Origin of the sequence: Nodosilinea sp. FACHB-131, assembly GCF_014695395.1 — a bacterium.
In the GTDB taxonomy this organism is placed as follows: domain Bacteria; phylum Cyanobacteriota; class Cyanobacteriia; order Phormidesmidales; family Phormidesmidaceae; genus Nodosilinea.
On the sequence record NZ_JACJOF010000010.1, the window covers coordinates 114,132 to 170,733 of the forward strand.

Genomic DNA, 56,602 nt, shown 5'->3' on the forward strand with positions numbered 1-56,602 from the left:
AAACTTCCCCTGCTGCCGCAAGTTTGTTAGGCGGCCATATCAAACAGCAGCACCTCGGCCTCATCGGCAGCCCCAGTCAGAGTTAGGGTGTTGAGGTCACTGACGGCGGCCCCATCCCCAGCGGTGAGGTCATGGCCGTTGAGGTTGACTGCGCCACGGGCCACCTGCACCCAGGCCACTCGACTGGGGGCCAGGGTATGGTCTACGCGATCGCCCTCGGTCAGCGTAGTGGCGTATAAGCTCACATCTTGATGGATAGTGACGGAGCCATCGCGGCCGTCGCGGGAACCTACCAGGCGCAGCTGACCCTGCTTGGCGGCAGGTGCGATCGAGATCTGTTCGTAGCCAGGGTCAATGCCCTCAGTCTCAGGCAAAATCCAAATTTGCAGAAAATGCACTGGGTTAGTGTCTGAAGCGTTGAACTCGCTGTGGCGAATGCCCGTGCCCGCCGACATCCGCTGCACATCTCCAGGGCGAATGACGGAGCCGGTGCCGAGGCTGTCTTTGTGCTCCAGTGCGCCATCCAACACGTAGGTGATGATTTCCATGTCGCGGTGGCCGTGGGTGCCAAAACCTTGGCTCGGCGTCACCTTGTCTTCGTTGATCACCCGTAGGCTGGCAAAGCCCATGTGCTTAGGGTCGTAGTAGTTGCCGAAGGAGAAGGTGTGGTGAGAATCGAGCCAGCCAAAGTTGGCGGCACCGCGTTCATTAGCAGGACGAACCGTAATCATTAGAGACACCTCCTAATTAGCGTCAATGGATTGGAAACATCCGAATAAATTAAAGATAAACTGAATCCAATCAATAGACAATACGCAATTTTGTAAACGCATTGTCAACCAAAAAGAGACAAACATCTGTTGTGTTGTCCTAGAAGATCTCCCTACCCCACCTCCCTCATCACCCTCACCGTCCTTATCTCCCTCATTCCTCAAAATGGACAAACTCGAAAGCATGCGTGCCTTTACCCAAGTCGTCGAAGCAGGCGGTTTCGCTGCCGCTGCCCGCCAAATGAATCTCTCGCGATCGCAGGTCAACAAGCTGGTAATCAATCTAGAAGAGCACTTGCAAACCCAGCTCTTGCAGCGCACCACCCGCAAAGTCTCCCCTACCGACGCGGGTCGCGCCTACTACGATCGCTGCCTTGCTATCCTCACTGACCTTGAAGAAGCCGAGCTGGCCCTCACTCGCCTGCACCAGGAGCCGCGCGGCAGCCTGCGCATCAACGCGCCAATGACCTTTGGCACGCTGCACTTGGCCCCGCTGATAGTAGAGTTTATGGCTCAGTACCCCGACCTCTACGTAGAGCTGGTGCTCAACGATCGCCGCATCGACCCGATTGAAGAAGGCTTTGATATCACCATTCGCATTGCCGCCCAGCCGCCCGGCCCAGGGTTGATCGCGCACACCCTAGCTCCCTGCCCGCTGGTGGTGTGCGCCACTCCCGGCTATCTACAGCAGCGCGGCATCCCAGCTCACCCAGACGATCTCAAACAGCACGACTGTCTACACTACGGCCACCGTGCCCAAGACAACAGCTGGACTTTGGTGGGCGATGAACCCCACACGGTCACGATCAATGGGCCGCTGTGCTGCAACAACGGCGAGGTGCTGCGGGCCGCTGCCCTAGAGGGCTTAGGCATCGTAATGCTGCCTGACTTTATTGTAGAAAAGGATCTGAAGGCAGAACGCTTACGCCCTGTTCTCAATGATTATCCACCCCCGCCAATCAACATCTACGCGCTGTACCCAGTGAATCGCCACCTATCGGCGAAGGTAACTCGGCTGGTAGAGTTTTTAGCAGAGAAAATTTAGGGCTTCGTCAAGCTTGGCTGTTCAGGATATGGTGCAGCCTAAAGAATCATTACCATCTTTAGGATTTTAGCTGAAGGGGTTGAAGTAATGATCATTTGGACAGTTGAGGTGGAGTGATGTTAGCCTCTCAGCAGCATTGGCTCAAACGCTTCGGAGCAGGTGCTTTTTTGAGTTTAGTAGTTAGCGGTGCGGGTCTATTTTTGGCTCCAAACATAGAGCCTGTCATGGCCCTCACGAATGAAGAAATAGCCGCGCGGGTGGCAAGTTTTCGCCAGTCGAATGAACGCTGGTTCCAAATTGATCTGTCAAGCCAGCGGTTGACCGCTTGGGAGGGAGACACTCCGGTCTATGCGGTCATTGTCTCGACGGGGAAGCGCTCAACGCCAACGGTAACGGGGGTGTTTGAAGTTCAGTCGATGCATCGAACGACCAGAATGCGGGGCGCAGATTATGACGTGCCCGATGTACCGTGGACAATGTATTTTTACCGGGGCTACGCAATTCATGGAGCTTACTGGCACCACAATTTTGGTACGCCCGTGAGCCATGGCTGCGTGAACGTTGCGGTTGACCATGCCCAGTGGTTGTACAACTGGGCCGATCTGGGAACACCAGTGGTTGTGCAACATTGAACCGCTAATTCAGGGCTGATGCTGAACGAAGTTTTGTTTGCAAGAACATCACGCTCTTCTGCACTAAATTGGTGTTGAAAAGCTAGCGCGATCGCCGTAGGGATACTTCTTCCAAGACAGTAGCCGTTCCGTCTGAAATGGTTTCACCCTTGTGGGGTTTGTCACACAGGGCGATGACATAACCCTACTTCGCGCGGCTAAAGGCGATCGCCGCCGCAATGATTAAGCTGAGTAATGCCAGAGGCACCCAGAGGTCATTTGCCATCATCATGGGGCTACACCGTGTAGAGCGTGGGTGAACTGCCATGACTGTATCCGACCGGGTGATCTTTTTACAGGAGCGCACCCCCCTCAGCGTGCTGCCCGAGCCTACTCTAGAGCCCTTAGCTCAAGCCATTCAGACCATAACTGTGACCGCTGGGGAAACCGTTGTTGAAGCCGGCCAACCTCCCCAGGGTCTCTATATTCTCTGGGAAGGCAAGCTCGGCACCGAGGCCACCCTTGGCGGGGCCAGCTTCTTGCCCGGTGCGGTGTTGAACCTGGAGCCCCTGCTGCTCGACCAACCGGTTGAGCAAACCATTCAAACCCTCTGCGACAGCACCCTCTGGTTTATCGATCGCGACCCGTTCCAGGCGCTGGTGCAGCAGTACCCCGACATTTTGCAAACCTTTACCCGGCAGCTGGTCGACGTAGTTAAGCGTCTGTCATCTGAGGCTGAGCTAGAGCAAGAGCGCCAGGCTATTCTGCGCCCCTACCTGGTAGCCAAGGCCCGGCGGGGAGTAATTGGCCGCAGCCGCTATGCCAATCGGCTGCGGGTCCAGCTGCGGGAAGCAGCGGGCGATCGCAAATCAGTGCTCATCTTTGGCGAACCGGGCCTAGAGAAAGACAACCTGGCGGCGCTAATTCACTTTGGCTCTGAACAGCGGCGGCTACCCATTATCAAAGTCAACTGCGGCCAGCTCCAGGCCAGCGGGGCCGATCTGTTTGGCCGGGCGGGGGGTCGCATGGGGCTACTGGCGGCTTTGGGCGCGGGCACCCTGGTGCTCAACAACCCCCGAGAACTGGGGGCTGATCTGGCTGAGGCGATCGCCGAGCTGCTAGAGACCGGGCAATATCGCCCCGTCAGCCGCGATGGCGAAACCGCCTCGCCCGTCACTGCCGAGGCTCGGATTATCTTGCTGGCTGAGCAAGCCGTGCCAGTGCTGGACGATCGCGTGGGCGAGACCATCAAGGTGCCTCCCCTGCGAGTGCGCAAAGCCGACATCGAAGACTGGGTCAACTATTACCTCTCACTGATCAGCCGCCGGCGCAGCACTGGGCGGCTGACGCTGACCCCAGAGGCCGTCCGCCGCTTGCAGTCCTACGACTTTCCTGACAATCTGCGCGAGCTAGAGAATCTGGTCGAGCGGGCAGCGGCTCAGCTCTCCGGCGGCGGCCTGATCACCGAGGAGATCATCTGGCCCGCCCAGAGCAAAAAGAAACAGCTGCGGCTCAACCTGCTCAACCGCTACCCCAATCTGCGGCGGTTCTTGCGCAGCCCCTGGTGGCCCGATCGCATCAACTACGGCATTACCCTCACCTTGTTCGCCGTCGTCATCGCTGTGCTCTGGTTTGGCCCCCAGCAGCGCCATGAGAATGTGGCGCTAACCGTGTTTTGGGCCTGGTGGTGGCCCTTGGTGCTGCTGAGCTTTCCCTTTGTGGGGCGGCTGTGGTGCGCCGTCTGCCCCTTTATGATCTACGGCGAAGTCACCCAGTGGATCTCGCAAAAGCTGTTCCCCGGTAGGCTCAAACGCTGGCCCCGCGAGGCGGCCGAGCACTGGGGGGGCTGGTTTCTCTTTAGCCTGTTCACCCTGATTTTGGTGTGGGAAGAGGTGTGGCACCTGGAGGATGCCGCCTACCTCTCCGCTTGCCTGCTGCTGCTGATTACCGCCGGGGCGATGATCTTCTCGGCCCTGTTTGAGCGGCGGTTTTGGTGCCGCTACCTGTGCCCCATCGGCGGCATGAACGGCATGTTCGCCAAACTCTCGATGACCGAGCTGCGGGCGCAACAGGGCACCTGCTCGGCAGAGTGCACCACCTACCAGTGCTACAAGGGCGGCCCTCAAAAAGGGGAGGGCCAGGAAACCAACGGCTGCCCCCTGTATTCTCACCCGGCCCAGCTCGAAGACAACCGCGACTGCGTCCTCTGCATGACCTGCCTTAAGGCCTGCCCCCACCGCTCCGTCGAGCTAAACCTGCGGCCCCCCGGCATTGAGCTGTGGACGACGCACCGGCCTAGAGCGTCTGAGGTGGCGCTGATGTTTCTGCTGCTGGGGGCGGTGTACCTGCACCGCCTGCCCGAGCTGGAGACGCGCTTAGGCATTCAGCTGCCGATCGACACGGTAATCGGGCACAGCCTAGTGGCCTTTGGGGTGCTGGCGCTGCCCGCCCTGCTGCCGCTCACGGTCGAAGGCGTGCACTGGCTCTGGCGCAAAACCCAGGGGCTACCCCGACGGCCGGCGGTACGGCTGGCCTACGGCTACCTGCCCCTGGTGTGGGCTGCCAACCTGGCCCACTACCTGCGCCTGGGTCTAGGGGAGGGCGGCCGCATTTTGCCCGTGTCTTTGGCCACTTTTGGGGCCTCGGGAGTAAATCTGCCGGTCTGGGTTGCCCACCCCGCAGTGGTAGCCTTTCTCCAGGGGGTAACGCTGCTGTTGGGCATGGCGTTGTCGGTTTGGCTAACGGTCAAAATCTGTCGCCAGTCTGGCCCTCAGCGGTGGATTCAGCACACCTGCACCGGGCTGCTGGGGCTCAGCCTATGGTGGCTAATTCCAGGATTTTAAGTAGATTAAGTTAGGGCGGTAGCCCCTGTCGAGTTGGTCGCGTCCGCCATGTAAAGTTCAGTGTAGAATCCCTTCTAGGTAGTGCCACCCACAGTCACCCCCCGGCCAAGCCTGGTAGGGTACTGCTACCTCAAGCACACGCATCTAAACCCTAGTCCACCTGTCGGTCGTTCCCTCCAGGTCGTCACCTTGCCCCGAGTTCCTCTTCATCGGTTTCGCCATGTTCCAGGAAAGTTCGCTGGACTTCAAGCTGGTGCAGCGCGTCTGTTTGTTGCAGCAGGCCCTTGACCAAGCCAGAGAGTCTATAGAAGAGATGCAGGAGCAGGTGGTGAACCACCAGATGCTCCAGGCCCACCTTGCTCAGACCGAAGAATATTCAAACGTTCAGCAAAAGATCATTGTCAACCTCAAGCAGCAGCTGGATGCCAAAGATGAGTGGCAACATCAGGTGTTTGAACAGCTGTTGGTGGGAGTTAAGGAGCTGGTAGTGGACCAGCAGCTTGAGCTAGAGCGGCTGCGATCGCGCATTCACCAAGGCCAAGCCGAGGTGCAGGACTACCTAGTGCGGCTGAAGAACTACTACCAGAGTTTGGCCATGGGCCGCGCCCCCGGCCAAGACCTAGACTTAAATTCTGAGGTGATGATCGCGCGATCGCTCACCGTCAGCTTGAGCAGCCAGCTCCAGGCGGCCCAGCAGCACATTCAGCACCTCGACAACACCCTCACCCGCCATCAGGTAACCCTGGCCCGCATGCAGGCCTATGCCAAAGGCGGTAGTCAGAGCATGGGCGAGCCCATTGAGTCTTCCAGCGAGCCCCTCGCCCTGCCACCAGCCGCCGAGGCGCTAGATGACGACCCCATTGCCCTCAAAGCCATTGTTGAAGCCCAGCGGCAAAAAATTGCCGAGCTGAGCAGCCAGCTCGGCCAGCAGTTTCACCAGCAAACCAGCCTCAAGTACCGTTGCCAAGAGATCGCCGCCGAACGCGACGGCCTCAAGCAGCGAGCCGTCGCCCTCAAACTGGAGAACGAAGCGCTACAGGAGCAGCTCTGGCAGCAGAACCTGGATAGCGTAGGGTGAACAGGGTATAGGGTATACGGTGTGGGGTTTAAGGCAGTCCTTTAGACCCTTACACTTGAACCCTATACCCTAATCAAAGGCTATCCCTTAGACCTTGCACCTTGAACCCTATACCCGATCAATGCGCTTCCCCTAGGCGATCGGGCAGCACCCCTTCCAACAGCGGCGTCAGGGTGTCTTTGAGCTGTCCAGCGCGAATGAACTCAGCGTAGGTGTCCGACTCGATCGCTAGCAGTTCTTCCATCAGCTGCTCGGAGGCATAGTCGCGAATGCTGTCGTTTTGCTGCTCGAGGGTGGCCAGCTTTTCTTTGACTTCATTGAGCTGCCCTTGCACCAGGGCCATCTGGTAGCCGACGAATTCAGGGTCAAACTCTTCATTGACCTTCATCTCCTCTAGGCGCTGCATGACGCGGGTGAGGGCAACGCGGTGGGCAGACATTTGGCTATACTCTACCCGCATGGGCTGGTCGCCCAGCAGACCCAGATACTCCAGCAGGGGTTTGGTGGTCAGCCCCTGCACCAGCAGAGTAAAGAGCATGACGCCAAAGACGATGGAGATGATTTCTTGGCGATCGCCCAGCACGGCAGGCACGCTCAGGGCTAGGGCCACCGAGACCGATCCGCGCAGGCCGCCCCACCAGAGCACCGTCTGCCCCTTGAGCGGCAGATCCATTTCGGGGCCGGTGATGGCGTTGCTGACGAAGCCCAAACCGTAGACGCTGATGGCGCGGGCAATGATCATCAAGACGATGGCGATCGCAATTTTATCTAGCTCGTCAATCAGTTCGGCAAAGTTGGCCTGGTCGCCAATCAGCAAAAACACAATCGAGTTAATAAAGAACGACAAGAACTCCCAGAACTCAGACACCACCAGGCGGGTGCGGGGGTTCATGCCAATGCGCGAGCCAAAGTTGCCGAGAATCAGCCCCGTGGTTACTACCGCGATTACGCCGGAGCCACCGAGTTCTTCAGCGACCAGGTAGGTGCCGTAGGCCGAGACCAGCGTGAGGGATTGCTCCACCAGGGGAATGTCGAACCGCTGGGTGAGAAACGAGATGCCGAAGCCGATCAGCCCGCCGATGCTGATGCCGATTCCGGCGAATACCAAAAAGCGCGCTACCGTCACCGAGACGTCAAACTGCTCTAGCCCTAGGGCAATGCCCAGCAGCAGGTTAAAGGCCACCACCGCCACGCCGTCGTTAAACAGGCTTTCGCCCTCCATCACGGTGGTGAGTTTTTTATCGACCCCCAGCTCGCGGAATAGGGCCACTACCGATACCGGATCGGTGGCCGACAAACTTGCCCCCACCAGCAGTGCCGTCGCCAAGGATGCCCCAGCGAAGGTCTGCAAGCCCCACACTAGGCTAGCGACGCAGATCACCACGCCGACGATCGCATACAGCACCACAGGCACCGCGTACTGCTTCAGGCTTTTCCAGTTGAGGTTCCAGGCGGCCTCAAACAGCAGCGGCGGCAAAAAGATAAACAAAATTAGCTGGGGCGACAGGTTAATCAGCCGCACATCCAGCACCGCTAGGCCCAGACCCACCAGCAGCAGCAGCAGGGTGTAGGGAATGTTGCGCAGCACGCTAAACACCCGCGACAGCGTAGCCACACCCAGCGATACCGACAGCACCAGGCAAAACTGGCGCAGATGCTCCTCAATGGCAGGGTCTTCTATCAGTAGAGACGGATCCTCTAGAAGGGGTTCGACAGTAAGGAGAAAATCCATAACGACTAGCCCCAATCTTTAGAACGCGACGGCTTGAGGCTAAATTTTCGACTACGAAAGCAAAGTCTGACTCAGACCTAACAGTGATTTAAGACTATCCCTATTGAGAGACTTGAAACGTTTGGCCGTTCCACAGCAACGTCAATGATTACAGCTTTTCGCGAATGCTGTCGGCCTGGGACAACAGCGCCTCGGCAAAGGAGAGGGACTGCTGATGTGACTCGCCCCCGGCTAGCTGGGCCAGTTCTTCGCGGCGATCGCTCGGCGACAGCGGCAGCACCCGCACCACCGTGCGCTCGGCCTCCCCCGCTTTGGCTCCCTTGGCCAGAACGGCTTCAACTACCTGTTTGCCGACTCGAAAGTGGGCATCGGCCAGGGCCGCCACCATGGGCTGGTGGGTGACGCAGAGCACCTGGTGCTGGCGACCGAGCTGGTAGAGCTTTTCGGCGATCGCCTGGGCCACTCGCCCCGACACCCCCACATCGATCTCGTCAAACACCAGCGTTCCCACCGGGTCTACTTGCGAAAAACAGGCCTTCAGCGCCAGCAAAAATCGGCTCATCTCACCACCCGAGGCGGTCTCGGCCAGGGGTTGCAGCGGCTCGCCTGGGTTGGGGCTAAACAAAAACCGAATGCCGTCGGCTCCGGTAGCGGTGGGGGTAATGGGCTTGAGTTCGACCTCGAACTGCACTCGATCCATGGCCAGAGGTTTGAGTTCGCTGACTAGGCGCGTCTCTAGCTTCTGGGCCACGCCCTGACGCAGCTGGGTGAGTTTGGCGCAGGCCTCCGTCAAGGCGGTCTGGGTCTTCTCGACCTCGGCCTCTAGGGCTTCGATGGATTGGCCTTCGCCCGAGAGTTCGGCGAGGGCTTGGTTGACCTCGTCGCGGTAGGCCACCAGCTCGGGCAGGGTGCGGCTAAAGCGGCGGCACAGGGCCTTGAGCTGGCGCATGCGTTCTTCGACTTCTTCGAGCCGCTGGGGGTCGGCCTCGACGCTAGCCCCGTAGGCGTTGATGGCGCGCCCGGCTTCCTCGATTTGGGTGAGGGCTTCGCTGACCATGCCCAAAATCGAGGTGATGGCCGGGTCGTAGCGCTCCATGTCGATCAAAAGGGCTTCGGCTTTGCCCAGCAGGTCGGCGCAGGCGCTCTCCCCCGCATCGCTTTCGTAGAGAATTTGGTAGGCCGCGTAGCTGTTTTGTTGCAGGTCAACGCTGTGGTTGAGGCGATCGTGCTCCTGGGCAAGGGTTTCGAGTTCTTGGGGGTCGTCGAGCTGGGCCTGCTCTAGATCTTGGCGGTGCATGCGCAGCAGGTCGAGCTGGTCGCGGCGCTGCTGGTCGGCCTTGCGGCGGGTTTCTAACCGTTTTTTGGCCTGGGCGGCGGCCTCGTAGGCGGCGGCGACCCGCTGGCGCTGGGTGACGAGGGGGGCACCGCCAAAGCCATCGAGCCATTCGCGCTGGCGATCGGGGGAGCCGAGCTGCACGGTCTGCCCCTGGGCGGTAATTTCGACCAGCTTTTGCCGCAGCCCCTCTAGCTGGGGTCGGGTGGCGGGGCTGCCGTTGAGAAAGGATCGGCTGCGCAGGGTTTTACCCAGGGTCAGCTCTCGCCGCAGCACTAGGGCACCGTCAGCAGCGGGGAACTCCTGCTCGGCTAGCCAGGTGTGGATTTCTTTGGGTACGTCAAAGGAGGCTTCTACCAATGCTTTTTGGCTGCCCGATCGCACCAGTCGCTGGTTGGCTTTGCCCCCTAGTGCCGCGTCAATGGCGTCGAGAATGATTGATTTGCCCGCTCCGGTTTCGCCCGTGAGCACATTTAACCCGGCCTCTAGCCGCAGATCGAGATGATCGATCAGGGCAAAGTTCTCGATGTGCAGGGCATTTAGCATAGGGGCAATGGTCTAGTACCTACGTATTTTAATGGGAAGCCCTACGGATACGCTGCTGAAAATGCGTAAGCCTTTAAAAGGCTCGCCGTTTTGCAGGTAGAGAATCAGGTAATGCCAAAAGCATCGCGATGCTTTTGATGGGCTGGTGACCGCCAGGGGCGAGCATGCCTGTTGCCGCCTGCTACGACATTATTGGCCAGCACTGGCTTTGGCTAGAGCCTGCGATCTGATTTTTGTAGGTAGCGCAGCATAACCCAACGCGGCTGATTTGTGTCTAGAGCAGTAGTTCCACTTATTCACCCGCTGTAACTTTGAAGAGCATGTCTGCCTTACCAGCAGCGATCGCCGTAGGGTGCATTCGCGCAGCAATGCACCACTCCCCAGGCAACACCGAGCACCATTTCTATTCCCGCAAATATCGATGCACACTCGAATACGCCCAATCCCTCGGATTCTTCACCAACCCATGCTTCACAGGGTTGGAATGAATGTACTCACAATGGTGCACAAAATCTCGCTCATCCCGAATAGCATGCTCCCAATAGCGCCGCTGCCATAAATTCCCCTCCCCCCGCCGTTCTCCCGATGCGCTTTTCTCCAACGGCAACGCCAGATCCTTGGCGCAGGCTTTTGTCACCATGAGCTTGATCAATCACCAACGTTTGGCATAGTCAGCATCAATTTCTGGCAGCGTTAAAATGCAGTGAAAATGATCAGGCAACAGCACAAAGGCGTCGATCGCGAAGGGATATTTTCGGCGCACGGCAATGATGGCTTCTCGTAATGCTTGTCGGCCAAGCTCAGTGCAAAGCCAGGGGTGGCGCTTATAAGTAACGTGAGTAAAAAAATAGCTACCGCCAGATCGGTATAGGCGTTGGTAATTGGGCATTAACGTGGGGCAAAGAATTTCGCTTAGGGTGCCCGTGTTGTAGTCTTGGGGCGGGGGTGGGTTGTGTATTACTGGGAGTTGGAGTCGTACCTCAGCGCAATGGGCATTATCGGAGGCGATCGCACCAAATTTGGGTGATTTTGTCTGCGGGGGAGATTGGTAGGTGGCGGGAGTGGTGGTGCATTGCTGCGCGAATGCACCCTACTCAATAAAAAATCAGGTCTTTGGGCAAAGTTTGATTTATCTTGCGATCGCATGGGTAAAAGGTGGGCAGTGCCCACCCTACAGATTGATACCTAGGCAGAGCATGGGCACCAGACGCGCGAAGTAATCGCGCCCTGGTAACAAGCAATCGCGCTCCGGTAACAAACAATCGCACTCCGGTAACAAGCAATCGCGCTCCGGTAACAAACAATCGCACTCCGGTAACAGGCGATTGCACTTTGGTAACAGGTAAGTACGGGGGTAGCTATGCTTCACCCTCATCGCCACTTCATTCAGCAGCGCCTGTCCATATCGTTTCCATAAAACTGCGCCGATTTTTCCGGGTCGGCGATCGCAGTGGGCACATTGCCCTGAGCGACAGGCGAGACTCCCCAGCCCTAACCGCCAACCCGATATTTTAACCACCCTTTTGTATTGCCATTAAGGAGCATTACACCCATGCCCAGTACCGATACCACCCGCCGTTTGCGGCCCGACTATCTCGACCAGGATGTCGTTTCCCTGCGCGGTGCGCGCACCATCGCTGGCTACACCTCCGCCCGCCCTGAGACCACCATCGAAGGGCTCCAGAGCAGCTACGCCGAGATGATTGCTGCCCAGGATGAAGAGACTGCGATCATGGTGCGCGCCAAAGCCGCTGCCGACAGAGCCCGCCAAGCCGAGTGGCAGTTCCACCAAAACGTCCTGGCCATGAAAGAACTGGTGCGGGGGGTCTACGGCTCCGACAGCAACGAGGCCCAGGCCATCGGCTACAAGAAAAAGTCTGAGCGCAAGCGCCCTCGGCGATCGGCTGCGTAACCGTTCATTTTGAACCGCATGCCCCTCAAATCTTTCAAGATTTGGGGGGCATACCATTAGGCGCGTCCCACGTTTGGGGCCCACCCTACGGGAAGCAAGCTACACCCTATATCCCTCTCCCAGAGCAGAAGAGGGACTTTGAATCCGGCTCCCCTTCTCCCGTTTTGAAAGAAGGGGTTGGGGGATGTAGAGCTTGCTCTTCCCACCGCATGGGCAAACTGCAAAACTGGATGGCGCGGGTGGGAACCTGAAGTCTCCTCCAATTGACAGAATCCGATCGGAGGAAGTAGGGAAGTCACCACCGGGGATTCGGGAGCCAACCCGTTACAATAGTTTACGGGAATGGTTTAGGCGATCGCCTCAGCCGCCCCAATCATCAATCCCTCGGTTCTCAACCCTCTCTCTGAGCGCGCTATGGCTTTAAATACCACCCAGGATTCGGCTCAGCACTTTAGTGGCTCTGTCGATATCATCGACGCCGAAGCCATTACAGTAACCGGAGAGGTGATCACCGAGCCGACTCTAGTTACTGTCCCTGAGCACGTCCTGGACGCGCCCCGGCCTCGCACCCTAGCCACCAAAGCCCAAGACCCCTTTGAGTCCTACGGCTATGACCCAGAGGCGATCGCTACCCACTACCGCCGCCGCCCGTTTCAGGTTTGGGCGCGGTTTGTCGGCATTTTTCTGCCACTGATTAGCTTTTTTACCCAGCTTTGGCTCGATGCTCGCGCCGGTCGCAGTGCCCAAAACGAGATTAAGCGGGCGGCCCAGCTGCGCACCCTGCTCACCAAACTAGGCCCCGCCTACATCAAAATTGGCCAGGCCCTCTCTACCCGCCCCGACCTGGTGCCGCCGGTCTTCCTCGAAGAGCTGACCAAGCTGCAAGACCAGATTCCACCCTTTCCAAACGCCACCGCCTACCGCTTTATTCAAGAAGAGTTGGGCGCACCTCCCAGCCAGATCTACGCCGAAATTTCTGAAAACCCGATCGCGGCAGCGTCCCTAGGGCAGGTCTATAAAGGCAAACTGCACAGCGGCGAAGACGTGGCCATCAAGGTGCAGCGCCCCGGCCTGGCTCGCAACATTGCCCTCGACCTACACATTCTGCGAGGGCTGGCCCGCTTTGCCACCAACCGCATCAACCAGATTCGCAGCGACCTGGTGGCCATCTTAGATGAGTTCGGCGAGCGCATCTTCGAAGAGATGGACTACACCCACGAGGGTGAGAACGCCCAACGCTTTGCCAAACTCTACAACCACATTCCCGATATCTATGTGCCCCATATCTACCCCCAGTACACCGCCCGTCGGGTGTTGACCATGGAGTGGATTGAGGGCACTAAGCTGACCAACATCGACAAGCTGAACAGTCTGGGCATCGACGCCACCCACCTGATCGACGTGGGCGTGCAGTGCTCGCTGCGGCAGCTGCTAGAGCACGGCTTCTTTCACGCCGACCCCCACCCCGGTAACCTGCTGGCCATGGCCGACGGCAAGCTGGCCTACCTCGACTTTGGCATGATGAGCGAGGTCAAGCCCTACCAGCGCTACGGCCTGATTGAGGCGGTGGTGCACATGGTCAACCGCGACTTTGAGGGGCTGGCCAACGACTACGTCAAGCTAGAGTTTCTCACCCCCGACACCGACCTGACGCCGATTATTCCGGCCCTGGGCAACGTGTTTAGCAACGCCCTCGGTGCCAGCGTTGCCGAGCTGAATTTCAAGAGCATTACCGACGAATTTTCGGCGCTGATGTACGAGTACCCGTTCCGGGTGCCCGCCTACTACGCGCTAATCATTCGATCGCTGGTGACCCTAGAGGGCATCGCCATCAACGTTGACCCAGACTTCAAGGTGCTGAGCAAGGCCTATCCCTACGTGGCCAAGCGGCTGCTGACCGACCCTTCGCCCGAGCTACGGGCCTCGCTGCAAGATCTGCTGTTCAAGGACGGCAGCTTTCGCTGGAACCGGCTAGAGAACCTGCTGCGCAACGCCCGCAGCAGCGACGAATACGATATGGATCGGCTGATTGACCAGACGTTGGAGTTTTTGTTCTCAGACCGGGGCTCGTTTTTGCGCGATCGCATTGTCGGCGAACTGGTCAACAGCCTCGACAACTTTGGCCAAAGCACGGTGCAAAGTTTGACCACCGCCGTGCAGCGCCGCTTTGGCCTCAAGAAGGATTTGCCACCTGCGGCCGCCGCTGCCCCCAACGACCTCGACAATCTGCGTCGCATTCTCGACATTCTCAAAGACACCCCCGGCTTTGATGCCGCCCAGGTGGCGGCCCGGATTCCGACCCTGTTGTTTAAGCCTGAGACCCAGGCGATGGGTCAGCAGGTGGTGACTAGGCTGGCTCAGCGCGGTCTGGCTCGGCTGATTCGCAACCTGCTGTTGGAGGGAGAGCCTGTGGCCCAGCCTCAGCTCACTCCGGCTCGCGTTGGCAGCTAGGCAAGCCCTTGGTTAACCGTCTGCCGTTTGCAAACGTCCGCTGCGGGGAAATGAGCGTTGCTAAATTAGCCTATGACTCGCCAGAATTGCCCTCTCCCTAGCCCTCTCCCCCTGGGAGAGGGGACAAGAGGTTGGCTCCCTTCTCCCTGGGGAGAAGGGTTGGGGATATAGACATGCAGCGGTTGCTCTGCGAGTGGGTTCGGTTATTCCTAAAGTCAGCAACATGGGCAAATATTGCCGTTTAGCTACGACAGACTTCAGTTTAACCAGGGTGGCGTCGAGAGCTTGAAGCGCAAGAGAGCAATGCAGCCGCTAATCCACAAAAAGCCAATGCCGTAGCCGGCCAGCACGTCCGTGGGCCAGTGAACCCCCAGGTAAAGGCGACTCAGGCCAATGCCGCCGATCAAAAAGATTGCTCCTGCATAAACGATTAGTTTTTGCTTAGGGAAGCGCTGCGCCAGCAGGTAAGCCGAAAAGCCGTAAAGCACCATTGACCCCAGCGCGTGGCCGCTGGGAAAGCTGTAGGTGGTCTCAGTAATAATCTGGGGCCAAAGGGCTGGGCGGGCCTTACCAAACAGCAGTTTCAGCCCGGTGCTCAACACGGCCCCGCCTATGCAGTTAATTGCGAAGGCGATCGCAACAGACCGATGGGGCCGCAACCAAAGTCCAATAAACCCAATGCAGGTCAACGGCACCACCGTGCTGGGGTCGCCCAAGCGTGTGAAGGTCAGCATCACCTGATCCAGGGTCGGCGTAGCAAATTGATTAATCCACAGCAGAACCGATTCATCAAAGAAAAAGGCTTCTTGCTCCAGCACTTCATCGGCCAGATTGGCCAGGCCAAACAGAATTAGCAGGCAAGTCCCCAGCCAGAGCAGACCAACGGTGGCTACAAACGACATCAGTCTCGGATGGATGTGCTGCATCCAGGCTCTAGCCAACCGTTTTAGAATCTGCTGCATCGTGCCACCTCACCACAGGACTGCCACCAGAATGCCATGCAGCCCGATCGCAAGGCTGCATGGCATCCCCAAATCACAGCTCCTCAGCAGCGCGGAGCAGAATCCTCATAGGCTTTCAGGAGCGTTACGATGCCAACCCGTAGAAGCTATCACTTCGATGTGATTAAGTCACTTTTCGCGCGCTGCATCAAGGATGCCTCCCTCTAAAAGGCGTAACGGACGGTGCAGTAGGGCATTTCCTGGTGCAGTAGCTCCTGAAATTGCTCAACCAGACTGCCCTTCAGCCCTCGCTTGTAGCGCACGTTTTTGCCGCCGGTCTGCGAAAACTTGGTCTCTTGCAGATCGGGTTGCCAAAGCAGGTCTTCGCCCTTGGGATGCCAGCCCATATTGACATCGTGGAGGCGATCGTTGTGGGTTAAGAAAATCACTTCGCACTGAAGCTGCTGCTTGGCGCGATCGCTAAGGGTGTCGTCAATTTGGCGAAAGAGATCGGTATAGTCGTCGAGCCAGCCCTCGTAGTAAACCACGGGCGCAAAGTTGAGGTGCACCTCGTACCCAGCTTCAACAAAATCATTGATGGCGTTGATGCGATCGGGAATTGGCGACGTGCGCACGTCGATAATCTGCGCCTTAGCGGCAGGCATCAGGCTAAACCGAATTCGGGTCTTGCCTTGGGGGTCATAGCTCAGCAGCTGTCGGTTGACGCATTTGGTAGCAAAGGTCGCCTTGCCGTTGGGAATGCGACGAAACAGGGCGATGATATCTTTCACGTTGTCGCAGATAGCCGCATCGACTGAGCAATCGCTGTTCTCGCCAATCTCATAGACCCAAAACTGGGGGTCGACCTGGTTGGGCTCTAGCTTGTCGCTCTGGCGCTTGGCGTGGCGCTCTAGGTAGCGCAACACTTGCTCGATGTTGACGAAGACCGTGATTGGGTTGGCAAAACCTTTGCGCCGGGCAACGTAGCAGTAGGAGCAGGCCATGGCGCAGCCGTTGGCGTGGGAGGGGGCCACAAAATCTGAAGACCGGCTGTTGGGCCGCGCCTGGATAGATTTCTTCACCCCTAGCACCAGTACGGTGCGCTTGATGCGAGTCCAGTCATCCACCGAGCCTTCGTTACCGTGCAGGTCGGGAATGTTCCAATGAGACGGCACCTCAATCAGCGAGGCGTTGGGATGCTGGGCCAAAATCTCTTGACCGCGGGCGTACTGAAAAGCATCGGGCTCGTGATAAATCTCCTGGATGTTGAGCAGTCGCTCTAGGTGAATCTGAGGGGCCAGTCGCTGCTCGTCGCGGGTTGCTGGGGGGGCAATGGGAGTTGAGGTCAAAGTGCAGAAATCCTTAGCGGGTGATGTCTACAGTGCTTGCGTATCTGCTTTTACCGTAGCGAGTCGACGCAACAGAGGAAACCAGTTGACTGGGGTAACTGCCGCCCCTGATAGGGCGGGTTTCTGCCGTCGGAAGATACCCCTCAAAGGGTGGGGAAATCCATGCCCGCTAGAGGATTGCTCGACTCAGTTTGCTTGTCATAGTAAAAGCGGCTAACTCTCCTGCCTACACTGCAAGCGCACGATCGCAACATGTCCCGCCCATGACTTCCTCCTCCCCCGCTCCAGCCATCCTCGACACCCCCAACCTGGGGCTGGTTTGCATTACGACCTCGCCCGAGGTGCGCTTTAAGACCATGACGCGCAAGCGGCTGTTGCAGCTGGATGACGAGGCGCAGGTGCAGGCGGTGCGATCGCTCTACGACGAGAACCTGAGGCGGCTCAACCTGGCGATCACGTTTTGCCAAGACAACCAGATTCAGCTCTATCGCCTGATATCGAACATTTTTCCGTTTTCCGATACACCCCTGGGCACAAGAATTTTAGACGAGTTTGCCGACGCTCTGAAGCAGCTGGGCGATCGCGCCCAGGCCGCCAACATCCGGCTGGTGCTGCACCCCGATCAGTTTGTGGTGCTCAACTCCGACAACCCCACAGTGATCGAGAACAGCATCACCATACTGACGGCCCACGCCCGCTGGTTTGACCTGATGGGCTTGCCCCAGTCCCCCTGGGCGTTGATGAATATCCACGGCGGCAAGGGCGATCGCCGCGATCGCCTCATCCAGACGATCCGCGATCTGCCGACGCCAATTCGCTCTCGCCTCACCTTGGAGAACGACGAGCACACCTACAGCGCCGCCGCCATCCTTGACATTTGTCGAGCGACGCAGATTCCCATGGTGTTTGACGCCCACCACCACCTAATTCACGAACGCCTCGACAGCTACGACCATCCCAGCGTCGAGCAGATGCTGACGGCGGCTCGCACCACCTGGCCCGACCCAGCCTGGCAGCTAGTGCATATTTCCAACGGGTCCAGCGCCCTCCATGACCCTCGCCACAGCGACTTAATCACCGCTATGCCCAGTTCCTTCCGTCAAGCTCCCTGGATTGAGGTAGAGGCCAAGCACAAGGAGCTAGCGATCACGCATCTGCGCCAGACGTGGTTGTCGGCCTGAGGCAACTCGAAGGGGTGTAGGGTCTAGGGGTTTCAGGTATAAGGTCGACCTGAAACCTGAAACCCTAGACCCTACACCTTAATACCCCGGCTGTTAGAGCTTGTCACAATCAGCCCAGTCAAGCCTTAGATTTCAGTATCCTTAAGGTAGGGCAAGCTAAATCGACACCCTAGGGAAATTGCTAAATGAATCGTCGTGGTTTGATTGCCAGACTGATAGCCGTGGGGATGATGGTTGCGATCGCCCTTCTCGGCCCCTTAACCGCCCAGGCCCAGGCGGCAACGGAGCTAACGGTGTACCGCAGCCCCACCTGCAACTGCTGCGGCCACTGGGTTGACCACATGCAAGCCGCCGGGTTTACCGTGGAAAATGTGGTCACGGACGACATGGATGCGATCAAAGATCAGTACGGGGTGCCAGAGGCATTAGCTTCGTGCCACACAGCCCTAGTTGAGGGCTACGTCATCGAGGGCCATGTGCCCGCGTCGGACGTGCAGCGGTTGCTGAGTGAGCGCCCCGCTGTTCTGGGCATTGCTGCGCCGGGCATGCCTATGGGCTCGCCGGGCATGGAAACGGGCGATCGCGTCGACCCCTACACCGTGGTCTCCTTCAGCGCGAACGGCGACACCGCCACTTTTGCCGAACACCTGTGAGCATCGCCACCTACCCCGCTGTAGATCGCGCTGATCTCACGCTATGACCTACTACCGCAGTCAGCCCAACACTTTTTCTGCTGCCTACTTGCACAACCTGCGGGGGGCGATTCAGTCGTGTCGCTACTTTGCGACAAACAACCTCAACCGCGACTTTGTTGCCACCAAGGGGTTCTCGGTCGTGTTTAAAGCAGAGGGCCGGGCCGAGGTCGATCGCCAGTTTCCCTTTTTCAAACCCTATCTCGATCAGGCGCTGCTGCCCAACTGCAACGCTTTCTACTTGAACCCACTGATGCTGAAACAGGGGTCGCGGGTTGACCCTCACATCGATCGCTCATTGCGGTCATACTGCAAAACCATTGAGCCCCCTGAGCAGGTCAGCGTGCTCTACGTGCAGGTACCCGCCGACCTAGCCAGCGGCGAACTAGTGTTGCAGCGGGGGCGGCAGCGGGTGGCGCAGATTCGGCCCCAAACCGGCCTGCTGCTACATTTTCAGGGCGATCTGACCCACTCGGTCAACGCGATGGCCAGCGCGGGCAGCCGTCTCAGCCTAGTGTGCGAGCAGTATTGCCTCGATGCCGATGCTCTGTGGGATATCCCCGAATTTCTGATCGAATCTAGAGCCGCTGCCCCGGCAAAAAGCCGACGATAGGGCAATTGAGACACTTTAGGCGCAAATTGAGTATCTTTAATCAAAGGTCCTAGGAGGCAATTGAAAAGCGACTTGCCGTAGCTTTGGGCATCTGCTGATCCCCTGCCCTTTTTAGGAGGGAGGTAAAAGTCCCTTTCTGAAGGGGAATTGAAGTGGGATCTACACGTTTGCTACCAGAAATAGAGCTTTTCAAAAGCCCTCTCAAACCTCTGCCCTAGGCAGCGAAGTGTCTGCTGGAGGGATCTAAAACGCCATCATGCGATCGCGTTAAACACTTCTTTTTTTCATTCTTTGCCCTTCATTCTTTAGCAGTATGAGTTTAATTCAAGAAATCTTTCTCGAAACCGACTGGGAAGAGGTTGAGCAAGCCCAGGCCGCCTGCGACCTGCGAGCCGCCCAGCTCAAAGCTGAGGGTCATACCTGCACCTGTACCACGCTCTACCGCATTACCGACGGGCGGCGGGTGTTTTTGCTGGAGGCCCAGCACCCCGATTCCCTAGAGCCAGAGAACAAGCCCTCGCGGCGCCGGCTTCCCGCCCGACGATCGGCCCAGAAAGGATGAGCTGGGGGCGCTGTGCGCCCCTACAAGGGGGACTGCCCCTTCACCAAACTCAGGGCGACGGCCTCTGCTACCCGGATGCCGTCGATACCGGCAGATAGAATGCCTCCGGCATAGCCCGCCCCTTCGCCAGCGGGGTAGAGCCCAGTGGTGTTGAGGCTCTGGAACTGCTCATTGCGTTTGATGCGAATGGGCGATGAGGTGCGGGTCTCAATGCCAGTGAGCACAGCGTCATCCATGGCAAACCCATGGATTTTGTGGTCGAAGGCCGGGATGGCCTCGCGGATAGCGGCGATCGCATAGTCGGGCAAACTGCCGCTCAAGTCGCCCAGCTTGACCCCCGGTTTGTAGGAGGGCTGCACCTCGCCAAAGGTTGTCGAGGGACGGTTGGCCAAGAAATCCCCTACCAGCTGCCCTGGGGCTTCGTAGGTGCCGCCGCCCAGCTCAAAGGCAACTTCCTCCAGGCGCCGCTGGAGCGCGATGCCCGCCAGTGGCCCCTCGGGATAGTCGACCTCAGGGGTAATACCCACGACGATCGCACTGTTGGCGTTTGACTCATCCCGCGCGTACTCACTCATGCCGTTGGTCACCAGACGGCCTGGTTCTGACGCAGCCGCCACCACCTTGCCGCCGGGGCACATGCAAAAGCTGTAGACCGATCGCCCGTTTTCGCAGTGGTGCACCAGCTTGTAGTCAGCGGAGCCGAGGCGAGGGTGCCCAGCCTGGTCGCCCAACCGGCAGCGATCAATCAGCGCCTGGGGATGCTCAATGCGAAAGCCGATGGAAAAGGGCTTGGCCTCGATGTAAACCCCCCGCTCGTGGAGCATGTGAAAGGTGTCGCGGGCGCTGTGACCCACAGCCAGCACCACGTGCTCGCTAGCCAGGTAGTCGCCGTTGTCGAGCCGCACGCCGCGCACCTGGCCCTGGTCGATATCGATGTCGGCCACGCGGGTTTGAAAGCGAATCTCGCCGCCGAGCGACTCGATCATGGCGCGCATGTTCTGCACGATTTTGACTAGGCGGTAGGTGCCAATGTGGGGCTTGTTGATGTAGAGAATCTCAGGGGAAGCTCCAGCATTCACCAGCTCGGTGAGCACCTTGCGGCCGTAGTGGTGGGGGTCGCTCACCTGGCTGTAGAGCTTGCCGTCTGAGAAGGTGCCCGCACCGCCTTCGCCAAACTGCGCGTTCGACTCGGGGTTGAGGGTCTTTTTGAGCCAAAAGCCAAAGGTGTCAACGCTGCGATCGCGCACCGCCTTGCCCCGTTCAAGAATAATGGGTCGAAACCCCATCTGCGCCAGCATCAGCCCCGCAAACATACCGCAGGGCCCCATGCCAATCACAATCGGTCGTGCTGAAAGCTGGGGTGGGGCTTGGGCCACCGGGCGGTAGGTTAGATCGGGCGTCACGGTCACTGTGGCGTCTTTCTTAAACCGCTTGAGCAGAACCTTTTCCTTTGGCGTCTCCACATCGACGATGTAGACCAGGGCAATGCTGCCCTTTTTGCGGGCGTCATAGCTGCGTTTGAAGATGGTGAAACTAGTTAGATCTGCCGCCGCCAGGTGCAGCTTTTTGAGAATGGCCTCCTCAAGGGCAGCTTCGGGGTGATCGAGGGGCAGTTTGATTTGACTGAGGCGTAGCATACAAAAACAGAGGAGTGGACTCGATAGGGCCGTCTTCACCCACAACAGGCTACGGGATGTTCGCACTACCGGGTTGTTGGCGTATAACTCCATCTTATGACTTGCTCCACCTTGTAATCGGGCGGGCAGCGATTCTGTCACCTACCCTGTGTGACAAAAAGCCAGCGTTTTTCCCATTAAGAGTTCGATCGCCGGAACCGTGACATCAGACAGGTGCATTTCACTTTTGTAAATTTAGCCCCTTGTCCCCCAACTCCTTCTTCCCTAGGGAGAAGGAGAGCCGGATTTAAGATGGCACGGTAGCCAATGACCAGAAACCGACGCCTTTGCAGGAGCTGAGAGATGCTTATAACATTCAAGGGTTCAGTGATTTTCCTGTCATTTGTCAGCGAGAGGCCGCTAATGGAGAGCACAAGGGCGCTGTTTTTGAGCAAAACGAGGGCGTGGATTGAAAATAGGCAGATGAATTCAACAAATAGCCGGATGAATTCGATTAACAGGAACGCATTTATAACAAACACTTGCACTTCTATTTAGATCACGAAAGTGCTACTTATGAATGGGACGGTGAATTTAATCAACACCGCCGTGAACTCAATGAATAGGTCAATGAATTCAATCAACAGCGGTCTGTTTATCTAAAACACCCCCATTTTTGCGGCGATCGCCAGGGTCATCCCTGTGGGCAGGTTCCCCGCATCAACCAAACTTAGGACTCTGTGATGGATTTGCACGGCAGCCAAGGTCGTTGGCACAGGGGCTTAAAACACTTTCTGTACCTAACGGGTTATACCAAAGCGTCTACGGTGGCTTTGATTGCCCGTTAGGAATGACAGCCCTAGCCGCTGTAGCTGGGGGTATCGGCTCAGCGATCGAGCCGATGTAGCTAAGGAGAGAACAACGATGAAACTAAATTTGGTCGGGGCGCTGTTGGGCAGCCTGCCGCTGTGTTTGCTGAACAGTGCGGCCGCCTTTGCCAACACAATCGAGCTTAGCGTGGCCCCCCTCCTAGACGGCCCAGCGTCGAACTGCCCCGAGCGCATCATTGCTCATGAAACCATCCAGCCCTACTCCGAGGGCGGGTTTGCCACCGACGGCATGATCAAACTGCGCGATATTGCCACCAACATTAGCGTCTCCCAATCCGATCGCTTCAGCACCACCTGGGTGGGCACACTCAAGCCCGAATATCGCAATTGCCAAGCGGCGGGCGGCATGCTCAGGCTTGACGGAGAGACCTACGAGGGTCACTCCTACATCCGTGTTCAGTTGGTAAATGGTCAGGTCAAGGCCGTGCTCGACATGACCGGGCTGCGCGACCCCAACGGGTTTACCACCGTGATCACCTTCAAAGGTCTGCGAGACGGCAATCCTCGCTGGACCTGGGGCGGCAGCGACTAGATAGCTTCCCTCAGTAACGGCTATGAATGTTGCCCGGGGCGTCAGGTCCAGCACTTTGACAGCAGCCAACCTGGAGCCAAACCTAAAAGCATGGAGCTATTCTGGCTCCAAATCATCGCGGTTGTCTGCGTGGGTCGCTTTTAACATGGCGCGAATCCGCTCAATATGAACTTGAGAGTCTTGCACCCGCTGCAAGACTGAAGAAGAATTGCCCTGCTTCTGGCCCATGGTGGCAATCAAGTTCTGGCGCTCTTCGAACATTCGCAGAGCCACCCACAGCGTTTCTTCAATCTTGGCCGTTTGCTGGGCTAGCAGCACTGACGAGGTAAATGCGTGGCCTGTATGGCAGCGGTACCGGAGCAGATCGCCTCCCGACATTTGCCACAGCACCCCACCACAGTCGGGACAGTTGAAGGGCACTTGCCCGCCCAGGGCCTCGACCGAGGGCAAATCGCTTAAAACGCGTTGGGCAATTTCCGCCTCGATCACGATATCTTTGGGAGGCTGCTTGCGAGCGGGTAGTTTTCTCTGCACCAGCTCCGACAGCAGCATTCCCATTTCGGCGATGGGCAAGCAGTAGTCAGCTCCCACATTGGTGATAACCGATTGGGGCATATCTGGATAGGACGCATCCAGCGGATCTTGGACAATACAGACGCCGCCGCATTGTTTGATAGCCATCATACCGCTGGTGCCATCATCCAGGTAGCCGGTCAGAATAATACCAATAACACGATTGCCGTAAGCCACCGCTGCGGAGCGGAACAAGGGGTCAATGGCCGGTCGGTAGCGATTTTCGCGAGCCCCCTTGGTGACCAAAATTTTTCCTTCTGCAACCAAAATATGTTGATCGGCGGGTGCGAGATAGATATGGCCACTTTGGAAGGGTTGTTCGTTGCGGGCATGTTCGCAGGTTAGCCCCCCACTCCTATCTAAGGCTCTGACCAGCACATCGCCAGTGGTCTCTGCACCCATGTGGTTGACTACGAAAATGGAGGCCGGAAAATCCTTCGGAAACTGGGCGGTGAGTTGCATCAAGGCCTGCATTCCTCCGGCAGACGCGCCGACCACAATGATCATCGGATGTTTGTTCTGATTCATTGTTACTTTCGTGGCCTATAGGTTCACGCATCCTCTGCTCTACTAACTTAAATGGCTTAGGCCTAAGTCTAGGCAAAGATCTACCGCAGGTTGCACTTAGCCCTCGAAGCTAGCTCCTAGAGTGGAAGGGCAGTTTATGCCTTGGCCTTAACAACCCGTGGATATTTACATTCTCGATCTGCTGGTGATTGGCTTACTGCTGCTGACAGTCACCCTGGGGTCTGGATGGATCGGTAGATTGCCCCTGTCCTACGCGCTAATTTATTTGATTGTGGGGATTGCTCTAAGTCCTTACGGCTTCAATTTGGTGCAGACGCGACCCGATGCCGCCCTTCTAGAGCGGCTAACCGAGTTTGTGGTGTTGATTTCTCTGTTTAGCTGCGGCCTCAAAATGAATCGGCCGCTGAAGCGCTGGGCGTGGAACTCGACGATTCGGCTGATTGGCTTTTTAATGCCGATTTCGATCTTTGCGATCGCCGCCATTGGCCACTTTTTTCTCAAGCTGGAATGGGGCGTGAGCATTTTGTTGGGAGCAATTTTGGCCCCAACCGACCCGGTGTTGGCCTCTGAGGTGCAGCTCGCCGATCCCCAAGACCAGGACGAACTACGCTTTGGGCTCACGTCTGAAGGCGGCCTCAACGATGCGTTGGCCTTTCCCTTTGTTTACTTTGGGCTGCACTGGTTAGAAGACGACAACTGGCAGAGCTGGTTTGGGCGCTGGGTAGCCGTCGATTTGGTCTGGGCGATCGCCGCTGGCCTACTGGTTGGCATTGGAGTGGCCAAGGGCGTCTGCTGGCTGGAGCAGCATCTCGCTAAAAGAAGTGCTGTCGATGAGGTAATGGAAGATTTTGTTGCCCTTAGCACCATCTTGCTCGCCTATTCAGTGGCTGAACTGGTTCGTGGCTACGGCTTTCTAGCCGTTTTTGTCGCTGGCGTGGTGATGTACAACCAGTGCCTGAGCGATGAGCGATCGCTCTCCCGCCTCAGGTTTATGGAACGGCTCGAGAAGCTAACCGAAATCGGCACGATCTTGCTGCTAGGGTCGCTGCTGCGCATTGAGCCCATGCTGAAGTTTGCGGTTCCAGGCCTGCTCATAGCGGGTTCTTTGCTTTTGGTAATTCGCCCCCTGGGGGCCTGGGTGAGCACCATTGGCTCTCCGGTTCACCCGGCCACGCGCTGGCTGTTTGGCTGGTTTGGCATTCGCGGTGTGGGCTCGCTGTACTATCTAGCCTATTCTCTAAGTCATGGGCTGCAGGACGAAGCCGGCGAGATGATTGCTTGGCTGACGATTATTACGGTCACTATTTCGGTAACGCTGCACGGCATTACATCAACTCCGTTGATGCGGTGGTACGAGCACTACATTGGCGGCCGCAACGACATCGAGAAAGAGCTGCCCCAATAGCTCACCGCTGCTGATGTTACCCCGGGCGCATCGGAGCTGCTGCTTGAGACAATCCTGGCAGTTCTGTCGGTGAAGCAGTGCTTGGGGCAGCGACTAGGGCAGTTTTTGCAGATCTTGCTGAAGCTGATCAGCCTGTTGCTCTACGGCTTCAGCCGCTTCGTTGGCCTTCTCAATATTTTCTGTAGGAAGAGGGGTTCCGCCAGTCTCGGCAGGCTTGTTTTGCTGAAACATCAGCACTCCCACCACCCCAAGCCCCACCAACAGCCCGACTAAAGAGAGTCCACGCATGGTTTTTACTCATTCCTAATAAGCCGTAGTCCTACGCCAGCGCGCTACTCCAACTGCCAGGAGCAGTGACTCTGGGTCTAAGCGCACATGCTATCGGCAGTTCAATGTCCTTAAGGTACCCATAGACAAAAGGATCGGGGCAGCGTTAGCTCCGATCCTGATCCTCACTGTCTGGCAGGTAGCATGGCATGGGCTGCGATCGCACCGCCATGCCTGTAGAATTTTGCCATGACGACCTTTGTAGCTCTCGATTTTGAAACCGCCGATCGCTACCGCGATAGCGCCTGCGCCATTGGCTTGGTGCGGGTCGAGCAAGGGCAGGTGGTAGATAAGGTTCACCACCTCATTCGGCCTCCTCGGCGGCTGTTTGAGTTCAGCCATATCCACGGCATTACCTGGCAGCAGGTGGCGAATGAACCCGATTTTGCCGAGCGGTGGCCTGACATTGCGGCAATATTGACGGGGGCCGACTTTTTTGTGGCCCACAATGCGCCCTTCGATCGCAGCGTGCTCAACGCCTGCTGCAAGGCCTACGGCATTTTGCCCCCAGCGCCCAACTTCATCTGTACGGTGAAGCTAGCTCGGCAGGCCTGGAACATTCGCCCCACTAAGCTGCCCAATGTGTGCGACTACCTAGGCATTCCTCTCAACCACCACAATGCCCTGTCGGATGCGGAGGCCTGCGCAAAAATTGCGATGCTGGTGCCGACCCAGTTTCAGCCAGTCAGCTAGGGGTGACCTGCATCAGCGATCGCAAAAGAGACGGACTGCTGTACTGAAGCATCCGTCCCTTTTACGAATCGGCGCCCGTTAAGACCGCTTACGCTATTTCCCCCCAGGGAATTTTTCTACATGGGCCTGCATTTGCAGCGCAATTTTTCCGGGCTGTACATCCAGGTTTTGCAGCTGGAGCGTCATGCCGCTGAGGGTGAAATTGTGCAGGTCAAGCAGGTCTTTGGCGGCCGCCAGCAGGCTCTGGGTCAGGGGTTCTGAGGTGTTCTCTGGCTCGATTTGAACATCGTTTAGCACCACCTCATGTCCCTGGGGGCCCATAGCTGGGGTGGCGCGAAAGGCCACCTGCTGACGCTCGCCGGTTTCGTCTAGCACCACGCTAGCGGCGATCGCCACCTGGCCATTCCCCGGCAGGGAAAAGTCAATCTGCTCAGCGCTAACCCGCACCGGACGACCGTCTAAGGTGACATCCAAAGACTTCAGTTTTTGCTGAATATAGTCAGAATTGCAGGCCCGCTCAATATCGACCTCGGTCAGCTCGACCGCCGCACTGGCGTTGGTGGGGCGAGTTAGCTCAATGTTGCCCAAGGCTGCCTTGAGGGGGTCAATGGCGATGCCATCGGTTTTCACCGAAAGCTGCTCAGTACGCAGGTCATTTTTAATCACCAGACCACGCCCTTCAATTTCGGCCGACTCTACCTGTCCCTGCATCAGGGCGATCGGGTTGGTGCGAATTTCGGCATCTAGGTCGTCTGCGGCATCGAGTTGGGTGGATAGCCCTACCTCAAATGCTTTGCTCAGGGCCTGCTCCCCCAAATCTGAATTGCCTTTAGCCATCGTGGGTGTCCTTCCATAGGGTTGAAGGCATAGTCTAGACGGCATCCCAGGGGTTTACGCTCTGTCGAGATGTGGGTCTTATGGCCGGCAATAGTCTGCTTAGGGGGGATAAATAATTCGCCTAAATCACCCTTTTAAAGCTGGGAATCAGGTGCACCTAGTAGAGGTCTACCTCAATAGCCATGGGCACGGCGCGGGCAAAGCCTCAACATCGTTCTTGGCGGGCATAGCAGCCTCTCGACTTCTATCAGACTGTATAGGGCACCACTGAGCTATCCCAATTCCTCAACCTAACAAACCGCTAGTGGCTACGAGTCAGACAGACCAGCTAATGGCCTCTAAAAAAATTGGTCTCTAAGTACACCTTTGATAAGTGGTCTAAAAATTCTCCATCGTAGGGTCTCATCTTTCTAATTAAGAAGAAAATGGAGAAGGCAAAGCTGGGCAATGCACGAGCTAGAGGACGAGCCAGCTCCCTAGGAAATGGATAAAACTGCGACCCATAAAAACCTACTAGCTGAGTCAAATCTCCTGCTACTTCTCGATAAAAGAGGAGCGTATCGTGTTTAGAAAAGGGTCTTACATGGGCCGAAAGCATCTTGCTACAAGTGGGGTGTACCCCAAACAGCCCCAGGAGCCGATTGTGGAGGGCTAAAACGTTAGGCACTCCCAGATAGAAGTAGCCTCCCACCTTTAAGACCCTAAAATTTCGCGATTGATCCAGTAGATTTCTTTGGTGTGCTCTAGCACTTGATTGGCAATAACCAAATCCACTGACTCTGAGGCTATGGGCAGCGGTTCAGCTTCAATGTTGACTGAAATTGGCTTAATGCCAGCGGCGGCTAGGGCAGCGGCATGCCAATCGCCATAGTCAACCCCAATGCACTGAGCTTGGGGATGCTGAGCCAAAACCACTTGCAAATCTTGTCCTCCCCCACAGCCAATGTCGAGGCAGGTGTCGATCCCAGGGTGGGCACCACCTGCGCCAAGACGTGTCGGCCATAGGTTTCGCCATGGTCAACGGTGGTGAGGCGGCTGGTGGTGCCCGGTGTGACCTGTCTAAACATGACTACACTCGTTTACGCAATTGGCAGGCAGAGCAGCGTCTAAATTACCCCCTTAGAACTGGGAATCAGGTGCGCCCGGCGGGGGTCCACCTCGGTGGCCATGCGCATGGCGCGGGCAAAGGCCTTGAATGTAGCCTCAATAATGTGGTGCGAGTTAATGCCGTCGAGCTGGCGAATGTGTAGGGTCATTTGGCTGTGGTTGACCACCGCCACAAAAAACTCGCGCACCAGCTGGGTATCATATGTGCCCACCCGCTGGGTGGGAATCTCCAGCCCATAGCTGAGGTGGGGCCGACCCGAGAAATCTAGTGCTACCTGCACCAGCGATTCGTCGAGTGGCGCGACAAAGTGGCCGAAGCGGGTAATGCCCTTGCGATCGCCCAAAGCCTGGTGCAGTGCCATCCCTAAGGTGATGCCCACATCCTCATTGGTGTGGTGGTCATCAATCTCAATGTCGCCTGTAGCCCGTACTTCCAGGTCGATCAGCCCGTGGGACGAAATCTGGTGCAGCATGTGGTCGAGAAACGGGATGCCGGTTTTGGCCTCACACTGCCCGGTGCCATCCAAGTTAAGACTCACCTGCACGTCGGTCTCTCCGGTGGTGCGGCTTACGCTAGCGCTGCGGCTGGGGTAAGCCAGGCCAGGAGCAGGAACAGAAATTGGACGGTCTTGGGTTTGCATGGCGGGTTGCTGACGGGTAATGCCTCATTTTACCGAAGTCTATATCCACCAACCGGCTGCGATCGTCGAGGCAGGGACGCGATTTTCCGCAATACTTATGAGTCTTTGACCAAGATAGTCGTGGCAAGCTCTAACAGTTTCGGGGCCAGGGTTTAAGGTATATGGTTTAAGGTGGTTCGCGAACCCAGGACCTTGAATGCTGAACCACCACCTGTAACCTTGAGCTTAGCGCACTACTCGTTTTCTAGAGCCGCCAAAATTTGCTGGCGGGTAATGTCGCTTGTCACCTTGGCCGCACCCAACCCATCAGGCATAACAAAGCGAACCTGGCCATCCTCCACTTTTTTGTCGCCCTGTAGCAGCGAGAGAATGTCTTCGGCGGCCAGCTGAGCCGGAATTTGGGTGGGTAGCCCGGCTTTCTCAATCAGTTTTAGCTGTCGCGTTTCCTCATCAGCCGTCCAGTAGTTGAGGGCAGTGGCGATTTTGCCGACCGTCACCATGCCGATCGCCACCGCCTCCCCGTGGTTGACGCCGCGATAGTTCATCAGGCTTTCGACCGCGTGGCCAATGGTGTGTCCATAGTTGAGAATGGCCCGTAGCCCTGCCTCTTTTTCGTCTTGGGAAACCACATCGGCCTTGGCCTGGCACGATCGCGTCAGAATAGTGTGCAGCAGCTCGTCTCCCAAGTAGCGGTATTGGTCAAGGCGGGGCGCGGCCTCCAGCATTTCAAACAGGTCTTGATCCCAGATTACGCCGTACTTGATCACCTCCGCCATGCCCGCTCGAAATTCGCGCGCGGGCAGAGTTTGTAGCACCGTAGGGTCGATCAGCACTAGGCGCGGCTGGTGGAATGCCCCAATCAGGTTCTTGCCTCGGGGATGGTTGACGCCGGTCTTACCGCCAATCGAGGCATCCACCATAGCCAGCAGCGAGGTGGGCACCTGCACCACGTTCACCCCCCGCAGCCAAGTGGCAGCGGCGAAGCCAGTCATGTCGCCCACCACACCGCCCCCCAAGGCCACCATGGCCGACTTGCGCTCCAGGTAAAAGTCCAGAGCCGCATCGTAGATTTTTTGCAGCGAGCTGAGGGTTTTGTAGCGTTCCCCAGCGGGCAGCAGACAGGTTTCGACAGCGTAGCCCGACTGGGTGAGGGAGGCTAGGGCGCGATCGCCGTACCGCTTAAAAATCGCCGGATTCGACACCAGCAGCAGCTTCTGCCCCGGCTTCACCAGCGGCGACTCACCCCCCCCCAGCCAGGTGCCCAGATGGTCTATGCCCCCAGCAGCCACCACCACATCGTAGGGCTGAGTTGGCAGAGGGACGGGGATGACGGATTTCATGGGGATGGCCAGGGGGAGGGAAGTGTTTTCAAACTTTAGCGCGTAGGGGAGGGAAGTTTTGATTGCTTAGTTTTGAATTTTGAGTTATCAATTCAAAACTCAAAACTTAAAACTTAAAACTTCGTACCCCTACTCTCCCACCTCCCCACGCTCCCCACGCCGTGGTTCAATATAGAGTCGTAACCGTTGTGGAGAGAGAAATTATGGGTGGTGTAGTTGCCTACGTGCTGTTTTTGTCGGTCATGGTGAGTACGGCTATTGCGCTGTACTTTGGTCTCCGGCTGGTGAAGCTGATTTAGCGCTCAAGGTCAGGTACGCCATGGCCTGAATGCAGCCCAGCAGCAGCCAGCCCAAAATATTGATGCGGCCATCGTAAAAGGCCAGGTCAAAAATGGCGAAGGCTGCGGTGCCGCCAAAGCCAGTGAGGTAGCCCGCCAGCAGGGCCATGGCGTCGGGAGGGAGCGGAACCGCAACCAGGGTAAAGGTGCCGCGCCCCAGCACCCACCCCACTATCCCCGTAAACCCCAAAGCAACCGGAATGCCAGCCTCGGCGGCGAGCATCAGCCACAGGTTGTGGGCGTGGGGCAAGAAGTCGCCGGCCACCGGAAAGTCGGCCGGATCGTAGAGCTGCTTAAAGGTGCCCAGGCCCGTGCCAAACCAGGGGTGCTGCGGAATCATGTCGAGGGCCAAGCGCCAGACGCTAAAGCGTAGCGAAACGGTGGCAAAGGCCTCGGGTAGGGTGCGCCCCCCCACGCCCCAGATCAACGCGCTGGCGGTAAGCAGCGCGATCGCCCCTAGCCCTGCCCAAAAAATATAGCGGTAGGGCCGCAGCAGGCCGCCAAACAGCAGCAGCTGAAGGCCCGCGATCAGCAACCCGTTACGAGAGCCTGAGCAGTAAATGCCCACCAGCACCAGGGCGGTGGCACCGCAAATCCAAATGCTTTTAGCCCTGAGTTCAGGGCGGTTGAGGTAGTAGCCACAGAGCCCTAGCCCCAGCCCAAACACAATCACCATATAGTTGGCCAGGGCGTTGGGGTGGCCAAACATCGCACTGGCGCGCTGGCCGTAGTCGGTTTGCTGGTAGAGCCAGGTCAGCCCGGGGTGGCTACCCCAGCGAATTAGACCGCCGGGCGATCGCAAGTAAAACTCAGCGAGCGCCGTCAGGTTAACGGGTACGGTCGCTACCAGCAGCGCCACGGCCCAGTTGTGCAGCGTCGCCCATGGCTGGCGAAACTGGGGCACAGCAATGGCGACCGCCCCGTAGAGCACGAAGAATGGCACAAAATTAAGCGCCTGCAGGGCCGACTCTCCCGGCGCCTGGGAAAGCGCCACGCTGACCCCAAGCCCTAGGGCCAGCCAGAGCCAACCCTGAGTGTAGAGCAACCGCCCAATCGCCAGCCAGCCTTGGTAAAGGCTCACCAGCAAAAACCAGACTAACCCCGCGATCGCCCCATAGACGATGTAGGGCAGCGCCACCAAACTGGCCAAAACCAACCGCTCTGAGGCCGAGCTACCAGCCCCAAACCCTTTCACCCTAGTAGGCTCCATCGCCAATTACAACCACCCACACTGTTCTGAGCAAAATATAAATATCTAACCAGACCGACCAGTTTCTCACGTAGTAGGCATCCAGATTGACCCGCTCGTCATAGGACACATTGTTGCGGCCCGACACCTGCCACAGTCCCGTCAGGCCCGGCAGCACCTTAGTGTAGAGGCTGTACTTGTCGGCGTAGCGAACGATCTCCTCTTTAACAATAGGTCGAGGGCCCACCAGGCTCATCTCTCCTCGCAGCACATTCCACAGCTGAGGCAGCTCATCTAGACTGGTGCGGCGCAGAAAACGGCCCACGCGGGTGATGCGCGGGTCGTAGCGCAGCTTGTGATCGCGCTCCCACTGCTCCCGCAATAACGGGTTTTCGGTCAGGTAGCGCTCCAACACCAGCCCAGCATTGGGCACCATGGAGCGAAATTTCCAGGCGACAAACGTCGTATTGTTTTGCCCCAAACGGGGTTGGCCATAAAACACCGGCCCCGACGAATCGAGCTTAACTAAAACCGCAATCACCACCAGTATCGGCAGCAGGCAGAGCCCTATCACCAGGGTCAGCACCAAATCTAAAAGGGTTTTGAGCAGACGGGGGCCCGGCAGCAGCAGCTGCTGCCGAATTTCCAGGCCTAAGATACCACCCAGGTCTTTAGAACTGACCCACAGGCTGGCGACCCCAAATAAATCAGGAATCATCAACAGGTGGGGAAAGGTGCGACCATACAGCTCCAGCACCCGCAGCAGCTTTTCTCGCTGCATTCCAGGCATCGCCACAATGGCGTAGTGGATATCGTGACGGAGGGCCAAATGCGGTGCAGCCGACAGTGGTCCGACGATGGGCACCCCACACAAACTGCCCTCATGTTCCCGACTGTCGTCCAGTATGGCCACAGGCTTCAAGCCAAAAGCGGGCTGATTCTTTAGGGTTTGAATCACCAGCTCGCCGGTACGCCCACCTCCCAAAATCAGAACCTGATACCCCCACCAGGGGTAGCGAGCAAAGAAGTGCTTCACTAGCAGACGCCCGGTCAGCACCGTCAGCAACGACAGCAGCCAAGCCAGCAAAAACACCCCGCGCGAGTAGGTCTCGCCCTCGCGGGTTAGAAAGAGCCCTGCCCCCAGCACCAGATAGGTAAAAGTGGTGGATAGGCAGATGCGCCGCAGCTCGTCGACGGGGCTCAGGCCCACTGCCGGGTAAAGCCCAGCTACAGCGTAGGCCAGCAAAAACACGCCCAAAATTGGCCATAGCTGCCCGTAGAGACTGGGCAAATACTGCCCGTCGAAGGCCAGCCGAAAATAGACTCCAGCGCTGCCAGCCAAGGCCAGAGCTAGCAAATCAGACAGACTGAGGAGGGCAACCATCGGCAAGGAGCGGGTTGACATCCTCAAGGACAACATTACTGGATGAACCGTGCGCTCAAGAGGAAACATAAATTTCCCCAACACTCCTGAAACACCGACACTACTCTAATTCATTGCCCTGCCGAAATTTCAGCCATTTATCTGCCAAATAGGTGGTTAATTCCTGGCGAAATCTTGACTCAGAAAAAGTTTCGGCATGGTGGCGAATGGCTTCAGCCTCAAACTCGACTCCGTGTTGGGCAAAATGCTGCACGGCCTGCACCAGGTGATCCACCGTTTGCTGGCTAAACAGTAGCCCAGTTTTCCCCGGCTGGACGGTTTCGACACAGCCGCCCTGACCGTAGGCAATCACCGGTGCCCCCGCCGCTTGGGCTTCGACGACGGTGATGCCAAAGTCTTCTTCCGCCGGAAAAATAAACCCTCGACAACGCGCCATATGATCTGACACTACCGCGTCCGCAGGGTTCCGCAAAAAGGTGATATTCGGTTTGGCCGATCGCTGTAGCTCGGCTAGAGCTGGCCCATCGCCAATCACCACCAGGGGCAGCCCGAGGCGGTTAAACGCCTCGACGGTGAGATCGACCCGCTTGTAGGGCACGCAGCGCGACACCGTGAGATAGAAGTCGTCGCGGGGCTGCTGCCAGCAAAAACGATCGACGGCTACTGGGGGATAGATCACGGTGGCAGGGCGGCGGTAGGTTTTCCAGATGCGGCGGGCCACGTAGCGAGAGTTGGCCACAAAGCAGTCGACCCGGTGGGCGGCGGCTAGATCCCAGAGGCGCAGGTAGTGCAAAATCAGCCGGGTGAAGGCGCTTTTGGCACCCCGGGTGAGCCCCGCCTGCTGGAGGTACTGGTGCTGCAAATCCCAGGCGTAGCGAATGGGGGTATGTACGTAGCTAACGTGGAGCTGGTGGGGGCGAGTGAGTACCCCTTTGGCTACGGCGTGGTTGCTGGAGAGCACCAGGTCGTAGGCCGAGAGGTCAAACTGCTCCACCGCCAGGGGCATCAGCGGTAAGTACTGACGAAAGTGCTGACGTGCCCAGGGCAGGTTTTGGATAAACGAGGTCTGCACCTGAGTTCCCGGAGGAATGAGCGAGGCGGCCTCAGGTTCTAAAAACTGCACCAGGCTAAAGACATCTGCTTCAGGACATACCGCCAGCATTTGCTCGACGACTTTTTCTGACCCTGCCCGGCTGACGAGCCACTCGTGCACGACCGCTACGGCGGCAGGTAACGCTTCAGAAGTCATTCAACGCAAGGGTAAAGGAAGCAGTTGGAAGGTTGCCTGGGAGCGATCGCAGCGATCGATCAGCCGTAGCCAATACACTAGATGCACTAATAGTCCCATGGTTCCATGGCTGGGTTAGGTGGCGGCTCCGCGCTGCAATCTTAGCAGCGCACCTCTCTCTAAGATGAGTTATCTAGCTAAATCGCGGTAGGGAGTGATGGGGTAGAAAGTGATGGAGTGATAGGTCTATACCAGTTGGTCCCCAACTCCCACGCCCTACTCACAGGTCGCGCTCCCTTCAATCCCTGTGTAGTTCACACTCACCTGGGAACCGCTCCGGGGGTTGCCCCCAGAGAGATCGATCAACGCCACTGGATAACTGCCGCCAGCAGGCGGACTGGCGCTGCCCTGATACAGGGGCTGTCCGTCATTGCTGCTGCCCTGGCGGCTGAGGGTGGCATCGAAGGTGTTTTTGGTTTCTAGATTGACGAAGCGCACCAGGTTAAAGCCGTTCGCGTCGTAAAAGGCAGTGACGGCCATACCTTCCATCACGCCCTCGCAGGTGTTGCTCGCGTTAGCCTGCTGGGACAAGGGAGTGGCCCGCCCAGCGGTATTGATAAAATCGCCGCGAATCCAGCCCTCGGCTCCAGACTTGTCAAATTTGACGAAGTACCAAGTGCCGTCGCTGCCCTCAGTCGATCGCAGCAGCTCCACTGGGTCGCCCACCAGGCCGTAGCCCTTGGCTGTGGAGTCAGCGGAAGGCTGCGATCGCAGATTGATCTGCGCCTCGGGCTGATCCGCAATCAGCTGCGCTGCCTGGGGTGGGTTTACCGCTGTCCCGATTCCCCCCACCCCAGGTTCTGGTGGGTTGGGCGTAGGGCGAGGAGCCGGAGCAGTTCCAGGGGTCGAAGCGGTAGGATCGCTCGCCGCCGACTGATCCTCATCGACGGGGAGCACCTCGACCGCCGCATCGTTGTCGCGCCACCAGCAGCCAGCCATCGTCAAACTCAGCACGCCGCAGAGTCCCCAGGTCATCCACCGCTTGCTCCGTGCCATAACCACTCCCTCCAGGAAATCCAGAGATATAGCATAGCGTCTGGCCCCAGGACGGTTGACGTTTAGCTGTGAGAGTTCCAATTCTGCAACAGTCCCCACTCCCTAACCCCACTTCCTTCACCTCCCAAATGCGACCACCGCCCCATCTGCCACCACGTAGGCCACCTCCCCCGCCGCCAGAGCAATGTTATAGCCGCCGGTAAACTCGCCAAAGGAGGGCAGCATCAACCGGTTTTGCTGGGGCTGCCAGTGGAAGCAGGGCAGGCGCAGGCGATCGCACCCCATGCTTAGGCGAAAACAGGGGTGAATGTGCCCGCAAATATTCAGCCGGTTGGAGTCTAGGTCGGGCTCGTGGCTCAAGAGCACCCCCTCGACCTCCACCGCCTCCATAAAACATGCCACTGAGAGCTGGGTTAGGGTCTCTTCCAGGGGGCGATCGTGGTTGCCGAGAATGAGATAGGCGCTCACCTGGGTGCGGTGCAAAAACTTCAGCCAGGCGTCAATTACCTCATCGTCCATACCCACGTGCCCGTGGAAGAGGTCGCCCAAAATCCATAGTGAGTCAGGCTTGTACTGAGCGCACAGCGCCTCAAGCCGCCCCAAGGTAGCATGGTTCACCTGGCTAGACACCGGCAGCCCATAGTGCTGAAACGTCTCTGCCTTGCCCAGGTGCACATCCGACACTAGCAGCAGCTTTAGCGACTCCACAAAGACCGCTCGCTCGGGCAGCAGCAACAGCTGAATCTGGCCTACGGTTAGTGTTTCTGTAGCGATAAGGGGCAGCGACATCAACAACCCAATCCCAACACTATGGGTGTCACTGTAAAGGATTTGGCCTATTTGCGCCGCAATCCGTTAACTCCGCCGGTTCCTATCTAGCCAGCAGGGTCATGATCTTCGCCACCATAGCCAGGCTCTCTTCGTAGAGCACATCTTCGCCCCAGCGCTGGAGCTGCTGGCCCAGCATAAAGTCGGCCTTTTGATCAGAGAGAGCTGTGACCTGCTCCACCTGACAGGCTTGGGCACCGCCCCCGGCTTCCATGCGCATGCAGCCAGTGGTCTCAGAACACAGAATGGTGCAGCAGTTGGCGTTTTTGTCGGTGGAGGCCAGCCGCAGCCCGGTCAAGTCGCCCACCACTTCCCCCGAGTCTGCCACCGGAATGCCCGCCAGCTCCGCCTCAATGTCTAGACCATTAGTGCCTTTGAAATAGATCTTTTTGATGTTGTAGATGCCGCCTTCTTCGATGTAGTCGATCGGCTGCCAACCTAGGCGGCTGGCAAACCAGCCTAGGTACAGCAGCGCCTGAGCCGCGTTGCCCTGCTCATAGTCAATGCTGATGCGGTCTACATCCACCAGCGACTCGCGCCGCTCTGGGGGGTCAAAGGCGGCGGCGGTCAGCTCCTGCCAGGGGGCCAAGCGGTGCCAGTTGAGGTCAGCAATATAGGTATCCGCTTCGATCAGCTCCTGCATTTTTTGCAGCTCAGCCTCAGCATCGCTGAAATAGCTCGAGTCAACAATGATGCAGTTGCTCGACTTCGCCAGGTTTTGAAAGATCAACTGTTCGGGACTGGGGGTAGCCTTCCACCACACAAACTTAGGCAACTCCGGCAAAATCAATGAGGCGATCAAGTCGCTGACTCGACCCAGGGCGGCTTTAGTGCCCCGCAGGTTGATGTACTCACAGCACACCAGATTGCCTGTTCCTTTTTTCTGCACCGGGCAGTACACCGAAACCTGGGCCGTGACCCCTGTGTCTTCCCCAAAGGTGGGGCAAAGGCTGATGATGCGACAGGGGTTGTGGGCCGAAATCGACTCGCTGAGGCTAAATCCCCGCTGGTCGAGGTTGGAATACTGTTTTTGGGCCTCAGAAAGCTGGGCATACTCCTGGCGCAATCGAGCCAGAGTGGGGGGGTCAACCCGGCCCGTCACCCGCAGATCGTAGGCTATCTGAGCCTGACGGATGGCCTCGCGGGTCTGACTGCCATGGCTGCTGTCGATGAAGCCGGTGTAGTAGCCCAGGGCTGCCAAGATCTGCTGTACTTCCTCGGGTTCGTAGATCACCATGGTGAAGGTGGTGGCCCGAGTTGCCATGGGAGCGGTTGCCCCTGAGTCTTGCTGATACCAAATATTGTGGAGCTCTGACTCGATCTCATCTAGAGAAATATCTTTGGGCTTTTGGAGGGCGACGATGGGAGTCGTAGTCATAGGAATGTTGGGGGTAAAGGGGGGGTTCTAGTTTTGAGTGCTTAGTTTTTGGTTTTGAATTTGGGAATTGAGCCTTAACTCAAAACTGAAAATTCAAAACTTTTCTTCCTAGAGGCGTCGCCAGCGGCGGCCATCTTTGTTCAGCAAAAACTCTGCCTCCATCGGCCCCCAGGTGCCCGCCTCGTACATAGGAATCGCTTTTGGATCAGCGGGGGCATCCCAGGCTTCGAGCAGGGGGGTCAGCAGCCGCCACGAGGCTTCGACCTCGTCACCCCGGGTAAACAGGGTTTGGTCAGCCAGCATGCAGTCGACGATCAGGCGAGCGTAAGCGTCGGTGTTGGCTTGGCCAAAGGCAGCATCATAGCGAAAGTCCATATCCACCGATCGCGTCCTGAGCGAGTTCCCCGGTGTTTTCACCTCAAACCGCATGGAGATACCCTCGTCGGGCTGAATCCGCAGGGCCAGCACGTTGTGGTTCATCTGCTGGGCAGCCGACTGAAACATCAAGTGGGGCACATCTTTGAAGTGGATGGAAATTTCGCTCACTTTCTTGGGCATGCGCTTGCCGGTACGCATGTAGAAGGGCACCCCCTTCCAGCGCCAGTTGTCGATCTCGAGCTTAATGGCGCTAAAGGTCTGCACCGTCGAGTTGGAGCTAGCTCCCTCCTCCTCACGGTAGCTCGGTACCGATTGACCTTTCATCCAGCCACCGGAGTACTGCCCACGCACCGCCGACTGGCTAATGTCGTCGATATTGGCTAAGCGGGTGGCTTGCAGCACCTTGGTCTTCTCGTTGCGGATGCTGTCGGCGTCGAGGGAGTTGGGGGGTTCCATAGCGGTGAGGCAAAACAGCTGCATCAAGTGGTTTTGCACCATGTCGCGCAGCGCTCCGGCAGTCTCGTAGTAGCCTGCCCGCCCCTCTAGGCCCACCGTTTCAGCCACGGTAATTTGCACGTGGTCCACAAACTGCCGGTTCCACAGGGGCTCAAAGATGGCGTTGGCAAAGCGAAACACCATCAGGTTTTGAACGGTCTCTTTACCCAGGTAGTGGTCGATGCGGTAGATCTGGCGTTCGTCGCAGACATCTTGCACCACCCGGTTGAGCACCCGTGCTGAAGACAAATCTTTGCCAAAGGGTTTCTCAATGATCAGCCGCTGTTTGTCGGGGTTTTCGAGCATGCCTGCGGCCCCGAGCTGCTGGGTGGCCTCGCCAAAAAAGCGTGGTGCTACCGAGAGATAAAATACCCGGTTGCCCTTGGTGCCTCTGGTCGCGTCAATCTCGGCCAGCAGGGTTTTAAGCGCCTGATAGGAAGCTGGGTTGTCGATATCGCCGGGGCAGTAAAATAGCCCTCGCGCGAAGTCATTCCAAATGGCTTCATGGCCCAGGCCGTTGCCAAATTCTTCTACCCCTTCGCGTAGGTGCTCGCGAAAGAACTCATGGCTCCACTCTCGGCGGGCGACGCCTACAATCGTCAGCTCGGGGGGCAGCCGTCGCTCGCGCCGCATCTGGTAAATAGCGGGCACAATTTTGCGCTGGGTGAGGTCGCCAGAGGCCCCAAAGATGACTAAAATCTGCGGCTCAGGAATCCGGTCTTGTTGGAGACCAACGCGCAGGGGATTTTCAAGTAAGGACACCATAAGCGTGGGGAGTAAACGTTAGTAACGACGCACTGACAAGGCTGGTAGTGACTGAACTGGCGATCGCGGCAGCCACCTACAAATAATAGAAATAGAAATCTATATTGACAGCAGATTTTGCAAATCCAGTGAGACTATAGACGGTCTTAATTAACCCCTAGAGACAGGTATTAAATAAAACTAATTTGCGGTTCAGGCCGTAGCCCAGGCTACCGGTTTAGCTTTACCTAATCAGTTTAAATTGGGTTTAACGGGAAGGGGCAATTCTCATCCAGAGCGGCTCTCCTTCGGAACGCTTCACGAACGCCAACGCCCCAAGTGGGTCGCTAACCCACCCCTTCCCCAACTCTAGTTGGCAAGCAGAGTGCTCTGGCGACGGCTGTGGTCTTGAATGAAGGACTCCACTAGGGCCACATCGTCGCGGCTGCCCACCACAAAAGGCGTGCGCTGGTGAATCTGGCCGGGCACCACCCCCATGATGTCTGCGGTGCCGGTGCTAGCCCGACCACCGGCCTGCTCAATTAAAAAGGCCAGGGGTGCCGTCTCGTAGAGCAGCCGCAGTTTACCCTCGGGCTTTTTGGTGGTGCCGGGGTAGAGAAACACGCCCCCTTGGGTCAAAATGCGGTGGAAGTCGGCCACCAGAGCCCCAGTGTAGCGGGCCGAGTAGCCGTCGTGGCGGTGCACATAGCGGGTAAAATCGCGAATGGCCTCTTCCCACTGCCAAAAGTTGCCCTCGTTGACGCTGTAGGTAGGGCCATGGGCCGGCACTTGAATGTTTTCAGTGGCCAGAATAAACTCGCCCAGGCTGGGGTCGAGCACAAAGGCATGCACCCCGCGGCCAATGGAGTACACCAGCACGGTGCTGGGGCCGTAGAGAATGTAACCTGCCGCCAGCTGCTGATGACCGTCTTGCAGCAGATCAGCGCCGCTCTGGTCAAGGTCGTCGCCCTGCTGACGGCGAATGGAAAAAATCGAGCCGACGTTGAGGTTGATATCAACGTTGGATGACCCGTCGATAGGGTCGTAGAGCAGGGTATAGCGACCAATCGGGCAGTTTTCAGGAATGTAGTAGGGCTGATCCATCTCTTCAGAAGCCAAGCGGCAGACCAGACCGCTCTGCTTAAAGACCGAGATAAACACGTCGTTGGCGTAGATATCCATCTTCTTGACGGCTTCACCCTGAACGTTGGTGTCGCCGGTAAAGCCCAGGGCTGACTCCATCAGCCCAGCGCGGCTCAGGTGGCGGGCGATGATCTTGCCAGCTAAGGCAATGCGGTTCATCAGGGCGCTGAGGTCTTGGGCCTCGGGGCCAAAGCTGTGGAGCTGCTCAAGTACGTGGCGGGAGAGGGTGGTGCAGTCGCGATCGAGGGCAAAGGCAGAGTCGGCGGGTTGGTAGTCGGCCATCGTAGGATTCCTTTCTGTGGGATAGGGCTGTGGCGTCTAGCGAGGGCGACAATCCCCTAGTGTTGTGTCTACAGGCTGTCTCCATGGTAAGAAGGCAGACTGCGATCGATGGCCAACCTTTAGAGACACTTTAGAAATGAGGCAACGCTGAGCACCAGAACTGGCCTCAGACCCAGGACTATTTCAAGATTAGTAACAGCGCGATCGCGCACCGAGCTAGCCGGAGCGGCGAAATGTTTCTCGTCCCTAGGGGCAGAGTACTTAGAAATTTTCTCTCTCAGCGGGCAATTCAGCCCGGCTTAACCAGCCTAGCACCAGGGGATTGACCAGCTCGGGGGCTTCGTCTTGGGGGCAGTGGCCCACGCCCGGGAGTTCTTCCATGGCCTGAACTGCCGGATAGTTCGCTAGGCTCCGACCCATGGCCACCGGCTCCCAGGGATCGTCTTGGCCCCAGATAATCCAAACGGGGCACTGCACCTGGGGCAGCAAATCTTCGGGCAACGGACCTTGGGAATAGCGCACAAAGGCCAGAAACACATCGGCAGCCCCATTGGTCAGGGCAGGGCCAAGAATGGCCTCAACCAGCTCGTCGGTGATGGCCTCAGGGCGGTGGTAGGCCTGACCCAGCAAATTGCGAATGACGTTGCGCTGGGCAATGCGGGAGAAAAAGAAGCGACCGACCTGGGAATAGCCCAGCAGCTGCTGCACCACGGGAGTGCTGAGGCGCTGGTGCCAGGGAATCTCGGCTCGCCGCCGCTCGTGCAGCAGGCGGATAGAGCAGTTGAGCATCACCACGCCCTTGACCCATTCAGACCCATCGACAGCGGCCTGGAGCGCCACGATGCAGCCGATGGAGTTGGCCACCAGATAGGCGGGTTGACCAATCACCTCTCGGCAAAAGTCTACAATTTGCTGGCCCCAGGTCTCGAAGGTGTAGGCCAGGGGTTGATTGGGAGTGGGTTTGTCAGAAAAGCCAAAACCAATCAGATCGATCGCATAGGCCTGAAAGCTTTCGCCGTAGGCAGGCAGATTTTTGCGCCAGTGATCGCTCGATGCCCCAAACCCGTGAATGCACAGCACCGGGGCACCCGTTTCGCCCATGTGCTGGTAGCGAATGGAAAACCCCTGCCATTGCCAAATTTTAACGTCGGGAATTGCCAGGGCAGTCGTCACAGCGGTAGCTCTCGAAGAAGTCAGTCTGCTTAATACTCCTTCACAATAGCGAAAAGGGTGGGGTTCAGCCAGAGCTAGGAGCGGGCCGACTCGTGGATAACGGCGATCGCCCACAGACAGCCCAACAGCACGAGCGATCGCGCCAACACCTGTTCTAGAAAGAACACGATGGCCGCAGCTACTAGAGATAAGTCGAGCACCAGAGCGATGACGTAAGCGATAGTGCAGCCCGCTAGCCCAAACAGGAAGTACTTGATCAGGCTGAAGGTGAGGCTGAGCACGTGATGGGGGCGACGGGGGCGTTGCATGGTAAGGTCCTCTAGGCTAAAGGCATGACAGTCGGTAGCACAGTTACTAACCAATGGTTGTGATCATTAGGTGTGGTTTGGGGCCAGAATGTGACGGGATAGAGAAGTGGATGGGGAAAAGAGGCCACAAAGAACTGGCGAAGGCGACGTGACCCTAGGCGCAGCGGGTGTTCAAGATAGCTGGGCCAATGCTTAAAATTGGTATGGGTTGGCTCGACCCTAGTGGCAGTTAGCCAAGTGGATAACTTTCTATGCCTCCATTGACCGACGATACGCTCTGGGCCATTCTCAACGACGAGCTGGATGACAACACCGTGAACCGTCTGGTGTGGCGCGGCTTGGGCTATCAGGAAACTGCCGCTGGCTGGGATCGCTCGGCGGTGGAGCCAGCTTGGGCAGAGAAATACCCAGATCCGCCAAACTTTATTGAGAGTCGCCCAGCGACGGTGCAGCTGACCCGGTCGATTCCATCGGAGTATAAGCAGCTGCTAAAGGAAGACTTGGGGTTTAAGGGCTACACGGTAGATCAGCTAGTGCCTCGACTGACCCGGCGGGCAACAATGGTGAGCTGGCTGCTGAGCCACCGCAAGCAGCAGGCTACAGGTGGCTTTCCCTCTGAAGACAATGCTTGAACAGCCTAGCCGTCGACGGTTCAGCTACATCGCCCAAAATTAGAAAAGGATGCGGGTAAACCGCATCCTCGCTCTCAACCCACGGCGCTCTCTCCGTGGATCTTGGTTCTGCTAGGGGCGTTGGCGAAGAGCAACCTGTGGCGTGGGGGTTGCCGTTGGGCCAAGGGCTAGCAGAATAGCTCAATAGGTTAGAACTCGTCTGGTTTAGGCTCTTCAACCTTGGGGGAAGAATCTAGAAAGATGTCGGTGGCTTTGAGCTGGAGCCCGGCCCGCGCCTGAGAATCAGTCTTGCTGACGTAGGGGGAGGCATCGATCGCACCGCTAGCGATAATCAGCGAGCCTTTTTTGACGTGGGTGAGCTTGCGCCAGGCGGGGGAGCCTTCCCACACGCTGACGTCGACGGTAAAGCTGTCGTTGTCTTTGCGGCTAGGGATGCGATCAACATAGATAGTCATTTCGGCTACCTGGGCGCTGCCGCCGGTTTTGCGCTCAACGTGACGCACCTGCGGGTCGGCGGCGACATTGCCGGATAGGGTGCACAGATTTAATCCGCGACTGGACATAGCTGGAGCCTCCTTAGGGTAGATGCACTAGACCCCGCCCGACGCGACAGATGCCTGTGGCTTTAATATGCACAAGCTAAATTCATAATTTGCTATGGATTTTTACGTAACTTTTTAGACTAATGCCTACGTATATTTAGCGGCATGGAGAGAAGGGGGATTGTAAAGTTGGCTTCGGCCAGGGTCCGGCTTAGCGATATGCTAAGCCTGAAGGAATTACAGTGCTATGACCACCCAATCGGTAAATCAAGCTGACCGCAAACTCTGGCTAGCGGCTATAAAGCCCCCCATGTATAGCGTTGCCATCATGCCGATGGTGGTGGGCAGCGCGATCGCCTACGCTGAAACTGGCCAATTTGACGGCGGTATTTTTGCGCTATTTCTGCTGGCGGCGGTGCTTATTTTGGCCTGGGAAAATCTCAGTAATGATGTGTTTGACTCTGAGACAGGCATTGATGTCAACAAGGCGCATTCTGTCGTTAACCTGACGCGCAATCGGCAATCGGTGTTTGCTTTAGCAAACCTGTGCTTGGGCTTAGGCATCACCGGGATTGTGGCGATCGCCCTGGTTCAGCAAGACCCCACCGTGCTGGCGATCGTCCTGCTGTGCTGTGGGCTGGGCTACATGTATCAGGGACCGCCCTTTCGTCTGGGTTACCAGGGGTTAGGGGAGGTGCTGTGCTTTTTCAGCTTTGGCCCTCTGGCCATGGGGGCGGCCTACTATAGCCAGACCCAGAGTTGGTCTTGGGGCAGCCAAATGGCGGGGGTGATAGTGGGCCTAACCACGACCCTGGTGCTGTTTTGCTCCCACTTTCACCAGGTGGAGGATGATATTGCGGCGGGCAAGCGATCGCCCATTGTGCGTCTAGGCACAAAGCGAGGGGCGGCGCTAGTGCCCTGGGTATGTGGAGTTGTGTTTGTGATCGCCGCCCTGGGCCTGATGCTTGGCCTGTTCCCCATCTGGACAGCACTGGTGTTTGGCAGCGCGCCATCGGCTTGGCGGCTAAGTCGCCACGTTACCCGCTTTCACGATCAACCCCAGCGGGTCTTCAACGCCAAATTTTTTGCCATTGGCTTTCACTTCTGGAGCGGGGTGCTGTTGAGCCTGGGCTTTTGGCTGAGCGCCTATGGGGGTTGAGCTAGCGGTTCGCCCTTACCGACGGCGGTTTGCTCAGCCGTTGCACACGGGTCACGGCCCCTGGGTATGGCGAGAGGGGTTGCTGCTGCGCCTGAGAGATAGTCTGGGGCGAGTGGGCTACGGCGAGGTGGCTCCAATTCCCTGGTTTGGCAGCGAATCGGTGGCGGCAGCCCTAGCGTTTTGCCAGGCTCAGGGGGGTGAGTGGCGATCGCAGCCCATTCCTGACGAACTGCCCGCTACCCAGTTTGGGCTAGAGTCTGCGATGGTGAATTTGATCACGGAAACTTCCATTTTTGGGCAGGAACCAGCAATTCCTGCGAATAGCTTTGCTAATGCTACAATCTGCGGCCTCCTGCCTGCCGGTGAGGCAGCGTTAAAAGTCACTCCCCTGCGCTTGACCCAGGGTCATCGCACCCTAAAGTGGAAGATTGGCGTACATCCCATTGCGGACGAAATTCACTGGTTAGGTCAGTTGGTGAAAGACCTTCCCCCCGATGCTCGGCTGCGGCTCGATGCCAATGGCGGGCTGAGTTTGGCCCAAGCCGAGCAATGGCTGGCGGCCTGCGATCGCATCAACGCCAGTCCTAATTTGGCTACTGTTGAACACCTGGAGCAGCCGCTGCCGCCCGATCAGTTAGCGGCGATGACAGCGTTAGGGGAGCGATATCAAACTGCGATCGCCCTAGATGAGTCAGTCGCTACGGTAGCTCAGCTAGAGAATTGCTGGCACCAGGGCTGGCGAGGCGTGTTTGTGGTCAAGCCTGCGATCGCTGGTTCACCCCAGAAACTAGAAGCTTTCTGCCAAAAAAATCGGCCCCGCCTTGTCTTTTCCTCTGCCTTTGAAACTGTAATCGGACGACAAGCCGCACTGGCAATTGCTGCTCGCTGTTCGTCCTCCCCAGCTCCAGCCCTGGGTTTTGGCACCCAGGGCTGGTTTGCCGACGACTGGGATACCCTCACCCCAACCGAACTATGGGACAGACTCTAAAGGCGCTACTTCAAACTCGCTGGGGCGACGATTGGCTGATCGGCCCCAGCAGTCAGGAGTTTTGGCAGCGTCTCGACGAACTTGTTCCTGTTTTTACGGCATACAAAGAATCCTGCGGTTCACATAGCCCCGCAGTCTTGATTGCCGAGCCTGATCCGCTTCAGTTTTTGGCAACCTGTCTAGCCGCTTGGGCAGAGGGCTGCACCGTGGTATTGGCTAACCCTTGCTGGGGCGATCGCGAGCGCCAGCAGCTACAAGCCCTAGTCAACCCCAAGTGGGATGCTCCCATCTCGCCAGGAATTAAGAGCTATCCTTGCCAAGTTGTGGAAAGTCAGCCGGGGCAAATTCTCATTCCCACAGGCGGCTCGTCAGGGCAGATCAAGTTTGCGGTACACAGCTGGGATACGTTGAGCGTTTCCATTGAAGGGTTTCAGACTCACTTTGGGGTTGAGGCTGTGCAATCCTACTGCGTGCTGCCGCTATTCCATGTCAGTGGGCTTATGCAGGTGCTGCGGGTGCTGGCTTCGGGGGGCTGTCTGGCCCTGCAACCCTACAGTGACCTCAGAGAGGGAAAAAGAGCTGCCTTACCCAATGGTGGGTTTCTATCGCTGGTGCCAACTCAGCTGCAAGACTTGTTGGCTTTCGGTGGTGAGTTTATCCCCTGGCTACAAAGCTTTCGAGCGGTGTTGCTGGGGGGCGCCCCGGCTTGGCGATCGCTGCTCGATCAGGCCCAAGTGGCTCAAATTCCCGTCGCTCTCACCTACGGCATGACTGAAACCGCCGCCCAGGTCGCCACCCTGCTGCCAGAGGAATTTTTGGCGGGGCAGCGCAGCAGCGGTAGGCCCCTGCCCCACGTCAATCTCACCATTCTCAACGACCAGGGCCAGCCCCAGCGATCGGGGCAAGCGGGACAGGTGATAATTCAGGCCAAATCCTTGGCTTTAGGATACCGGGGTAGTTCCAGCAAAAAGGGTTCCTCGGTGGTGGGCAGTGCCCGCCCTACGGGGGAAGAGCCCTTTGCCACCGATGACATCGGCTATCTCGATGACGAGGGCTATCTATATATTGTCGGGCGCAGCAGCACCAAGATTATTACCGGCGGCGAGAATGTGTTCCCCGAAGAAATTGAGGCGGCATTGCTAGCGACGGACTGGGTGAGTGATGCCTGTGTGGTGGGGTTGCCGTGCGATCGCTGGGGTCAGAAACTCTGTGCCCTAGTGGTTATGGATCCCCTGATGCCGCTAAAAGATCTGCCCGAGCAACTGCGATCGCTGTTGACCGCTTACAAACTGCCCAAGCAATGGATTTTGGTTAGCAGCCTGCCCAGAACGGCCCAAGGCAAACTCAGTCGGCCCCAGGCCTTGGCCCATGCCCAAAAAATTCTAGGCATGGACTGCTAAAATTCCTGACTCATTTCACGGGTTTGATCCATTGCTGCTGGCGCGCTAGCTCCAGGCTGGCGGCAGCGGTGGCAAAGATAAGCAGGCTTTCGGCAATCGCCATCGCAAAGGGCCAGCCCCGCAGGCTCACCGCCGCCGCCACATTCACTAGGGCCAACCCCCGCACCAGGCTAAAGGCCAGCACCACCCCCGCCTTCAGCTGGGAGTTCTCGTCCTGGCGCACGGCGTAGCGATAGGTGATGCCAAACAGGCCGCCAGAAAGACCCGCGATAACGGCACTGACCCAGAAGGTGCTGCCGCTGAGACCCGATGCGATCGAAGCTAGGGCTGCTCCCCAACCGAGGGATGGTACTCGATGGGCCAGTAGCAGAACTGCCGCCGCCAGCCCAGCCGCGATACCCGCGAGAACCGCCGCTTTCAGCGATTCAATTCGGTCTTCATCGGTAAACGGACGTTCTATAGACACAGTACGTTTAGAGGGCAACAGAATTGAGGCTACAGGATTGATCGCACCGCTGCCAAAATTTTCTCTAGAGTTGGGACAGAAACATCACTTTTGAGCGTAAAACCCTAAATGGTTAGCCACCGGACGCTCCCGCATTGGAATTTTGGTATGACTGGGAGCATTTAGAACCGTTGGCCTTGACCCGGTTTTAACGACTAAGGTGGATGACCCCCCGCCGTCTAAGCAGAGCGCCGTATCTACCCCAAGCTGCTTGAAGACTTCGGTCAACTCTGCCAAGGTAATGCCCTCACTATAGAGAGGCTGCTTGCCATCGACGACAGCCAACCATAGCGTGTCCCCCGTCTTGTTCGCCGCAACTGCCGTACGAGAGTAGGGCTGATCCGACTCGGGCTCACCTTTGAGGGCAACCGGGTTGTTGTTGAGGATTAACAGATCTCGGCCTGCAACGGCCTGGGCAGTACCGACCGGACATTCGCCCGTCTCCGAGATTTGGGCACGATTGGCTGGGGAAATACAGAGGGCTGGCCATTCTGCCTCAGCAGAAGCATAGGCATTGCCATTGGAAATAGCTTGGCCTACCAGCTTGACGCGATCGCCCGCGTGGGGATAAAAGTCCCAAGGAGCCTTTTCACGGAACGGATAGAAGTAATTGGCATTGATGGCCAGCTGTAGGTCAAACTCCTGCAAGAATTCTGACGTCGTCCGTGCAGTGGTCTCGCCCCGATCTTCTGTAGGCCTGCCCGGAGTAGTGAAGGCTCGGATGCCAGGGGCTGTCAAATCAAGGGTGATGAGATGAAGGATGTAGGGGCGAGGAGAAGAATGTACGCTTCGCTGATAGCTAATTCCTGGAAAAAGGGTTTGCTGAGTCAGCGTGTGAGGGGGGCGCTGAAGGCAGAGCTGTGCATATAAAATCAAAGGCAGCAACAGCACTGTTGCGACTATTAACGGCCATTGTCGTCCTACTCTTTTCAGCACGGATAGCGTATGGGTGGTTTGAATTCCCTCGATTTTAGCAATCGGGATTTACGCAACCGCTCCTTTAGGGGCAGAGACCTGAGTGGTGCTGATTTTAGAGGTTCTGATATTCGAGGCTGTGACTTTGGCCATGCCCAACTGGTGGGGGCTAATTTTGAACGCGCTAGAACAGGACAGACCCGTCGCCAAGTGTTTCTACCGCTTGTGGTGGCTGGAGCGTTTGCTTTAGCGCTTGCCTATGGACTGTCCCACATGGTCTTTGGCGCTTTAGGGCAGACGCCAGAGCAATCGGCCTGGATGTCGGTCGTCATGCTACACATCTTTTCAGGAGTGGCGGGGTTTGGTTCGGCTAGCCGCGCTTTACTTGGATGGAGTCCTAGGGTTGGTCGAGCAGGGATGTACCTATCTGGCGTGTGTTCAGCGGCGTTGGCAGGCTTTTTCTACCTTGGCAGCTACTTTGACCAGAATCTTGAGGCTGCGATCGCAGGTGCAGTTGCTGGGGCCGGCCTCGCGGTCGTCCTGAGTTTGGTGGCTAAGAAGCCCATGGGAGTGATCACTCCCGCCATGGGCGCCATTGCTGCCTATGGGTTCTCTTTTTTGATATGGACTGCGGCGATCGCCCATTTGAGCGCTAGACAGTACATCTGGGGCATTTGCTTAGGCGCTTTGTCGCTGGTCTATGTAGGGTTTGCCATCTGCTCGCTGCGGGCAGTGGGTCACGGGGTCAGCCAGCTGATTGGCACCTCGTTTCGAGGAGCCAATCTAACCAATGCTCAATTTGACCAGGAGAACTTAAAAAATACTGACTTTTCGAAAGCGATCGGTCGGTAAAGACAGTTAACGGCAAAGTTGTGGGGCGGCAGATCACCTTGAACAAGGTTTTAGTTGGATGCGGAGTAAGAGCCCTTGGTTGACGCCCCAACTCGCTCTAGCCAGCCGCGCATTTTGCCGGGGTTGAGCAGCCCGTAGGGGTCTACCTCAGCTTTGAACGCCACCTGCACCGCATCGACCTTTTTCATGCCGCCGTCCTCGAGCAGATAGGTGTGAGGGTTGGCAATTAGCGCGCCATGCTCTTCGTGGTAGCGAATAATTTCCGCCAGCCGTTCCGGGGTTGAGTAGCGCACAATTTGCAGCGCCGCCGGAATCGTGTTGCCCCCCATGCGCAGGTACTCTAGGTGCATAATCACCTCGTCGCCAAAGTATTCATAGAAGTGGCGCACCCGTTCCAGCTTCGGATCGTAGGGAAACAGAGTTTGCAGGTAGGTGAGCGACGGATCAACGCTGCGGGCGTGGAGGGTGGTGTGGTTCCAGGTGAACTCGGCCAGGGGGGCACCCTTGCTGGCCTCCAGGGACGATTTGCTGGCGGTGATGGTGCCGCCAAATTCCTTCACCAATTCCTCGAACAGCGCTAGGGAAGGCTCGGCCACCATCAGTAGCGCTGCCGCTTTGCCCTCGGGCAGGTAGGGTTTCAGCGACGCAAAATAGCTGGGGATCGGCCAGGCGTGGATGCTGATCAGCTTTTTGATCAGCCCGTCGGCATCGCCCAGGGCTTGGCCAAAGTGGGCAGCGGTCATAAAGTCGTCAAAGGCCACAATTACCTCCGCCCAGGGGTAGGCCGGGCCGAGGGAAATTTCTAGCTCGGTAATAATGCCGTTAGTGCCGTAGGCGTGGTTGACCTTTTGCACCGTGTCGCCGCGCAGCTCGATCACCCGAGGATTGTCTTCGAAGGTGACCACGCGCACGGCGTTGAGGTTGCCGCGATCGCGCAGCTGTCCGTAGGTAATTGAGCCAATGCCGCCGCTGCCGCCGCCAATAAACCCGCCAATGGTCGCCGTGCGGTAGGTCGATGGGTACATCCGCAGTTCCCACCCGGTCTCGCGGGTGACTTTATCGATCGCCGCCAGCTTGGCCCCCGGCTCCACCCAGGCCACCCCTGGCTCTACCCGCTTCACCGCGTTCATTTTGCTCAGATCCAGCACCACTCCACCCTCTAGGGGAATGCACTGGCCGTAGTTGCCGGTGCCCGCCCCCCGCACAGTGACCGGCACTCGCGCCTCGACGCAGATCTTGGCTACCGCCAGCACGTCGGCTTCGCTGGTAGGGCGCACGATCAAATCGGCCACCCGGTCGGCTAGCTGCCCTTGCAGCACCGGGCTGAAATAGTAGTAGTCCTTGGAGAGTTTCTCGCGCTGGTTGGGGTCGCGAATAGTTTCGATCGCGCCAAAGGCTTGGGCTAGAGCATCCCAATCGGTAGCGGGGCGAGCCAGGGTCATAGGCGAGTCAACCGGTAGAAAATTGCTGTTGCTAGTGTAAGGTGCCGGTCGGGTGGCTGATCTGTATAGAAGAGTGCGATCGCCGCCACAACCCATTGCCCTACAAGCAGAGGGCCAGGGCAGCTTTCTACCCTGGCCCCCTGTGAGTGCAATCGCTGTCAGCGCCTAACGCTAAACAGCGGGGATCGAGCCATCGTTGTAGCGACGCAGGTTCGCGCCTAGCAGTCGGAGCTTGCCCTCTAGGTCATCGTAGCCGCGATCGAGGTGATGCAAGCCCTGGATAGTGGTAATGCCCTTGGCCGCTAGACCGGCAAGCACTAGAGCCGCCGAGGCTCGCAGATCGGTAGCCAACACCGGTGCGCCGGAGAGCTGATGAACGCCTTTAATGATGGCGCAGTTACCGTTGAGGCGAATGTCGGCCCCCATGCGGTTGAGCTCGGCCACGTGGCGCAGGCGGTTTTCAAACACCGTTTCGGTGATCAGGCTGCTGCCCTCACAGACCGCCATTAGGGCCATAAACTGGGCCTGCATATCGGTGGGGAAGCCTGGAAACGGCCCGGTTTGGATATCGGTAGGGGTAATGGTGTGGGAGGGTACGTAGCGTACGCGGCTGGGGCCATCGACCACGACCTGCCCGCCAATTTCTTGGAGCTTGGCAATTACGGCGGTGAGATGCTCAGGAATTACCGGATGTAGGCTGATTTCAGAGCGGGTAATAGCCCCGGCCACCAATAGGGTGCCGGCCTCAATGCGATCGGGAATGATGCCGTAGTCGGTGCTGTGCAGGCTGGGCACCCCAACAATTGTGATGGTGTTGGTGCCAGCGCCGCGAATCCGGGCCCCCATGGCTCGGCAGAAATTGGCCAGGTCGGTGACTTCAGGCTCTTGGGCGGCGTTTTCAATAATGGTTTCGCCATCGGCCAAGGTGGCGGCCATCATCAGGGTTTCAGTGGCCCCCACGCTGGGGTAGTCGAGGTAAATCTTGGCCCCTTGCAAGCGTCCGCCGCTGCCGGGGACGTAGGCGTGCACGGTGCCGTGCTCAATGTGCACATCGGCACCCATTGCCTGAAGCCCGCGCACGTGGAGTTCTACTGGGCGGGCCCCAATGGCGCAGCCGCCGGGCAGGGGAATGCGCGCTACCCCCATGCGAGCCAGCAGTGGGCCGATGACGAAAAAGCTGGCTCGCAGACGGCTGACCACGTCGTAGGGCGCTTTGGTGTGAGCAATAGTGGTGGCGTCTACCACTAGAGCATCGTCTTCGCGCTTGAGGCCTACCCCGAGGGCGGTGAGCACCTCTCCCATGCGCTCAATATCCATCAGGTGAGGAATATTGCGAATACGGCAGGGCTGTGAGCAGAGCAGGGTACCGGCCATCACTACTAGGGCAGAGTTTTTGGCCCCGCTGATGGTGGCTTGGCCTCTTAGGGGAGTACCGCCGGTAATTTCAAGGACAGCACCATCCGCTTCGGCAGCGGCTACAGGATTAGGTAAACCAATGGACGTAACGATAGCGGTGTCCTCCACGACTAATAACTCCACCTTTTCCCAAATTTCGTCTAGATCCTACTCGAAATCATCAATTTCGCCACAGTAGTCAAGACTTATTTGCCGGGCTTGGCCACATCAGGATAGCTGATTCACTTAAAATCACGAAATCTTTTTTCAAAGGCTTGACTCTGTCCGCAACTCAGTGCATGATTACAAATCGCGGCGGTAATAACGCCCGGCCAGCGGAACTGGCGGAATTGGTAGACGCGCTAGGTTCAGGTCCTAGTGTTAGCAATAATGTCCGGGTTCAAGTCCCGGGTTCCGCATCTCATAGTCGACAACGACAGTCAAACGGTTAACCAGGGGATGATGTCATGCTTACGAGCCTGCAAAATCCCCTGGTTAAACTTTTTAGAAAGCTGCACCAGGCCAAGGCGCGGCGATCGCAGGGCCAATTTCTTCTAGAGGGCACCCACCTCATCCAGGAAGCCCTCGCCACCAGCTATCCGATTGAAATTGTTTGCTATACCCCTGCTTGGCAGCAGGCCCATCCCGATTTGGCACTGTCCCTAGAACAGCGGGCTGAGCGGGTCGAACTCGTATCGGACGCGCTGCTCGAAGGCATAGCCACGACCCAGCATCCTGACGGGGTCGTGGCGATCGCCCCCCAGCTCCTCCGCCCCCCCAACCTCGACGTTCAGGGCATCGGGCTAGCGGTAGAAACCCTTCAAGATCCCGGCAATTTGGGCACGGTCATCCGCACGGCGGTAGCGGCGGGGGTTGATGGCCTATGGCTCAGCGCCGACAGCGTAGGCCCCGATCACCCCAGGGTGCTGCGAGCCTCGGCAGGTCAGTGGTTTCGGCTACCCCTAGCGGTGGTGGATAATTTGAACTCTCTATTCACAAGCTGGAATCAGGCCGGGGTACAGCTGGTGGCCACTAGCTCCTACGCCACCATAGACTACTGGGCGGTGGATTTTACCAAACCCACGGTGATTGTGCTGGGCAATGAGGGGGCCGGGCTGTCAGCAGATCTTCAGCGTCAGGCCACGGTGCAGGTGCGTATCCCGATGGCCGGAGCCGTAGAGTCGCTCAATGTGGGGGTTTCGGCGGCGCTGCTGCTCTATGAGGCGCGGCGGCAGCGGGAGTGGGCGAGTAGGCGAGTGGGCGAGTAGGCGAGTGGGCGAGTAGGCGAGTGGGCGAGTAGGGGGGTGAGGCAATGTCTAGTTTTGAGTTCTGAATTTTGAATTGCCACCCATCACCCATCTACCCCATTACCCATCTACCCCATCACCCTCCCCGGCTTGTCTGATTGCTCTCGGTGGTCAAGAATGAAAAGAAACTTCGTTTGTCGTAGCATCCATACTCTACGACCCCTGTCTCTAGCCCGCGTTTGCCGCTAGGCTGAGGGCAGAATCCTCCCACGACCTAGCTTGAATCGACCCTGTTTGGATTATTGGATTACCTGTTCAGGAGCCTGCTGTGAGCGACGCATTTGATTACGACCTGCTGATTATTGGTGCTGGGGTAGGGGGCCACGGGGCTGCTCTGCACGCGGTGAAGCGGGGGTTAAAGACGGCTATTGTTGAAGCCGATGTGATGGGGGGCACCTGCGTGAATCGGGGCTGCATTCCCTCTAAGGCGCTGCTGGCAGCGTCGGGCCGAGTGCGAGAGCTGCGCAACGAACACCACCTCAAGTCCCTTGGCATTTCGGTGGGCAATGTCACCTACGATCGCGAGGCCATTGCCGACCACGCCAAAAACCTGGTCAGCAAGATCCAGGGCGATATGACCAACAGCCTCACCCGGCTGGGGGTCGATATCATTAAGGGCTGGGCACGGCTGGCAGGGGAGCAGAAGGCGGCGATCGCTACCCCCGACGGCGAAAAGATTGTTACGGCCAAAGATATCATTCTGTCGCCCGGCTCGGTGCCCTTTGTGCCCCCCGGCATTGAGATCGACGGCAAAACCGTCTTTACCAGCGACGAAGCCCTGAAGCTTGACTGGCTGCCCGACTGGATCGCGATCATTGGTAGCGGCTACATCGGCCTAGAGTTTTCGGATGTCTACACGGCCCTGGGCTGCGAAGTCACCATCATCGAAGCCCTGGATCAGCTGATGCCCACCTTCGACCCCGACATTGCTAAGATCGCCCAGCGAGTGCTAATTGCCCCCCGCGACATCGAAACCCGCGCTGGGGTGATTGCCCAAAAGGTCACTCCCGGCTCGCCGGTGGTAATTGAGCTCGCCAATCGCGAAACCCGTGAAGTGGTTGAAACCCTGGAAGTGGACGCCTGCCTGGTCGCCACGGGGCGCATTCCCGCCACTAAGGATTTAGGGTTGGAGAAGGTAGGCGTCGAAGCCGATCGCCGGGGCTTTATTCCGGTGGACGATCACCTGCAAGTGCTGCGGGACGGCCAGCCCGTACCTCACCTATGGGCGATCGGTGACGCCACCGGCAAAATGATGCTGGCCCACGCCGCCTCAGCCCAGGGCATTCTCACCGTAGAAACTATCTGCGGCGAGCCGCGCCAGATCAACTACCTCAGCATTCCGGCGGCGGCCTTTACCCACCCTGAGGTCAGCTTTGTGGGGATGACGGAACCCGCTGCCAAAACCCTGGGCGAGGCCGAGGGGTATGCCATTGACACCGTGAAGACCTACTTTAAGGGCAACTCTAAGGCCCTAGCCGAGGGCGAGGGCGACGGGCTCGCCAAGGTGATCTACCGCAAGGACACCGGCGAAATTCTCGGCGCTCACATCATTGGTATGCACGCGGCGGATCTGATTCAGGAAGCGGCCAATGCGATCGCCAACGGCCAGACCGTAACCGAATTGTCGTTCTGTGTCCATACTCACCCCACCCTCTCGGAGGTGCTCGACGAAGCCTTTAAGCGAGCGGTGGTAGTCTCGGCCTAGGCGCTTATGTAGGGTGGGCATTGCCCACCATCTGCCCCAGCCCGGCTTTAGGCGGGTAAGACTAGGGGCAGGAATAGTGCTATCGGCCGGACAACAAGTTTACGGTCTGATGATGCGCTCAAAAGATGGTGAGTGGTGTCCCACCCTACAATTTAGAAACTGGTAGTTAACCCAGACAGGGGTGGGCAATGCCCACCCTACCGTTCAAGATCGCCCATATCAAACCCCAAAGATGAAGATTCGCCGCCGCCCTCCCAACCCCGCTGTTGCGGTCAAACACTTGCAATACCAAATCAAAGTGGACGATGCCGAACCCCAAAACATCCTAGAAGAAATCGTTTGGCAGAAGGAGACGGAGGTCGCTCAGCTGCGGGAGCGCCTACCCCTGGCCGATTTGCAGCGACAGGTGCTCGATGCCCCCCCGCCCCGCGACTTTGTTGCCGCTCTGCGCGACGGTCGCACCACGCCAGCGCTGATTGCTGAGGTGAAAAAGGCCTCTCCCAGCCAGGGGGTAATGCGGCCTGACTTTGACCCGGTAGCGATCGCCCAGACCTACGCCGCCCACGGAGCCACCTGCCTCTCGGTGCTCACCGACAAGACCTTCTTTCAGGGAGACTTTGACTACCTGACCCAGATTCGGGAAGTGGTTGACCTGCCGCTGCTGTGCAAAGAGTTCATCATCTACCCCTACCAAATGTATCTGGCTCGGTCTAAGGGGGCCGACGCGGTGCTGCTGATTGCCGCCATTCTCTCTGACCAAGATCTGGTTTACTTTGCACAGATTGCCAAAGCGTTGGGGATGGCGGTGCTGGTTGAAGTTCACACCTTGGAGGAGTTAGATCGGGTGCTGGCGGTGCCGAATCTGGCGCTAATTGGCATCAACAACCGCGATTTGGAAACCTTTACCACCCGCCTAGAGACCACCGCAGAGCTGATTGAGGTGCGGCGTGAGGCCCTGGCCGCCAGCAATGCTCTGCTGGTTAGCGAGTCAGGTATTCACACCCCGGCAGACCTGCGGGCGGTAACAGCGGCTGGTGCGGCAGCAGTGCTAGTGGGCGAGTCGCTGATTCGTCAGCCTGACCCAGGGCTAGCCATTGATCAGCTTTATGAAAAAAATACGGACTAGATACTGAAGTCTTTAACGACTTCCTGGTTTAATCAACAGATCTCACCCTGGGGCACCGCAATGGCAAATCTAGGCAAACCGCTCCCACTCCCCTCTCACATTCACTACGAACTGCTGCTACGACTGCTAGAGCAGCAAACTATGTCGGTGGCCTACCAAAATCCTCAGATTCGGGTGCAAGTGCAGGAGCTGATCGTTGCCCTGCGCAAGGCTTTGTCGCAGCAGCGCCAGCTCGAAGAAACCTGTAGACAAGTCAAAATCGATGTTGAATATCAGTGGTCGACCAACCAGCTGGGCGATCGCTTTTTGCCCAAGGACGTCGCTCCTTAAGGCAAGACTTGGCAAAACGGTAGTTTTCCCTACTTCCAGTGGAGTTTTTTCTCTGCAAGCTACATAAAGTTCACTCTGGAGTTGATGGGCCTACTCCTCGTTGGGTGCTGGCCAGAAGGTGTGTTTTTGCCCTAGAGTATGACTGCTGACTGGGCAACCGCTGCCCCATCTGCCCTGAATAGTTTGTGAGGAAAGACCATGAAACGACGCTGGTTTCTAGCATCCACCACGG

General features: G+C 57.6%; 54 protein-coding genes and 1 tRNA gene (1 of these 55 running past the window's edge). 25 read left to right on the plus strand and 30 right to left on the minus strand.

The window, feature by feature from the left end:
- Positions 1-26: 26 nt before the first annotated feature.
- Positions 27-731 carry a pirin family protein gene (locus H6F75_RS05805; protein WP_190750145.1) on the minus strand — a complete coding sequence of 235 codons (705 nt, stop codon included), beginning with the start codon at positions 729-731 and terminating at the stop codon, positions 27-29.
- Between the two features lie 205 nt (positions 732-936).
- On the opposite strand from H6F75_RS05805, the gene H6F75_RS05810 reads away from it, so the two are divergent.
- Together H6F75_RS05810 and H6F75_RS05815 are read left to right on the plus strand one after the other, a co-directional pair.
- The gene (locus H6F75_RS05810; RefSeq protein ID WP_190750147.1) at positions 937-1,815 is read left to right on the plus strand and encodes a LysR family transcriptional regulator; all 879 of its coding nucleotides are present in this window, start codon (positions 937-939) and stop codon (positions 1,813-1,815) included.
- 224 nt (positions 1,816-2,039) lie between these two features.
- A complete protein-coding gene (locus tag H6F75_RS05815; RefSeq protein ID WP_242019721.1) occupies positions 2,040-2,447 on the plus strand; it encodes a L,D-transpeptidase in 408 nt (135 codons plus the stop codon).
- A 184-nt stretch (positions 2,448-2,631) separates the two neighbouring features.
- Here the strand turns inward: H6F75_RS05815 and H6F75_RS28410 are convergent, their stop codons facing one another.
- On the minus strand, positions 2,632-2,754 hold the full coding sequence (locus H6F75_RS28410) for a hypothetical protein (RefSeq protein ID WP_255524844.1): 123 nt from the start codon (positions 2,752-2,754) through the stop codon (positions 2,632-2,634).
- Between H6F75_RS28410 and H6F75_RS05820 the strand changes: the two genes are divergently transcribed.
- Together H6F75_RS05820 and H6F75_RS05825 are read left to right on the plus strand one after the other, a co-directional pair.
- Entirely contained in the window at positions 2,753-5,269 is a 2,517-nt protein-coding gene (locus tag H6F75_RS05820) for a cyclic nucleotide-binding domain-containing protein (RefSeq protein WP_190750151.1), read from the plus strand. The two genes, H6F75_RS28410 and H6F75_RS05820, sit on opposite strands and share 2 nt — an antisense overlap.
- Positions 5,270-5,489: 220 nt before the next feature.
- A complete protein-coding gene (locus tag H6F75_RS05825; protein ID WP_190750153.1) occupies positions 5,490-6,347 on the plus strand; it encodes a hypothetical protein in 858 nt (285 codons plus the stop codon).
- Positions 6,348-6,465: 118 nt separating this feature from the next.
- Here the strand turns inward: H6F75_RS05825 and H6F75_RS05830 are convergent, their stop codons facing one another.
- The 3 genes from H6F75_RS05830 to H6F75_RS27985 form a co-directional block, all read right to left on the minus strand.
- The gene (locus tag H6F75_RS05830) at positions 6,466-8,079 is read right to left on the minus strand and encodes a sodium:proton antiporter (RefSeq protein WP_190750155.1); all 1,614 of its coding nucleotides are present in this window, start codon (positions 8,077-8,079) and stop codon (positions 6,466-6,468) included.
- Between the two features lie 148 nt (positions 8,080-8,227).
- The gene (gene recN, locus H6F75_RS05835; RefSeq protein WP_190750157.1) at positions 8,228-9,958 is read right to left on the minus strand and encodes a DNA repair protein RecN; all 1,731 of its coding nucleotides are present in this window, start codon (positions 9,956-9,958) and stop codon (positions 8,228-8,230) included.
- A gap of 652 nt (positions 9,959-10,610) precedes the next feature.
- Positions 10,611-10,847, minus strand: a complete 237-nt coding sequence (locus tag H6F75_RS27985) for a transposase (RefSeq protein WP_242019723.1) — start codon at positions 10,845-10,847, stop codon at positions 10,611-10,613.
- 663 nt (positions 10,848-11,510) lie between these two features.
- On the opposite strand from H6F75_RS27985, the gene H6F75_RS05845 reads away from it, so the two are divergent.
- Both H6F75_RS05845 and H6F75_RS05850 read left to right on the plus strand, forming a co-directional pair.
- The gene (locus H6F75_RS05845) at positions 11,511-11,870 is read left to right on the plus strand and encodes a hypothetical protein (protein WP_190750160.1); all 360 of its coding nucleotides are present in this window, start codon (positions 11,511-11,513) and stop codon (positions 11,868-11,870) included.
- A 414-nt stretch (positions 11,871-12,284) separates the two neighbouring features.
- Positions 12,285-14,321: an AarF/ABC1/UbiB kinase family protein gene (locus H6F75_RS05850; protein WP_190750162.1), complete on the plus strand. Its 2,037-nt coding sequence runs from the start codon at positions 12,285-12,287 to the stop codon at positions 14,319-14,321.
- A gap of 257 nt (positions 14,322-14,578) precedes the next feature.
- On the opposite strand, the gene H6F75_RS05855 is transcribed toward H6F75_RS05850, so the two are convergent.
- A complete protein-coding gene (locus tag H6F75_RS05855; protein WP_242019725.1) occupies positions 14,579-15,283 on the minus strand; it encodes a phosphatase PAP2 family protein in 705 nt (234 codons plus the stop codon).
- Positions 15,284-15,486: 203 nt separating this feature from the next.
- On the minus strand, positions 15,487-16,551 hold the full coding sequence (locus H6F75_RS05860; protein WP_190750402.1) for a spore photoproduct lyase family protein: 1,065 nt from the start codon (positions 16,549-16,551) through the stop codon (positions 15,487-15,489).
- 323 nt (positions 16,552-16,874) lie between these two features.
- Here H6F75_RS05860 and uvsE point away from each other — a divergent pair, with 323 nt between their 5' ends.
- The 4 genes from uvsE (at position 16,875) to H6F75_RS05880 (ending at position 19,659) form a co-directional block, all read left to right on the plus strand.
- Positions 16,875-17,792, plus strand: coding sequence for a UV DNA damage repair endonuclease UvsE (uvsE, locus tag H6F75_RS05865; RefSeq protein ID WP_190750163.1), 918 nt, complete (start codon positions 16,875-16,877; stop codon positions 17,790-17,792).
- A gap of 185 nt (positions 17,793-17,977) precedes the next feature.
- A complete protein-coding gene (locus H6F75_RS05870) occupies positions 17,978-18,445 on the plus strand; it encodes a DUF411 domain-containing protein (protein ID WP_190750165.1) in 468 nt (155 codons plus the stop codon).
- A 43-nt stretch (positions 18,446-18,488) separates the two neighbouring features.
- On the plus strand, positions 18,489-19,097 hold the full coding sequence (locus H6F75_RS05875) for a 2OG-Fe(II) oxygenase (protein ID WP_190750167.1): 609 nt from the start codon (positions 18,489-18,491) through the stop codon (positions 19,095-19,097).
- Between the two features lie 313 nt (positions 19,098-19,410).
- Positions 19,411-19,659: a hypothetical protein gene (locus H6F75_RS05880; protein ID WP_190750169.1), complete on the plus strand. Its 249-nt coding sequence runs from the start codon at positions 19,411-19,413 to the stop codon at positions 19,657-19,659.
- A gap of 20 nt (positions 19,660-19,679) precedes the next feature.
- Here H6F75_RS05880 and H6F75_RS05885 read toward each other — a convergent pair whose 3' ends face one another.
- A complete protein-coding gene (locus H6F75_RS05885; RefSeq protein ID WP_190750171.1) occupies positions 19,680-21,296 on the minus strand; it encodes an NAD(P)/FAD-dependent oxidoreductase in 1,617 nt (538 codons plus the stop codon).
- Between the two features lie 903 nt (positions 21,297-22,199).
- Between H6F75_RS05885 and H6F75_RS05890 the strand changes: the two genes are divergently transcribed.
- Positions 22,200-22,697 (plus strand): hypothetical protein, encoded by a 498-nt coding sequence (locus tag H6F75_RS05890; RefSeq protein WP_190750173.1) that lies wholly within the window; start codon positions 22,200-22,202, stop codon positions 22,695-22,697.
- Positions 22,698-22,793: 96 nt separating this feature from the next.
- Here H6F75_RS05890 and H6F75_RS05895 read toward each other — a convergent pair whose 3' ends face one another.
- Positions 22,794-23,798 (minus strand): chemotaxis protein CheB, encoded by a 1,005-nt coding sequence (locus H6F75_RS05895; RefSeq protein ID WP_190750175.1) that lies wholly within the window; start codon positions 23,796-23,798, stop codon positions 22,794-22,796.
- A gap of 157 nt (positions 23,799-23,955) precedes the next feature.
- Here H6F75_RS05895 and H6F75_RS05900 point away from each other — a divergent pair, with 157 nt between their 5' ends.
- A complete protein-coding gene (locus tag H6F75_RS05900) occupies positions 23,956-25,203 on the plus strand; it encodes a cation:proton antiporter (protein WP_190750177.1) in 1,248 nt (415 codons plus the stop codon).
- Between the two features lie 93 nt (positions 25,204-25,296).
- Here H6F75_RS05900 and H6F75_RS05905 read toward each other — a convergent pair whose 3' ends face one another.
- A complete protein-coding gene (locus H6F75_RS05905) occupies positions 25,297-25,491 on the minus strand; it encodes a hypothetical protein (protein WP_190750179.1) in 195 nt (64 codons plus the stop codon).
- A gap of 228 nt (positions 25,492-25,719) precedes the next feature.
- Here H6F75_RS05905 and H6F75_RS05910 point away from each other — a divergent pair, with 228 nt between their 5' ends.
- Positions 25,720-26,223, plus strand: a complete 504-nt coding sequence (locus H6F75_RS05910) for a 3'-5' exonuclease (RefSeq protein ID WP_190750181.1) — start codon at positions 25,720-25,722, stop codon at positions 26,221-26,223.
- 93 nt (positions 26,224-26,316) lie between these two features.
- On the opposite strand, the gene H6F75_RS05915 is transcribed toward H6F75_RS05910, so the two are convergent.
- The 5 genes from H6F75_RS05915 to aroB all read right to left on the minus strand — a co-directional run bounded on the left by H6F75_RS05915 (position 26,317) and on the right by aroB (position 30,148).
- Positions 26,317-27,060, minus strand: a complete 744-nt coding sequence (locus H6F75_RS05915) for a DUF2993 domain-containing protein (protein ID WP_190750183.1) — start codon at positions 27,058-27,060, stop codon at positions 26,317-26,319.
- A 693-nt stretch (positions 27,061-27,753) separates the two neighbouring features.
- A complete protein-coding gene (locus tag H6F75_RS27690; protein WP_347710617.1) occupies positions 27,754-27,975 on the minus strand; it encodes a methyltransferase domain-containing protein in 222 nt (73 codons plus the stop codon).
- Positions 27,903-28,127, minus strand: coding sequence for a hypothetical protein (locus H6F75_RS27695; protein WP_199303772.1), 225 nt, complete (start codon positions 28,125-28,127; stop codon positions 27,903-27,905). The genes H6F75_RS27690 and H6F75_RS27695 overlap by 73 nt, the downstream gene beginning before the upstream one ends.
- 39 nt (positions 28,128-28,166) lie before the next feature.
- Positions 28,167-28,808: an imidazoleglycerol-phosphate dehydratase HisB gene (gene hisB / locus H6F75_RS05925; protein ID WP_190750185.1), complete on the minus strand. Its 642-nt coding sequence runs from the start codon at positions 28,806-28,808 to the stop codon at positions 28,167-28,169.
- A 233-nt stretch (positions 28,809-29,041) separates the two neighbouring features.
- Positions 29,042-30,148 carry a 3-dehydroquinate synthase gene (gene aroB / locus H6F75_RS05930; protein WP_190750188.1) on the minus strand — a complete coding sequence of 369 codons (1,107 nt, stop codon included), beginning with the start codon at positions 30,146-30,148 and terminating at the stop codon, positions 29,042-29,044.
- Positions 30,149-30,309: 161 nt separating this feature from the next.
- Between aroB and H6F75_RS28730 the strand changes: the two genes are divergently transcribed.
- Complete coding sequence (locus H6F75_RS28730) at positions 30,310-30,447, plus strand: cytochrome b6-f complex subunit PetL (RefSeq protein WP_347710612.1); 138 nt, start codon at positions 30,310-30,312, stop codon at positions 30,445-30,447.
- Here the strand turns inward: H6F75_RS28730 and H6F75_RS05940 are convergent.
- The 10 genes from H6F75_RS05940 to H6F75_RS05985 all read right to left on the minus strand — a co-directional run bounded on the left by H6F75_RS05940 (position 30,404) and on the right by H6F75_RS05985 (position 42,072).
- The gene (locus H6F75_RS05940) at positions 30,404-31,696 is read right to left on the minus strand and encodes an O-antigen ligase family protein (RefSeq protein WP_190750190.1); all 1,293 of its coding nucleotides are present in this window, start codon (positions 31,694-31,696) and stop codon (positions 30,404-30,406) included. The two genes, H6F75_RS28730 and H6F75_RS05940, sit on opposite strands and share 44 nt — an antisense overlap.
- The gene (gene wbaP, locus H6F75_RS05945; RefSeq protein ID WP_190750191.1) at positions 31,683-33,128 is read right to left on the minus strand and encodes an undecaprenyl-phosphate galactose phosphotransferase WbaP; all 1,446 of its coding nucleotides are present in this window, start codon (positions 33,126-33,128) and stop codon (positions 31,683-31,685) included. Before wbaP ends, H6F75_RS05940 begins: the two co-directional genes overlap by 14 nt.
- Positions 33,129-33,159: 31 nt before the next feature.
- Complete coding sequence (locus tag H6F75_RS05950; RefSeq protein WP_190750193.1) at positions 33,160-34,308, minus strand: glycosyltransferase family 4 protein; 1,149 nt, start codon at positions 34,306-34,308, stop codon at positions 33,160-33,162.
- Between the two features lie 255 nt (positions 34,309-34,563).
- Positions 34,564-35,343, minus strand: coding sequence for an SH3 domain-containing protein (locus tag H6F75_RS05955; RefSeq protein ID WP_242019730.1), 780 nt, complete (start codon positions 35,341-35,343; stop codon positions 34,564-34,566).
- 117 nt (positions 35,344-35,460) lie between these two features.
- Positions 35,461-36,132, minus strand: coding sequence for a ligase-associated DNA damage response endonuclease PdeM (gene pdeM / locus H6F75_RS05960; protein WP_190750195.1), 672 nt, complete (start codon positions 36,130-36,132; stop codon positions 35,461-35,463).
- An 82-nt stretch (positions 36,133-36,214) separates the two neighbouring features.
- Entirely contained in the window at positions 36,215-37,549 is a 1,335-nt protein-coding gene (gene opcA, locus H6F75_RS05965) for a glucose-6-phosphate dehydrogenase assembly protein OpcA (protein WP_190750197.1), read from the minus strand.
- A gap of 108 nt (positions 37,550-37,657) precedes the next feature.
- Entirely contained in the window at positions 37,658-39,187 is a 1,530-nt protein-coding gene (gene zwf, locus H6F75_RS05970) for a glucose-6-phosphate dehydrogenase (protein ID WP_190750199.1), read from the minus strand.
- A gap of 348 nt (positions 39,188-39,535) precedes the next feature.
- Positions 39,536-40,591, minus strand: a complete 1,056-nt coding sequence (fbp, locus tag H6F75_RS05975; RefSeq protein ID WP_190750201.1) for a class 1 fructose-bisphosphatase — start codon at positions 40,589-40,591, stop codon at positions 39,536-39,538.
- 261 nt (positions 40,592-40,852) lie between these two features.
- Complete coding sequence (locus H6F75_RS05980) at positions 40,853-41,764, minus strand: alpha/beta fold hydrolase (protein ID WP_190750203.1); 912 nt, start codon at positions 41,762-41,764, stop codon at positions 40,853-40,855.
- Positions 41,765-41,838: 74 nt separating this feature from the next.
- Complete coding sequence (locus H6F75_RS05985; protein WP_190631859.1) at positions 41,839-42,072, minus strand: hypothetical protein; 234 nt, start codon at positions 42,070-42,072, stop codon at positions 41,839-41,841.
- Between the two features lie 251 nt (positions 42,073-42,323).
- Here H6F75_RS05985 and H6F75_RS05990 point away from each other — a divergent pair, with 251 nt between their 5' ends.
- Complete coding sequence (locus H6F75_RS05990; RefSeq protein ID WP_190750205.1) at positions 42,324-42,704, plus strand: DUF1823 family protein; 381 nt, start codon at positions 42,324-42,326, stop codon at positions 42,702-42,704.
- Positions 42,705-42,892: 188 nt separating this feature from the next.
- On the opposite strand, the gene H6F75_RS05995 is transcribed toward H6F75_RS05990, so the two are convergent.
- Positions 42,893-43,267: a single-stranded DNA-binding protein gene (locus H6F75_RS05995; RefSeq protein WP_190750207.1), complete on the minus strand. Its 375-nt coding sequence runs from the start codon at positions 43,265-43,267 to the stop codon at positions 42,893-42,895.
- A 226-nt stretch (positions 43,268-43,493) separates the two neighbouring features.
- Here H6F75_RS05995 and menA point away from each other — a divergent pair, with 226 nt between their 5' ends.
- Genes menA through H6F75_RS06010 form a run of 3 tightly spaced genes read left to right on the plus strand, consistent with a single transcriptional unit; the run spans position 43,494 to position 46,793 of the window.
- Entirely contained in the window at positions 43,494-44,405 is a 912-nt protein-coding gene (gene menA, locus H6F75_RS06000) for a 2-carboxy-1,4-naphthoquinone phytyltransferase (RefSeq protein ID WP_190750209.1), read from the plus strand.
- The gene (locus tag H6F75_RS06005) at positions 44,395-45,393 is read left to right on the plus strand and encodes an o-succinylbenzoate synthase (RefSeq protein ID WP_190750211.1); all 999 of its coding nucleotides are present in this window, start codon (positions 44,395-44,397) and stop codon (positions 45,391-45,393) included. The genes menA and H6F75_RS06005 overlap by 11 nt, the downstream gene beginning before the upstream one ends.
- Positions 45,378-46,793, plus strand: a complete 1,416-nt coding sequence (locus tag H6F75_RS06010; RefSeq protein ID WP_190750213.1) for an AMP-binding protein — start codon at positions 45,378-45,380, stop codon at positions 46,791-46,793. The genes H6F75_RS06005 and H6F75_RS06010 overlap by 16 nt, the downstream gene beginning before the upstream one ends.
- Before the next feature lie 10 nt (positions 46,794-46,803).
- On the opposite strand, the gene H6F75_RS06015 is transcribed toward H6F75_RS06010, so the two are convergent.
- The gene (locus H6F75_RS06015) at positions 46,804-47,259 is read right to left on the minus strand and encodes a hypothetical protein (RefSeq protein WP_347710613.1); all 456 of its coding nucleotides are present in this window, start codon (positions 47,257-47,259) and stop codon (positions 46,804-46,806) included.
- Between the two features lie 84 nt (positions 47,260-47,343).
- Entirely contained in the window at positions 47,344-48,036 is a 693-nt protein-coding gene (locus H6F75_RS06020) for a phosphodiester glycosidase family protein (RefSeq protein ID WP_242019732.1), read from the minus strand.
- 207 nt (positions 48,037-48,243) lie between these two features.
- Between H6F75_RS06020 and H6F75_RS06025 the strand changes: the two genes are divergently transcribed.
- A complete protein-coding gene (locus tag H6F75_RS06025; RefSeq protein ID WP_206754673.1) occupies positions 48,244-49,065 on the plus strand; it encodes a pentapeptide repeat-containing protein in 822 nt (273 codons plus the stop codon).
- Positions 49,066-49,115: 50 nt separating this feature from the next.
- Here H6F75_RS06025 and H6F75_RS06030 read toward each other — a convergent pair whose 3' ends face one another.
- Positions 49,116-50,507, minus strand: coding sequence for an FAD-binding oxidoreductase (locus tag H6F75_RS06030; protein WP_190750219.1), 1,392 nt, complete (start codon positions 50,505-50,507; stop codon positions 49,116-49,118).
- A gap of 171 nt (positions 50,508-50,678) precedes the next feature.
- Positions 50,679-52,031, minus strand: a complete 1,353-nt coding sequence (gene murA, locus H6F75_RS06035) for a UDP-N-acetylglucosamine 1-carboxyvinyltransferase (protein WP_347710614.1) — start codon at positions 52,029-52,031, stop codon at positions 50,679-50,681.
- Positions 52,032-52,237: 206 nt separating this feature from the next.
- Between murA and H6F75_RS06040 the strand changes: the two genes are divergently transcribed.
- The 6 genes from H6F75_RS06040 to H6F75_RS28965 all read left to right on the plus strand — a co-directional run.
- A tRNA-Leu gene (locus tag H6F75_RS06040) sits at positions 52,238-52,321 on the plus strand.
- Between the two features lie 48 nt (positions 52,322-52,369).
- A complete protein-coding gene (locus H6F75_RS06045) occupies positions 52,370-53,170 on the plus strand; it encodes an RNA methyltransferase (protein WP_190750221.1) in 801 nt (266 codons plus the stop codon).
- A 307-nt stretch (positions 53,171-53,477) separates the two neighbouring features.
- Complete coding sequence (gene lpdA, locus H6F75_RS06050) at positions 53,478-54,914, plus strand: dihydrolipoyl dehydrogenase (RefSeq protein ID WP_190750223.1); 1,437 nt, start codon at positions 53,478-53,480, stop codon at positions 54,912-54,914.
- A 232-nt stretch (positions 54,915-55,146) separates the two neighbouring features.
- A complete protein-coding gene (trpC, locus tag H6F75_RS06055) occupies positions 55,147-56,040 on the plus strand; it encodes an indole-3-glycerol phosphate synthase TrpC (protein ID WP_190750225.1) in 894 nt (297 codons plus the stop codon).
- A gap of 60 nt (positions 56,041-56,100) precedes the next feature.
- Positions 56,101-56,370: a DUF5340 domain-containing protein gene (locus H6F75_RS06060; protein WP_190750227.1), complete on the plus strand. Its 270-nt coding sequence runs from the start codon at positions 56,101-56,103 to the stop codon at positions 56,368-56,370.
- Positions 56,371-56,568: 198 nt separating this feature from the next.
- Positions 56,569-56,602: the beginning of a transporter substrate-binding domain-containing protein gene (locus H6F75_RS28965; protein WP_190750229.1), read on the plus strand. The gene runs 767 nt beyond the window's last position; only the first 34 of its 801 coding nucleotides appear in the window; the start codon lies at positions 56,569-56,571; its stop codon lies off the right edge, out of view.

Excerpts from the sequence above, each read along its gene's own strand:
- H6F75_RS05805 (WP_190750145.1), bottom strand. The coding sequence starts at position 731 with ATGATTACGGTTCGTCCTGCTAATGAACGCGGTGCCGCCAACTTTGGC.
- H6F75_RS05810 (WP_190750147.1), top strand. The coding sequence starts at position 937 with ATGGACAAACTCGAAAGCATGCGTGCCTTTACCCAAGTCGTCGAAGCA.
- H6F75_RS05815 (WP_242019721.1), top strand. The coding sequence starts at position 2,040 with ATGGCCCTCACGAATGAAGAAATAGCCGCGCGGGTGGCAAGTTTTCGC.
- H6F75_RS05820 (WP_190750151.1), top strand. The coding sequence starts at position 2,753 with ATGACTGTATCCGACCGGGTGATCTTTTTACAGGAGCGCACCCCCCTC.
- H6F75_RS28410 (WP_255524844.1), bottom strand. The coding sequence starts at position 2,754 with ATGGCAGTTCACCCACGCTCTACACGGTGTAGCCCCATGATGATGGCA.
- H6F75_RS05825 (WP_190750153.1), top strand. The coding sequence starts at position 5,490 with ATGTTCCAGGAAAGTTCGCTGGACTTCAAGCTGGTGCAGCGCGTCTGT.
- H6F75_RS05830 (WP_190750155.1), bottom strand. The coding sequence starts at position 8,079 with ATGGATTTTCTCCTTACTGTCGAACCCCTTCTAGAGGATCCGTCTCTA.
- recN (WP_190750157.1), bottom strand. The coding sequence starts at position 9,958 with ATGCTAAATGCCCTGCACATCGAGAACTTTGCCCTGATCGATCATCTC.
- H6F75_RS27985 (WP_242019723.1), bottom strand. The coding sequence starts at position 10,847 with ATGCCCAATTACCAACGCCTATACCGATCTGGCGGTAGCTATTTTTTT.
- H6F75_RS05845 (WP_190750160.1), top strand. The coding sequence starts at position 11,511 with ATGCCCAGTACCGATACCACCCGCCGTTTGCGGCCCGACTATCTCGAC.
- H6F75_RS05850 (WP_190750162.1), top strand. The coding sequence starts at position 12,285 with ATGGCTTTAAATACCACCCAGGATTCGGCTCAGCACTTTAGTGGCTCT.
- H6F75_RS05855 (WP_242019725.1), bottom strand. The coding sequence starts at position 15,283 with ATGCAGCAGATTCTAAAACGGTTGGCTAGAGCCTGGATGCAGCACATC.
- uvsE (WP_190750163.1), top strand. The coding sequence starts at position 16,875 with ATGACTTCCTCCTCCCCCGCTCCAGCCATCCTCGACACCCCCAACCTG.
- H6F75_RS05870 (WP_190750165.1), top strand. The coding sequence starts at position 17,978 with ATGAATCGTCGTGGTTTGATTGCCAGACTGATAGCCGTGGGGATGATG.
- H6F75_RS05875 (WP_190750167.1), top strand. The coding sequence starts at position 18,489 with ATGACCTACTACCGCAGTCAGCCCAACACTTTTTCTGCTGCCTACTTG.
- H6F75_RS05880 (WP_190750169.1), top strand. The coding sequence starts at position 19,411 with ATGAGTTTAATTCAAGAAATCTTTCTCGAAACCGACTGGGAAGAGGTT.
- H6F75_RS05885 (WP_190750171.1), bottom strand. The coding sequence starts at position 21,296 with ATGCTACGCCTCAGTCAAATCAAACTGCCCCTCGATCACCCCGAAGCT.
- H6F75_RS05890 (WP_190750173.1), top strand. The coding sequence starts at position 22,200 with ATGAAACTAAATTTGGTCGGGGCGCTGTTGGGCAGCCTGCCGCTGTGT.
- H6F75_RS05895 (WP_190750175.1), bottom strand. The coding sequence starts at position 23,798 with ATGAATCAGAACAAACATCCGATGATCATTGTGGTCGGCGCGTCTGCC.
- H6F75_RS05905 (WP_190750179.1), bottom strand. The coding sequence starts at position 25,491 with ATGCGTGGACTCTCTTTAGTCGGGCTGTTGGTGGGGCTTGGGGTGGTG.
- H6F75_RS05910 (WP_190750181.1), top strand. The coding sequence starts at position 25,720 with ATGACGACCTTTGTAGCTCTCGATTTTGAAACCGCCGATCGCTACCGC.
- H6F75_RS05915 (WP_190750183.1), bottom strand. The coding sequence starts at position 27,060 with ATGGCTAAAGGCAATTCAGATTTGGGGGAGCAGGCCCTGAGCAAAGCA.
- H6F75_RS27695 (WP_199303772.1), bottom strand. The coding sequence starts at position 28,127 with ATGTTTAGACAGGTCACACCGGGCACCACCAGCCGCCTCACCACCGTT.
- hisB (WP_190750185.1), bottom strand. The coding sequence starts at position 28,808 with ATGCAAACCCAAGACCGTCCAATTTCTGTTCCTGCTCCTGGCCTGGCT.
- aroB (WP_190750188.1), bottom strand. The coding sequence starts at position 30,148 with ATGAAATCCGTCATCCCCGTCCCTCTGCCAACTCAGCCCTACGATGTG.
- H6F75_RS05940 (WP_190750190.1), bottom strand. The coding sequence starts at position 31,696 with ATGGAGCCTACTAGGGTGAAAGGGTTTGGGGCTGGTAGCTCGGCCTCA.
- wbaP (WP_190750191.1), bottom strand. The coding sequence starts at position 33,128 with ATGTTTCCTCTTGAGCGCACGGTTCATCCAGTAATGTTGTCCTTGAGG.
- H6F75_RS05950 (WP_190750193.1), bottom strand. The coding sequence starts at position 34,308 with ATGACTTCTGAAGCGTTACCTGCCGCCGTAGCGGTCGTGCACGAGTGG.
- H6F75_RS05955 (WP_242019730.1), bottom strand. The coding sequence starts at position 35,343 with ATGGCACGGAGCAAGCGGTGGATGACCTGGGGACTCTGCGGCGTGCTG.
- pdeM (WP_190750195.1), bottom strand. The coding sequence starts at position 36,132 with ATGTCGCTGCCCCTTATCGCTACAGAAACACTAACCGTAGGCCAGATT.
- opcA (WP_190750197.1), bottom strand. The coding sequence starts at position 37,549 with ATGACTACGACTCCCATCGTCGCCCTCCAAAAGCCCAAAGATATTTCT.
- zwf (WP_190750199.1), bottom strand. The coding sequence starts at position 39,187 with ATGGTGTCCTTACTTGAAAATCCCCTGCGCGTTGGTCTCCAACAAGAC.
- fbp (WP_190750201.1), bottom strand. The coding sequence starts at position 40,591 with ATGGCCGACTACCAACCCGCCGACTCTGCCTTTGCCCTCGATCGCGAC.
- H6F75_RS05985 (WP_190631859.1), bottom strand. The coding sequence starts at position 42,072 with ATGCAACGCCCCCGTCGCCCCCATCACGTGCTCAGCCTCACCTTCAGC.
- H6F75_RS05990 (WP_190750205.1), top strand. The coding sequence starts at position 42,324 with ATGCCTCCATTGACCGACGATACGCTCTGGGCCATTCTCAACGACGAG.
- H6F75_RS05995 (WP_190750207.1), bottom strand. The coding sequence starts at position 43,267 with ATGTCCAGTCGCGGATTAAATCTGTGCACCCTATCCGGCAATGTCGCC.
- menA (WP_190750209.1), top strand. The coding sequence starts at position 43,494 with ATGACCACCCAATCGGTAAATCAAGCTGACCGCAAACTCTGGCTAGCG.
- H6F75_RS06005 (WP_190750211.1), top strand. The coding sequence starts at position 44,395 with ATGGGGGTTGAGCTAGCGGTTCGCCCTTACCGACGGCGGTTTGCTCAG.
- H6F75_RS06010 (WP_190750213.1), top strand. The coding sequence starts at position 45,378 with ATGGGACAGACTCTAAAGGCGCTACTTCAAACTCGCTGGGGCGACGAT.
- H6F75_RS06025 (WP_206754673.1), top strand. The coding sequence starts at position 48,244 with ATGGGTGGTTTGAATTCCCTCGATTTTAGCAATCGGGATTTACGCAAC.
- H6F75_RS06030 (WP_190750219.1), bottom strand. The coding sequence starts at position 50,507 with ATGACCCTGGCTCGCCCCGCTACCGATTGGGATGCTCTAGCCCAAGCC.
- H6F75_RS06045 (WP_190750221.1), top strand. The coding sequence starts at position 52,370 with ATGCTTACGAGCCTGCAAAATCCCCTGGTTAAACTTTTTAGAAAGCTG.
- trpC (WP_190750225.1), top strand. The coding sequence starts at position 55,147 with ATGAAGATTCGCCGCCGCCCTCCCAACCCCGCTGTTGCGGTCAAACAC.
- H6F75_RS06060 (WP_190750227.1), top strand. The coding sequence starts at position 56,101 with ATGGCAAATCTAGGCAAACCGCTCCCACTCCCCTCTCACATTCACTAC.